The sequence below is a fragment of the Micromonospora sp. ATLC20 genome (assembly GCF_057196585.1).
Window position 1 is genome coordinate 1 of the sequence record NZ_JBXUOV010000033.1, and the last position, 42,521, is coordinate 42,521.

The 42,521-nt window shown below is 72.0% G+C and carries 46 protein-coding genes, 1 tRNA gene and 1 riboswitch; of the genes, 18 read left to right on the forward strand and 29 right to left on the reverse strand.

Going from position 1 to position 42,521, the window contains the following annotated elements; translation table 11 throughout:
• On the forward strand, positions 1–1,634 hold a 1,634-nt coding region (locus tag AC2CHG_RS10240), incomplete at its 5' end, for an LppU/SCO3897 family protein (protein WP_484524615.1).
• A 119-nt stretch (positions 1,635–1,753) separates the two neighbouring features.
• Positions 1,754–3,589 carry an NHL domain-containing thioredoxin family protein gene (locus AC2CHG_RS10245; RefSeq protein WP_484524616.1) on the forward strand — a complete coding sequence of 612 codons (1,836 nt, stop codon included), beginning with the start codon at positions 1,754–1,756 and terminating at the stop codon, positions 3,587–3,589.
• 11 nt (positions 3,590–3,600) lie between these two features.
• Here AC2CHG_RS10245 and AC2CHG_RS10250 read toward each other — a convergent pair whose 3' ends face one another.
• The 3 genes from AC2CHG_RS10250 to AC2CHG_RS10260 are packed head-to-tail and all read right to left on the reverse strand — an operon-like array spanning position 3,601 to position 5,814.
• The gene (locus AC2CHG_RS10250) at positions 3,601–4,350 is read right to left on the reverse strand and encodes a LamB/YcsF family protein (RefSeq protein WP_484524617.1); all 750 of its coding nucleotides are present in this window, start codon (positions 4,348–4,350) and stop codon (positions 3,601–3,603) included.
• On the reverse strand, positions 4,334–5,203 hold the full coding sequence (locus tag AC2CHG_RS10255) for a 5-oxoprolinase subunit C family protein (RefSeq protein ID WP_355513525.1): 870 nt from the start codon (positions 5,201–5,203) through the stop codon (positions 4,334–4,336). Before AC2CHG_RS10255 ends, AC2CHG_RS10250 begins: the two co-directional genes overlap by 17 nt.
• Positions 5,200–5,814, reverse strand: coding sequence for a 5-oxoprolinase subunit B family protein (locus AC2CHG_RS10260; protein ID WP_366618762.1), 615 nt, complete (start codon positions 5,812–5,814; stop codon positions 5,200–5,202). Before AC2CHG_RS10260 ends, AC2CHG_RS10255 begins: the two co-directional genes overlap by 4 nt.
• A 75-nt stretch (positions 5,815–5,889) precedes the next feature.
• Here AC2CHG_RS10260 and trhA point away from each other — a divergent pair, with 75 nt between their 5' ends.
• Positions 5,890–6,567, forward strand: a complete 678-nt coding sequence (gene trhA / locus AC2CHG_RS10265; protein WP_262012817.1) for a PAQR family membrane homeostasis protein TrhA — start codon at positions 5,890–5,892, stop codon at positions 6,565–6,567.
• Between the two features lie 101 nt (positions 6,568–6,668).
• On the opposite strand, the gene AC2CHG_RS10270 is transcribed toward trhA, so the two are convergent.
• Complete coding sequence (locus AC2CHG_RS10270; RefSeq protein WP_484524618.1) at positions 6,669–6,959, reverse strand: DUF6458 family protein; 291 nt, start codon at positions 6,957–6,959, stop codon at positions 6,669–6,671.
• A 117-nt stretch (positions 6,960–7,076) separates the two neighbouring features.
• Between AC2CHG_RS10270 and AC2CHG_RS10275 the strand changes: the two genes are divergently transcribed.
• Positions 7,077–7,613, forward strand: a complete 537-nt coding sequence (locus AC2CHG_RS10275) for a SixA phosphatase family protein (RefSeq protein WP_484524619.1) — start codon at positions 7,077–7,079, stop codon at positions 7,611–7,613.
• Positions 7,614–7,622: 9 nt separating this feature from the next.
• Here the strand turns inward: AC2CHG_RS10275 and AC2CHG_RS10280 are convergent, their stop codons facing one another.
• Positions 7,623–8,030 carry a winged helix-turn-helix transcriptional regulator gene (locus tag AC2CHG_RS10280; protein WP_484524620.1) on the reverse strand — a complete coding sequence of 136 codons (408 nt, stop codon included), beginning with the start codon at positions 8,028–8,030 and terminating at the stop codon, positions 7,623–7,625.
• A 140-nt stretch (positions 8,031–8,170) separates the two neighbouring features.
• On the opposite strand from AC2CHG_RS10280, the gene AC2CHG_RS10285 reads away from it, so the two are divergent.
• Complete coding sequence (locus tag AC2CHG_RS10285; protein ID WP_484524621.1) at positions 8,171–9,037, forward strand: aldo/keto reductase family oxidoreductase; 867 nt, start codon at positions 8,171–8,173, stop codon at positions 9,035–9,037.
• Positions 9,038–9,046: 9 nt separating this feature from the next.
• Here the strand turns inward: AC2CHG_RS10285 and AC2CHG_RS10290 are convergent, their stop codons facing one another.
• The 4 genes from AC2CHG_RS10290 to AC2CHG_RS10305 all read right to left on the reverse strand — a co-directional run bounded on the left by AC2CHG_RS10290 (position 9,047) and on the right by AC2CHG_RS10305 (position 13,302).
• Complete coding sequence (locus AC2CHG_RS10290; RefSeq protein ID WP_013283345.1) at positions 9,047–9,316, reverse strand: DUF6458 family protein; 270 nt, start codon at positions 9,314–9,316, stop codon at positions 9,047–9,049.
• A 184-nt stretch (positions 9,317–9,500) separates the two neighbouring features.
• Positions 9,501–11,357 carry an acyl-CoA dehydrogenase gene (locus AC2CHG_RS10295; protein WP_262012821.1) on the reverse strand — a complete coding sequence of 619 codons (1,857 nt, stop codon included), beginning with the start codon at positions 11,355–11,357 and terminating at the stop codon, positions 9,501–9,503.
• Positions 11,358–11,473: 116 nt separating this feature from the next.
• Entirely contained in the window at positions 11,474–12,601 is a 1,128-nt protein-coding gene (locus tag AC2CHG_RS10300) for a PP2C family protein-serine/threonine phosphatase (protein WP_366618772.1), read from the reverse strand.
• Between the two features lie 68 nt (positions 12,602–12,669).
• The gene (locus AC2CHG_RS10305) at positions 12,670–13,302 is read right to left on the reverse strand and encodes a septal ring lytic transglycosylase RlpA family protein (RefSeq protein ID WP_484524622.1); all 633 of its coding nucleotides are present in this window, start codon (positions 13,300–13,302) and stop codon (positions 12,670–12,672) included.
• 183 nt (positions 13,303–13,485) lie between these two features.
• Between AC2CHG_RS10305 and AC2CHG_RS10310 the strand changes: the two genes are divergently transcribed.
• Together AC2CHG_RS10310 and AC2CHG_RS10315 are read left to right on the forward strand one after the other, a co-directional pair.
• Complete coding sequence (locus AC2CHG_RS10310; protein ID WP_484524623.1) at positions 13,486–14,034, forward strand: phosphoribosyltransferase; 549 nt, start codon at positions 13,486–13,488, stop codon at positions 14,032–14,034.
• 53 nt (positions 14,035–14,087) lie between these two features.
• A complete protein-coding gene (locus AC2CHG_RS10315) occupies positions 14,088–14,501 on the forward strand; it encodes an ASCH domain-containing protein (protein ID WP_484524624.1) in 414 nt (137 codons plus the stop codon).
• On the opposite strand, the gene AC2CHG_RS10320 is transcribed toward AC2CHG_RS10315, so the two are convergent.
• The 4 genes from AC2CHG_RS10320 to AC2CHG_RS10335 form a co-directional block, all read right to left on the reverse strand.
• Positions 14,498–15,409, reverse strand: a complete 912-nt coding sequence (locus AC2CHG_RS10320) for an LLM class flavin-dependent oxidoreductase (RefSeq protein WP_355513602.1) — start codon at positions 15,407–15,409, stop codon at positions 14,498–14,500. The two genes, AC2CHG_RS10315 and AC2CHG_RS10320, sit on opposite strands and share 4 nt — an antisense overlap.
• 21 nt (positions 15,410–15,430) lie before the next feature.
• Entirely contained in the window at positions 15,431–16,483 is a 1,053-nt protein-coding gene (locus tag AC2CHG_RS10325; RefSeq protein WP_484524625.1) for a MerR family transcriptional regulator, read from the reverse strand.
• A gap of 76 nt (positions 16,484–16,559) precedes the next feature.
• The gene (locus AC2CHG_RS10330) at positions 16,560–17,126 is read right to left on the reverse strand and encodes an NUDIX hydrolase (protein WP_484524626.1); all 567 of its coding nucleotides are present in this window, start codon (positions 17,124–17,126) and stop codon (positions 16,560–16,562) included.
• 32 nt (positions 17,127–17,158) lie between these two features.
• Positions 17,159–18,052, reverse strand: coding sequence for a LysR family transcriptional regulator (locus AC2CHG_RS10335; RefSeq protein WP_262012829.1), 894 nt, complete (start codon positions 18,050–18,052; stop codon positions 17,159–17,161).
• Positions 18,053–18,139: 87 nt separating this feature from the next.
• On the opposite strand from AC2CHG_RS10335, the gene AC2CHG_RS10340 reads away from it, so the two are divergent.
• Together AC2CHG_RS10340 and AC2CHG_RS10345 are read left to right on the forward strand one after the other, a co-directional pair.
• Positions 18,140–18,535 (forward strand): VOC family protein, encoded by a 396-nt coding sequence (locus AC2CHG_RS10340; RefSeq protein WP_484524627.1) that lies wholly within the window; start codon positions 18,140–18,142, stop codon positions 18,533–18,535.
• A 9-nt stretch (positions 18,536–18,544) separates the two neighbouring features.
• Positions 18,545–19,051: a GNAT family N-acetyltransferase gene (locus AC2CHG_RS10345; protein ID WP_484524628.1), complete on the forward strand. Its 507-nt coding sequence runs from the start codon at positions 18,545–18,547 to the stop codon at positions 19,049–19,051.
• Here AC2CHG_RS10345 and AC2CHG_RS10350 read toward each other — a convergent pair.
• Positions 19,030–19,641: a dihydrofolate reductase family protein gene (locus tag AC2CHG_RS10350; protein ID WP_484524629.1), complete on the reverse strand. Its 612-nt coding sequence runs from the start codon at positions 19,639–19,641 to the stop codon at positions 19,030–19,032. The two genes, AC2CHG_RS10345 and AC2CHG_RS10350, sit on opposite strands and share 22 nt — an antisense overlap.
• A gap of 79 nt (positions 19,642–19,720) precedes the next feature.
• A complete protein-coding gene (locus tag AC2CHG_RS10355) occupies positions 19,721–20,266 on the reverse strand; it encodes a hypothetical protein (RefSeq protein WP_355513568.1) in 546 nt (181 codons plus the stop codon).
• A gap of 114 nt (positions 20,267–20,380) precedes the next feature.
• On the opposite strand from AC2CHG_RS10355, the gene AC2CHG_RS10360 reads away from it, so the two are divergent.
• The gene (locus tag AC2CHG_RS10360) at positions 20,381–21,157 is read left to right on the forward strand and encodes a hypothetical protein (RefSeq protein WP_484524630.1); all 777 of its coding nucleotides are present in this window, start codon (positions 20,381–20,383) and stop codon (positions 21,155–21,157) included.
• A gap of 50 nt (positions 21,158–21,207) precedes the next feature.
• Here AC2CHG_RS10360 and AC2CHG_RS10365 read toward each other — a convergent pair whose 3' ends face one another.
• From AC2CHG_RS10365 to AC2CHG_RS10395, 7 genes are all read right to left on the reverse strand, one after another.
• Positions 21,208–21,669, reverse strand: a complete 462-nt coding sequence (locus tag AC2CHG_RS10365; RefSeq protein ID WP_484524631.1) for a CPCC family cysteine-rich protein — start codon at positions 21,667–21,669, stop codon at positions 21,208–21,210.
• Between the two features lie 103 nt (positions 21,670–21,772).
• The gene (locus AC2CHG_RS10370) at positions 21,773–22,735 is read right to left on the reverse strand and encodes an alpha/beta hydrolase (RefSeq protein WP_484524632.1); all 963 of its coding nucleotides are present in this window, start codon (positions 22,733–22,735) and stop codon (positions 21,773–21,775) included.
• A gap of 154 nt (positions 22,736–22,889) precedes the next feature.
• Positions 22,890–23,735: a helix-turn-helix domain-containing protein gene (locus tag AC2CHG_RS10375; protein WP_484524633.1), complete on the reverse strand. Its 846-nt coding sequence runs from the start codon at positions 23,733–23,735 to the stop codon at positions 22,890–22,892.
• 103 nt (positions 23,736–23,838) lie between these two features.
• Positions 23,839–24,252 (reverse strand): hypothetical protein, encoded by a 414-nt coding sequence (locus AC2CHG_RS10380; RefSeq protein WP_484524634.1) that lies wholly within the window; start codon positions 24,250–24,252, stop codon positions 23,839–23,841.
• A gap of 165 nt (positions 24,253–24,417) precedes the next feature.
• Entirely contained in the window at positions 24,418–24,810 is a 393-nt protein-coding gene (locus AC2CHG_RS10385; RefSeq protein WP_484524635.1) for a hypothetical protein, read from the reverse strand.
• 384 nt (positions 24,811–25,194) lie between these two features.
• Positions 25,195–25,515: a hypothetical protein gene (locus AC2CHG_RS10390; RefSeq protein ID WP_484524636.1), complete on the reverse strand. Its 321-nt coding sequence runs from the start codon at positions 25,513–25,515 to the stop codon at positions 25,195–25,197.
• A 155-nt stretch (positions 25,516–25,670) separates the two neighbouring features.
• Positions 25,671–25,744 (reverse strand) — tRNA-Gly (locus tag AC2CHG_RS10395).
• A 267-nt stretch (positions 25,745–26,011) separates the two neighbouring features.
• Between AC2CHG_RS10395 and AC2CHG_RS10400 the strand changes: the two genes are divergently transcribed.
• Positions 26,012–27,004: a zinc metalloprotease gene (locus AC2CHG_RS10400; RefSeq protein ID WP_355513574.1), complete on the forward strand. Its 993-nt coding sequence runs from the start codon at positions 26,012–26,014 to the stop codon at positions 27,002–27,004.
• A gap of 68 nt (positions 27,005–27,072) precedes the next feature.
• On the opposite strand, the gene AC2CHG_RS10405 is transcribed toward AC2CHG_RS10400, so the two are convergent.
• On the reverse strand, positions 27,073–27,618 hold the full coding sequence (locus AC2CHG_RS10405) for a pyridoxamine 5'-phosphate oxidase family protein (RefSeq protein ID WP_355513577.1): 546 nt from the start codon (positions 27,616–27,618) through the stop codon (positions 27,073–27,075).
• A 78-nt stretch (positions 27,619–27,696) separates the two neighbouring features.
• Between AC2CHG_RS10405 and dcd the strand changes: the two genes are divergently transcribed.
• Positions 27,697–28,275 (forward strand): dCTP deaminase, encoded by a 579-nt coding sequence (gene dcd / locus AC2CHG_RS10410; protein WP_043327610.1) that lies wholly within the window; start codon positions 27,697–27,699, stop codon positions 28,273–28,275.
• A 72-nt stretch (positions 28,276–28,347) separates the two neighbouring features.
• On the opposite strand, the gene AC2CHG_RS10415 is transcribed toward dcd, so the two are convergent.
• Positions 28,348–29,382 carry a C40 family peptidase gene (locus AC2CHG_RS10415; protein WP_262012844.1) on the reverse strand — a complete coding sequence of 345 codons (1,035 nt, stop codon included), beginning with the start codon at positions 29,380–29,382 and terminating at the stop codon, positions 28,348–28,350.
• 13 nt (positions 29,383–29,395) lie between these two features.
• A riboswitch (cyclic di-AMP (ydaO/yuaA leader) is annotated at positions 29,396–29,530 on the reverse strand.
• Positions 29,531–29,768: 238 nt separating this feature from the next.
• On the opposite strand from AC2CHG_RS10415, the gene AC2CHG_RS10420 reads away from it, so the two are divergent.
• The gene (locus tag AC2CHG_RS10420) at positions 29,769–31,802 is read left to right on the forward strand and encodes an N-acetylmuramoyl-L-alanine amidase (protein WP_484524637.1); all 2,034 of its coding nucleotides are present in this window, start codon (positions 29,769–29,771) and stop codon (positions 31,800–31,802) included.
• 70 nt (positions 31,803–31,872) lie between these two features.
• On the opposite strand, the gene AC2CHG_RS10425 is transcribed toward AC2CHG_RS10420, so the two are convergent.
• The 3 genes from AC2CHG_RS10425 to AC2CHG_RS10435 all read right to left on the reverse strand — a co-directional run bounded on the left by AC2CHG_RS10425 (position 31,873) and on the right by AC2CHG_RS10435 (position 35,358).
• Entirely contained in the window at positions 31,873–32,883 is a 1,011-nt protein-coding gene (locus AC2CHG_RS10425; protein WP_135242665.1) for a C40 family peptidase, read from the reverse strand.
• A 170-nt stretch (positions 32,884–33,053) separates the two neighbouring features.
• Positions 33,054–34,058: a hemolysin family protein gene (locus AC2CHG_RS10430; RefSeq protein ID WP_013283320.1), complete on the reverse strand. Its 1,005-nt coding sequence runs from the start codon at positions 34,056–34,058 to the stop codon at positions 33,054–33,056.
• Positions 34,051–35,358: a hemolysin family protein gene (locus tag AC2CHG_RS10435; RefSeq protein WP_262012846.1), complete on the reverse strand. Its 1,308-nt coding sequence runs from the start codon at positions 35,356–35,358 to the stop codon at positions 34,051–34,053. The genes AC2CHG_RS10430 and AC2CHG_RS10435 overlap by 8 nt, the downstream gene beginning before the upstream one ends.
• 82 nt (positions 35,359–35,440) lie before the next feature.
• On the opposite strand from AC2CHG_RS10435, the gene AC2CHG_RS10440 reads away from it, so the two are divergent.
• Positions 35,441–36,118, forward strand: a complete 678-nt coding sequence (locus AC2CHG_RS10440) for a GOLPH3/VPS74 family protein (protein WP_355513589.1) — start codon at positions 35,441–35,443, stop codon at positions 36,116–36,118.
• Between the two features lie 66 nt (positions 36,119–36,184).
• On the opposite strand, the gene AC2CHG_RS10445 is transcribed toward AC2CHG_RS10440, so the two are convergent.
• Together AC2CHG_RS10445 and AC2CHG_RS10450 are read right to left on the reverse strand one after the other, a co-directional pair.
• Positions 36,185–38,383: a (Fe-S)-binding protein gene (locus AC2CHG_RS10445; protein ID WP_355513592.1), complete on the reverse strand. Its 2,199-nt coding sequence runs from the start codon at positions 38,381–38,383 to the stop codon at positions 36,185–36,187.
• A gap of 179 nt (positions 38,384–38,562) precedes the next feature.
• Complete coding sequence (locus AC2CHG_RS10450; protein ID WP_135242661.1) at positions 38,563–38,826, reverse strand: cell division protein CrgA; 264 nt, start codon at positions 38,824–38,826, stop codon at positions 38,563–38,565.
• A 230-nt stretch (positions 38,827–39,056) separates the two neighbouring features.
• Here AC2CHG_RS10450 and AC2CHG_RS10455 point away from each other — a divergent pair, with 230 nt between their 5' ends.
• From AC2CHG_RS10455 to AC2CHG_RS10470, 4 genes are read left to right on the forward strand one after another with little or no spacing between them, the layout of a single operon-like run.
• A complete protein-coding gene (locus tag AC2CHG_RS10455) occupies positions 39,057–39,863 on the forward strand; it encodes a DUF881 domain-containing protein (RefSeq protein WP_013283315.1) in 807 nt (268 codons plus the stop codon).
• Positions 39,860–41,377 carry a class E sortase gene (locus tag AC2CHG_RS10460; RefSeq protein ID WP_484524638.1) on the forward strand — a complete coding sequence of 506 codons (1,518 nt, stop codon included), beginning with the start codon at positions 39,860–39,862 and terminating at the stop codon, positions 41,375–41,377. The genes AC2CHG_RS10455 and AC2CHG_RS10460 overlap by 4 nt, the downstream gene beginning before the upstream one ends.
• A gap of 3 nt (positions 41,378–41,380) precedes the next feature.
• The gene (locus AC2CHG_RS10465; protein WP_013473364.1) at positions 41,381–41,653 is read left to right on the forward strand and encodes a hypothetical protein; all 273 of its coding nucleotides are present in this window, start codon (positions 41,381–41,383) and stop codon (positions 41,651–41,653) included.
• Positions 41,654–41,658: 5 nt separating this feature from the next.
• Positions 41,659–42,309: an aminodeoxychorismate/anthranilate synthase component II gene (locus AC2CHG_RS10470; RefSeq protein ID WP_114919202.1), complete on the forward strand. Its 651-nt coding sequence runs from the start codon at positions 41,659–41,661 to the stop codon at positions 42,307–42,309.
• Positions 42,310–42,521 lie beyond the last annotated feature (212 nt).

The window sequence follows — 42,521 nt, forward strand, 5'->3', positions numbered from 1 at the left end:
GCTGGGAGCCGAACCAGGGCCGGCAGTCCGGCGGCTGGGGCGACGGCGCCGCCGTACCGCAGCAGCGCGAACCCGCGCGGCCGTCGGACGAGCAGGCGCAGCCCGCCTGGGGCGCCGCCGCGCCGGTCGAGGCCCGCGCGAGCGTGTCCGCGCCGTCGTCAGACGCGCCCGCCGGCTGGGGCGGCAACCAGGACGAGCGTCCGGCCGCACCGTCGCCCGAGCCGTGGCCGCAGGCCGAGGCGTGGGGCCGGTCCGAGGACTCCGCCCCGGCCTACCAGCCCGCGCCCGCGCCGGGCATCTCCCCCGGCAACGCGGTGCCGCTGCCGGCACAGCAGCAGCGGGTGCCGGGCGCCGCGCTGGCCGCGTCGTCGCCCGCCGACCACCCGGGCCCCGAACCCCAGGGGTACGAGCCGGAGCGTGGCGACGGCGGCTGGAACGCGTCCCGCCCGGAGGAGCCGCAGTCGCCCGCCGTTCCCGGCCCGCGTACCTCCCCGGAGGGCGGCCCGGTCACGGCGAGCGCGTCGGTGCCGGTGGCCAGCCGGGTCACCCCGCCGTCCGACCAGCCGCTGCCGACCGGCGGCCCCACGCCGCAGCCCCGCGTGTACGGGCGACCCGCCCGCCCGGAGCCCGAGGACGCCCCCGAGCAGGACGAGTCCGGGTTCCCCGGCCAGGACGGGCCGCACGGCAACGGCTTCCCCGGCCCGCAGTCGCGGTCCGAGGACGCCGACGGACCGCACGGGTACGCCGGAGCACCCTCCTCGCCCGCCGCGCCGCCGTCGTTCCCGGTCGGTGTGCCGTCCTTCGTGGACCCGCCCGGCAACACCCGCCCCGCAAACGGCGTGCACCCGGGCGGCGAGCAGCCCGACGCCGCCCGTGACCCGTTCGGCGGCCCGCAGAGCCCGTACGGCGCTCCCGGCGGCCAGGACGCGTTCGGCGGCCCGGGTGGCCGGCCGGACCCGTACGGTCCCGGCGGTCAGCAGGAGTCGTTCGGCGGTCCGGGCGGTCACCAGGATCCGTACGGCAACCAGGGCGGTCAGCCCGACCCGTTCGGCGGTCCGGGTGGGCAGCAGGCGGCGTTCGGCAGCCCGGCCGGCCGGCCGGAGCCGTTCGGCGAGCCGGACCGGTTCGGCCCGTCCGCCGGGGGACGCGCCTCGGTCGCGGTGCCCGGCCAGGGCCCGGCGGGCCCGAACGCCTTCCCGCCGCCCCAGCAGGCCCCGCCGGCGTGGGCGCAGGACGGGCCCGGCACCGAGCCGGAGCAGGGCCGCTTCGACGCGTTCAAGCCGGATGCCACCGAGTCGCAGACCGAGGCGCCCCCGCCGAAGGTGCGCAACGGCCGGGTGCTCGCCGCCGTGCTGATCGCGGCGGTGCTCATCCTCGCCGTACCGCTGGGTCTGCTCACGCTGCTCGGCAAGGTCGGCGGCGACAAGTCGGCGGGCTTCGACCCGGCCGTCGGCTCCTGCGTGAAGCAGTCCGGCACGAGCGCCGTGGCCGCCGACTGCGGCGAGCCGGGCGCGTTCAGCGTGGTGTCGAAGGTGGACAACAAGGACAAGTGCGCCGATCTGTCGCAGCCCTCGGTCTCGGTCGAGGGCGGCGGGACCACCCGGGTGCTCTGCCTGAAGCCCGCCGGCCAGTAACCACACGTACGCGGAGCGCCCACCCCTCGCCGGGGTGGGCGCTCCGCTCCGTTCCGGTGTGCCTCTGCTCACCGGGGGATCGCCGGGAGCGCGCCCGGCCGGTGCGGCACGATGGGGGCATGAGCGCACGCGTACGGGCACCGGAACTGCGAGGTCGGGCCTGGCTGAACACCGGCGGCAAGGCCGTCACACTGGCTGACCTGCGCGGCAAGATCGTTTTGCTTGATTTTTGGACCTTCTGCTGCATCAACTGCCTGCACGTGCTCGACGAGTTGCGCCCGCTCGAAGACAAGTACGGCGACGTCCTGGTCGTGATCGGCGTGCACTCGCCGAAGTTCGAGCACGAGAAGGACCCGGCGGCGCTGGCCGCGGCCGTCGAGCGGTACGGCGTGCACCACCCGGTGCTCGACGACGCCGAGATGGACATGTGGCAGCAGTACGCGGCCAAGGCCTGGCCGACGCTCGCCGTGGTCGACCCCGAGGGCTACGTGGTCGCCACCATGGCCGGCGAGGGGCACGCCGAAGGGCTGGCCCGGCTGATCGACGAGTTGATCGCCACCCACGAGGCGAAGGGCACGCTGCACCGGGGCGAGGGCCCGTACGTGCCGCCGGCCGAGCCGGACACGGTGCTGCGGTTCCCCGGCAAGGCGCTGCCGCTCGACGGCGGGAACCTGCTGGTCAGCGACTCGGCCCGGCACTCACTGGTCGAGCTGGCCGCCGACGGCGAGACGGTGGTCCGCCGCATCGGCGCCGGTTCCCGGGGTCGTACGGACGGCCCTGCCTCCGCCGCCACGTTCGCCGAGCCGCAGGGGCTCTGCCTGCTGCCGCCGCACGTGGCCGAGGTGGCCGGCTACGACGTGGTGGTCGCGGACACCGTCAACCACCTGCTGCGCGGCGTACGGCTGTCCTCCGGCGAGGTGGTCACCGTGGCCGGCACCGGGCGGCAGTGGCGCTCGACAGTCGACGACCACGCGCACGACGCCCGCGCCGTCGACCTGTCGTCCCCGTGGGACGTGGCCTGGTACGACGACCGGGTGATCGTGGCGATGGCCGGCATCCACCAGCTCTGGTGGTTCGACCCGATGAAGCGGACCGCCGGCATGTACGCCGGGACCACTGTCGAGGCGCTGCGCGACGGCCCGCTGCCGGACGTGTGGATGGCCCAGCCGTCCGGGTTGTCGGTCTCGGCCGACGGCGCCCGGCTCTGGGTGGCCGACAGCGAGACCAGCGCGATCCGGTGGGTCTCCGGCGGCGAGATGCACACCGCGGTCGGTCAGGGCCTGTTCGACTTCGGGCACGTCGACGGCCCGGCCGACCAGGCGTTGCTCCAGCACCCGCTGGGCGTGTGCGCGCTGCCCGACGGTTCGGTGCTGATCGCCGACACGTACAACGGGGCCGTGCGCCGCTTCGACCCGGAGACCGGCCAGGTGGGCACCGTGGCGGACGGGCTGGCCGAGCCGAGCGACCTGGTGCTCACCGGTGAGGGCGACGTGCTGGTGGTCGAGTCGGCCGCGCACCGGCTGACCCGGCTGGCGCCGGGCGCGCTGACCTCGGCCGGCGCGAGCACGGTGGACGGCCCCCGGCACCGGCTGGAGCGCAAGCCCACCGACGTGGCGGCCGGGGAGCTGACGCTCGACGTGATCTTCACGCCGGCGCCGGGGCAGAAGCTCGACGAGACGTACGGGCCGTCGACCCGGCTGGTGGTCTCGGCGTCCCCGCCGGAGCTGCTGGTCGAGGGCGCGGGCACGACCACCGACCTGTCCCGCAGGCTGGTGGTCAGCGGCGACGTGGCGCAGGGGGTGCTCCAGGTGACCGCCCAGGCGGCGACCTGCGACGCCGACGTGGAGCACGCGGCCTGCCACCTGACGCGGCAGGACTGGGGGGTACCGGTCCGGGTGGTCACCGGTGGCGCGACCCGCGTGCCGCTGGTCCTGCGCGGCATGGACGAGTCCTGACCCCGCTCCGTTCAGGCGAACGGGGTGGGGGTCACCCCCGCGTCGATGAGCGCGGCGCGGACCAGCTCTGCGCACCGCACCGCGCCGGGCGTGTCCCCGTGCAGGCAGATCGACTCGACCGGGGCCGGGATGACCGTCCCGTCGACGGCGACCAGCGTGCGCTCGACGGCCATCCGTACCGCCCGGACGGCCACCTGCTCCGGGTCGGTCACCAGCGCGTCCGGTGAGCTGCGCGGCACGAGCGTGCCGTTGGGGAGGTAGTTGCGGTCGGCGAAGCCCTCGGCCACCACCCGCAGCCCGGCACCCGCGGCGAGCTGGGCCAGCACGGTGCCGGGCTGGCAGAGCACCGGCAGCTCGTGGTCGTACCCGCTGATCGCCGCGACCAGCGCGGCGGCCTGGCCCTCGTCGCGGGCCGCCGCGTGGTAGAGCGCGCCGTGCGGTTTGAGGTAGCGGACCCGGGTGCGGTACAGGCGGCAGAACGCGTCGAGCGCCCCGAGCTGGTAGATCGTCTCGTCGCGTAGTTCGGCGAAGTCGTACGCGATGTGCCGCCGGCCGAAGCCGGCGAGGTCCCGGTAGCCGACCTGCGCGCCCACCGCGACGCCGCGTTCGGCGGCGCCGGCGCAGACCCGGTGCATGGTGGCCGCGTCACCGGCGTGGAAGCCGCAGGCGACGTTGGCGGAGCTGATCAGGTCGAGCAGTGCGTGGTCGTCGCCGAGCCGCCAGCTTCCGAATCCCTCGCCCAGGTCAGCGTTGAGGTCCATGGAACGTCACCGTAGTGCCTGGCCGGGCCTGGGCGAGCGCTGTCACGTCGTCCACCACCCCGATGACCGGGTACCCGCCGGTAGTGGGGTGGTCGGCCAGGAAGACCAGCGGCCGGCCGTCCGGCGGCACCTGCACCGCGCCGAGCACCAGACCTTCGCTGGGCAGTTCGCCGGCGACCGCGCGGGTCAGCGCCGCGCCGGCCAGCCGCGCGCCGACCCGGTTGCTGTCCGGGCTCACCGTGTACGCGGCGCGGCACAGCAGGTCGAGCGCCTCAGGGGTGAACCAGTCCTGCCGGGGGCCGGGGCGCACGCTCAGCCGTAGCTCGTCCGGGACCGGCCCGGTGACGGGGACGTCGACGGGTGCGGGTGGGCCGGCCGGTGTGCCGAGGGGCAGCCGGTCCCCGTCGCGCAGCGGCGGCGGTCCGAGGCCGGAGAGCGTGTCGGTGGCGCGGCTGCCGAGCACCGGCTCGACGGCGATCCCGCCGCTGACCGCCAGCCAGGTCCGTACCCCGGCGCGGGCCGGTCCGACGTGCAGCGCCGCCCCGGCGGGCAGCGCGAGCGGCCGTCCCACGTCCCCCGGACGGCGCGGTGCGGTCCCGGCCGGCCACTCGACGACCACGTCGGCCGGGGCGCCGGTGAGGGCGACAGCCACGGCCCGGGTGACGCGCAGCGCGCAGCCGGTCAGGGTGATCTCCAGTCCGGCGGCGTGCTCGTCGTTGCCGACGAGCCGGTTGGCCAGGCGCAGGGCGGCCGGGTCGAGCGCGCCGGAGCGGGGTACGCCGAGGTGCGCCCACCCGGGCCGCCCTTGGTCCTGGACGGTGGTGAGCGCCCCGGCGCGCAGTACCTCGATCACGGCGCGTCGACCAGCCGGACGCGGGTGCCGGGAGCGAGACGGGCGGGCGGGTCGGCGTGCACGTCGAACAGCGGCAGGTCGGTGCGGCCGACGAGCAGCCAGCCGCCGGGTGACGCGGCGGGGTAGATGCCCGCGTACGGGCCGGCGAGCGCGACCGAGCCGGCCGGCACCCGGGTACGCGGTGTGGCGAGCCGGGGCACCGCCAGCTCGGGCGGCAGCCCGGTCAGGTACGCGAACCCGGGTGCGAACCCGCAGAACGCCACCCGGAACTCGGTACGCCGCAGCCGGTCCACGACTGCGGGCACGTCGACGTGCCAGTGGTCCGCGACACGCGGCAGGTCCTCGCCGTCGTACACGACTGGCACCCGGACCTCGGTGGTGGCCGCGCCGGAGGCGGCGGTCCGGGGCTGCCAGCCGGCGATCCGCGCGGCTGCCGCCTGCGGGTCCGGTACGCCGTCGAGCAGCACGGTGACCGCGCCGGGGACGATCTCGGTGGCGGTCAGCTCGCCCGCCTCGCGCCGGCGCCACAGTTCGGCCCGCCACGCCTGTGCCTGCTCCGCGTCGTCGCAGTCGAGGAGCAGAGCGTACGCACCGACCGGCCGGATCAGCATCCGGTCATCCTCCCGCCGGGTGAGGTGACGGTCCACACTACTTGCAAGTAACCTACGCCGTCGTAACCTATTGAGGTGACGACCTCCGCACCGCTCCGGCTCCGGCCGGCCGACATCGGGAAGCCGCGCATGCGCGGCTGGCTGCACGCTTACGCGTTCTTCGCCGCTCTCGTCTGCGGCATCGTGCTGTGTTCGATCGCCGCCGGTCGTCCCGGCTGGGCGCCGCTGGTGAGCTGCCTGATCTACAGCTTCACCGTGTGCGGGCTGTTCGGCACCAGCGCGCTCTACCACCGGCGGGTCTGGTCCGAACGCGGCTACCAGATCATGCGCCGGATGGACCACTCGATGATCTTCGTGTTCATCGCCGGCACGTACACACCGTTCTGCGCGCTGCTGCTGGACACCCGGCAGGCCACGATCATGCTGAGCCTGGTCTGGGGCGGCGCGATCGCGGGCGTGGCGGTCAAGCTGATCTGGCCGCACGCGCCGCGCTGGGTCTCCGCCCCGCTCTACCTGGCGCTCGGCTGGGTAGCGGTGGCCATGCTGCCGCAGATCCTGCACTCCGGTGGCGTGACCGCGCTGGTGCTGCTGAGCGTGGGCGGCGCGATCTACAGCGTCGGCGCGGTGTTCTACGCGCTGCGCCGGCCGAACCCGTGGCCCACCGTCTTCGGCCACCACGAGTTCTTCCACGCCTGCACGCTCGTCGCGGCGATCTGCCACCACATCGCGATCTACTTCGCGTTGTTCGCCTGAGCCGGGCCCGGCATACCCCGGCCTGCCGTACTCCGGACCTGCCGGACCCCGGACATGCGCGAGGGCCCCGCACCGTTGCGGGGCCCTCGGGTTCTCGGGGGTCAGGCCGGGTAGCCCGAGCCCGGACGGCGCACCTCGCGGTACTCCTCGCGCACGACGCGGTCGTCGCGCACCGGCACCACCGGCTCGGCGACGACCTGCTCGCGTACCGGAGCGGCCACCACACGGCGGCGGCTGTTCCAGAAGTAGAGCGTGATGAGCAGGCCGGCGACGCCGGCGAGCATGAGCACCCAGCCCACTACGTTGAGGTTCAGCCATCCGAGATCGGCGTCGACGGCGAACGCGAAGATCGCGCCGAGCGCGATGAGGAAGATGCTGGCACCGATGCCCATGACGTCGCCTCCTTGGCGTCCTGCTGGCGTTTCCTGCCCGCCGCGGCCATGGATGAGGTAGCGGCACACATCGACATACCCAGGCGCTTTGATCGTCAATCAGGCAAGCTGGGCGGTATGACGGACGGCAGGAACGGGCAGCGGACGCTGGTGCTGCTGCGGCACGCCAAGGCCGAGCAGTCCGCGAACGGCCCGGACGCGGAGCGGTCGCTCACCGCGCGGGGTCACGCCGACGCCGCGGCGGCCGGCGCCTGGCTGGCCCGGCAAGGGCTGCTTCCCGACGTGGTGCTCTGCTCGCCCGCGCGGCGCACCCGGCAGACCTGGCACGACGTGGCGATGGGCATGACCGGCTCGCCGCCGGAGGGCGGCCCGGCGGGTTCGCGCCCGGCGGTGCGGTACGAGGCGACCGCGTACGACGCGCTTCCGGATCAGCTGCTGGAGCTGCTGTGGACGGTCGAGCCGGCCGCCGGGACGGTGCTGCTCGTCGCGCACAACCCGGGGATCTCCCTGCTGTCGGCGCTGCTCGATCCGCAGCGGGCCGACCCGGACGGGCTACGGACCACCGACCTGGTGGTGCACAGGCCGACGACCCGCTGGGCCGACCTCGCGCCGGGGAACGCGCCGATCACCGGCCGCCACACCGCACGCGCCTGAGCGGACGGCTCAGACCCGGCTGTCGTAGGCCGCCCGGTTGGCGAACACGTCGTCCATGTGCGTCTCGGCCCAGGTCTTCAGGCCCCGGATCATCTCGTGCAGGGAGAACCCGAGGTCGGTCAGCTCGTAGGTGACAGTCACCGGCACTGTCGGCTCCACAGTGCGGGTGATCATTCCGTCGCGCTCCAGGGCGCGCAGCGTCTGGGTGAGCATCTTCTGGCTGACCCCGGGCAGCGTGCGGAACAGCTCGGAGTATCGCCTCGGCCGCGGCTCTCCGGCGCAGTCCGCTCCGAACCGGTGCGAGCCGTCGCTGCGCAACGCGGCCAGCACCAACGTGACCCACTTGTCGGTGATCCGGTCGAGCAGTTGCCGGCTGGGGCACTGGGCCAGGAACGCGTCGTACTCGGCCTTGCTCATGCTCTGCTCCTGTCACGCCGGTGAGCTACGCACTTTGAGGTGCCTACTTCCCCCCGGAAAGTTACACCCCGATAGTGGAGGCCGGGCACCGCCGATCCGGCCGTGCCCGTGACGGACGACGAGAGCCAAGAGGTACACGCATGGCCCGCACCACCCTTCCCGGCGGCACCTGGACGCTGGGAGACCTGACCGTCACGCGGTTCGGCTACGGCGCGATGCAGCTCGCCGGCCCCTGGGTCATGGGACCACCGGCCGACCACGACGGCGCCCTGGCGGTGCTGCGCGAGGCGATCACGCTCGGCATCACCCACGTCGACACCAGCGCGGCGTACGGGCCGTACGTCACCAACCGGCTGATCCGGGAGGCTCTGCACCCGTACCCGGAGTCGCTGCACATCGTCACGAAGGTCGGCGCGGACCGGGACGAGCAGGGCCGCTGGCCCACGGCCCGGGACCCGGAGAGCCTGCGGCGGCAGGTGCGGGAGAACCTGGAGACGCTCGGCGTTGACGCGCTCGGCGTGGTCAACCTGCGGCTCGGCGACGCCACGGGCCCGCAGCCCGGGTCGCTCGCCGAGGCGCTGGAGACGCTCGCCGCGCTCCGGCAGGAGGGCCTGATCCGCCACCTCGGCCTGAGCAACGTGACGCCGGAACAGGTGGCTGAGGCGCAGGCGATCGCGCCGATCGTCTGCGTGCAGAACCAGTACAACCTGGCCCACCGCGGCGACGACGACCTGATCGACGAGCTGGCCCGGCAGGGCGTCGCCTACGTGCCGTTCTTCCCGCTCGGCGGGTTCACCCCGCTGCAGTCCTCGGCGTTGTCGGCGGTCGCCGGACGTCTGGGGGCGACGCCGATGGGCGTCGCCCTGGCCTGGCTGCTGCGGCGCTCGCCGAACATCCTGCTGATCCCCGGCACCAAGTCCGTCGCACACCTGCGCGAGAACGTCGCCGGCGCCGGGCTGGCCCTCTCCGGCGACGACCTCGCCGAGTTGGACCGGATCGGCAGCTGAGACGCGGCGTCAGGACGGCGGTGCCGTCGGCGGCGGCGGGTCGGGCGGCGGCGGCATCATCGCTGTCGGATGCGAGAGCCGGTTCTCCTCCACGATGAGCGTGCGGGCCCGCTTGCGGCGGTCCTGCCAGAACCACAGCGTGGTCAGCAGGACACCCAGCCCGGCCAGGATGAACACCCAGCCGACCGCGCGCAGGTCGATCCACCAGACGTTGGCTCGGATGGCGAAGGTCATGATCGCGCCGAGCGCGATGAGAAAGATGGCGCTACCAATGCCCATGTGCGCTGCACTCCCCCGTGCGATGGCCTTGGGCGTACTCGGTCGTGGTCCGCGACGGTTACCCGCCACCGGGCCGCCTATCCACCCGGGCCGCGCGCACGACGACGGCCGGCGGGCTGGGGCCCGCCGGCCGTCGTCATGAGGGGGAGAGTGACGTTTCAGGGGTGAAAGCCCCCGGAAGGGCTCAGAAGGCCTCCTCCGGGAGGTCCATGATCTCCAGGTCGGTGCCCTCGATGATCCGCCGGTCGGCGCCGATGCGGGGCAGCACCTCGCGGGCGAAGAACCGGGCCGCGGCGACCTTGCCGGTGTAGAAGGACTTGTCGGCCTCGGAGACCTCGCCGGCCAGCGCCTTCAGCGCCACGTCCGCCTGCTTCTGCAGCAGCCAGCCGACCACCAGGTCGCCGATCGCCAGCAGGAACCGGCGGCTGCTCAGGCCGACCTTGTAGAGCGCGCGGGTGTCGCCGCCCTGGGCCTCGCCCAGCCAGCCGGTCATCACGCCGAGGATGTTCTGGATCTCGGCGAGCGCCTTGCCGAGCGCCTGACGCTCCTCCTTGAGCTGGCCGTTGCCGGCCTCGGAGGCGATGTGCTCCTGGATCTCGGCGGCGACCGCCATCAGGGCCTTGCCGTTGTCCCGGACGATCTTCCGGAAGATCAGGTCGAGGCTCTGGATCGCGGTGGTGCCCTCGTACAGGGTGTCGATCTTGGCGTCCCGGACGTACTGCTCCAGCGGGTAGTCCTGGAGGAAGCCGGAACCGCCGTAGGTCTGGAGCGCCTCGTGACCGAGCAGCTCGTACGCCCGCTCCGAACCGACGCCCTTGACCAACGGCAGGAGCAGGTCGTTCACCCGCTTCGCCAGCTTGGTGGCCTTCTCGTCACCGGCCGCCTCGGCGATCGTGACCTTGTCCTGCCAGGTCGCGGTGTAGCAGACGAGCGCGCGCAGGCCCTCGGCGTACGACTTCTGCAGCAGCAGCGAGCGGCGCACGTCCGGGTGGTTGGTGATGGTCACCCGCGGGGCGGTCTTGTCGGCCATCTGGGTGAGGTCGGCGCCCTGCACCCGGTTCTTGGCGTACTCCAGGGCGTTGAGGTAGCCGGTGGAGAGCGTGGCGATCGCCTTGGTGCCGACCAGCATCCGGGCATACTCGATGATCATGAACATCTGGCGGATGCCGTCGTGCTTCTCGCCCAGCAGCCAGCCCTTGGCCGGTACGCCGTGCTCGCCGAAGGTGACCTCGCAGGTGTTCGAGACCTTCAGGCCCATCTTGTGCTCGACGTTGGTGGCGTAGACGCCGTTGCGCTCGCCCAGCTCGCCGGTCTCGGGGTCGAAGTGGTACTTCGGCACGACGAACAGCGACAGGCCCTTGGTGCCCGGGCCGCCGACACCCTCGACGCCGACCGGGCGGGCCAGCACGTAGTGGACGATGTTGTCGCTCAGGTCGTGCTCACCGGAGGTGATGAAGCGCTTCACGCCCTCGATGTGCCACGAGCCGTCCGGCTGCTGGATCGCGCGGGTACGGCCGGCGCCCACGTCGGAGCCGGCGTCCGGCTCGGTGAGGACCATGGTCGAGCCCCACTGCTTGTCGATGAACAGCCGGGCCCACTTCTTCTGCTCCTCGGTGCCCTCGACGTGCAGCACGTGGGCGAAGGACGGGCCGGAGGCGTACATCCAGATCGGGGCGTTGGCGCCGAGCACCAGCTCGGCGAGCGACCACCAGAGGGCACGCGGGGCGTTGGTGCCGCCCAGGGACTCCGGCAGGTCCAGGCGCCAGAACTCGGAGTCCATGAACGCCTTGTACGACTTCTTGAACGACTCCGGCAGCGGCGCGGTGAACGTCGCCGGGTCGAAGACCGGCGGGTTGCGGTCGCTGTCCGAGTAGCTGGCAGCCAGGTCCTCGCGGGCGAGGCGGTCGACCTCGCCGAGGAAGCTGCGGGCGGTGTCGACGTCCAGGTCCGTGAACGGGGCCTGGCCGAGCGTCCGGTCCGCCCCGAATACCTCGAACAGGTTGAACTCGAGGTCCCGCACGTTGCTCTTGTAGTGGGTCATGCTCGCTGGCCCCGCTTCCGGACAGGTGTTACCGATCAGTAACTCCAGACTGTATTACTCGCCGGTAGGCAACGACAAGCCGATCTCGGAAGTGACAGCGATTACACACTTCCCGTTCATCCGTCGGCGGCGCCGACCTCCCAGCTCGGAACCGGGGTGGCGGTGGTGCTGCGCGGGCCGACGTACTCCATCAGGACCAGCGCGATGTCGTCGTCGAGCCGGCCGTGCACCCACTCGACCAGGGCGGTCTCCAGCGAGGCCAGCCCGTCCGCGACGGTGCCGTGGCCGAGCAGCCGCCAGGCCCGGTCGGCGGTGGGGAAGAACTCACCGTCCCGGCGCGCCTCGCCCAGCCCGTCGGTGAAAAGCAGCAGCCGGTCGCCCGGTTCCAGCCGCTCCACCCGGGGACGGACCACGGGCATGAAGCCGAGCGGCGGCGCGGGCGCGGGCGGCTCCAGCGGGATCACCGCGCCCCGGCGCAGCAACAGCGGTGGCGGGTGCCCGCAGTTGACGATGGTGAGCGTGCCGCCGCGCTCCTCGACCAGGGCCGCCGTGACGAAGTCCTCGTCGCCCACGTTGCGGGCCACCGCGCGGTCCAGGTCGGTCACCACCGCGCGCAGGTCGGCCCGCTCGTACGCGACGTGCCGGTAGGAACCGAGCACGATGCTGGCCAGGCGGACCGCGTCCAGCCCCTTGCCCCGTACGTCACCGATGATCATGCGGACGCCGTACGGGGTGTCCATCACCTCGTACAGGTCGCCGCCGATCTCGGCCGTCGCGGTGGACGAGATGTACCGGGCGGCCACCGCCAGCGTGCCGACCTGCGGGCCGAGCGGTCGCAGTACCGCCTGCTGAGCGACCGAGGCGAGCCGGGACAGTTCCGCGATCCGGTCCGCCTGGCGCTGGCGTACCGCCGCCGTCGCCGCCGCGATCGCGGTGGCCACCCCGACCGCTGTCACATTGACGACTGTCACCAGCGGGCTGCCCCGCTCCGCGACGGCGAAGCCGATGCCGATGGCGGTGGCGAGGCCGCCCACCGCGAGCACCACCCGCCAGGACGCCAGGGCCGCCGCGAGGAACGGCGCGCCGACCATCAGCGCGAGGTAGTGCGCCGGGCGGCCGTCGGCCAGCTCCACCGCGACCACGATCGCGAGCAGCGCGAGGGCCGCGCCGAGACCGGCGCGGGATCCGGGACTCAGCGGGCCTCGGCCCGGCTGGAAGGGTTGCGTGCGTACATCGGACAGCATGCCTGATGGACGTGGACGGGAGAATGAACCTGGCCCGTCGGTCGTGGAAGTTCTGCCCGAGTGGCCGGTCAGCCGAGCACCTCGTACCGGACGTTCACGTGGCCGAGGCTCGTGGCGGCGATGGTCGCGAACGCGGCGCGGGACAGGTCCAGGCACCGGCCGTCGATGAACGGGCCGCGGTCGTTGATCCGCACCACCACCGACTTGCCGTTGGCCGGGTTGGTGACCCGCACCTTCGTGTTGAACGGCAGCGTCTTGTGCGCGGCGGTGAGCGCGTCCGGGTTGAACGACTCGCCGTTCGCCGTCATCTGGCCCTCGGCGTAGAAGGAGGCGCCGCAGGAGCCGCTGTCCACGACCTTCGGGCTGCTCGTCTTCTTCGCCGTCGGCGACGGGGAGGCGGTCCGGGCCTTGCTCCGGGAGGCCGCCTGGGTGCGGCTCGCCTTCGGGCTCGGGGTGGCCTTCGGCGACGGGCTGAGGCTCGCGCTCGGCGAGGCGGACGCGCTCGGCGAGGGGGCGGCCGACGTGGCGGAGGGCGTGCTGGGCAGCGTCTCGACCACGGCCGGCTCGGCGGGCGGCTCGGCGGAGGTGAGCCGCACGGCGCCGACGGTACCGCCGACCGCGAGCGCCACACCGACCGCCGCGGTCGCGGCGATGGCGGCGGGCGAGGAGAACTTGCGGGTACGAAGGTGCCTAGCAGCCACCGGCCCGGTCCTTTCGTCAGCTGAACAAACCGGCCCGGACCGTAACGAGAGAAGCACTTCCGAAGTCAACGTGATCATGGTGCTATGCCCGCATTTACCCTGGTACGTGTAGCCGATCACGCCAGCGTCGATCGGCCGAACGGCCCACCGATCCGCCAGGATGGCAACCGTAGATCCGCCAGGATGGAAAGCGTGCTGAGTCGTCGCCTGGTCGAGCTGTTCGGGTGGATCGACCCCGGCCCGGGCAGCACCCACCTGGTCAGCGACATCTCCGGCTGGTGGCGTGACCCCGAGGTGCTGGCCCAGGTCGGGCCGACGGTGGCCGGGCTGTTCCCCGAGGACCGCCCGACCGTCGTGATCGCCCCCGAGGTGACCGGGCTGCTGCTCGGCCCGCTCGTCGCGGTCGCGGCCGGCGCCGGTTTCCTGCCCGCGTACAAGGACGGTGGCGCGCGGCGCCGGGTCGGGCCGACGCGCTGGGCGCAGACACCCCCCGACTACCGGGGACGGCGGCTGCGGGTCGGCGTGGACGGCCGGCGCCTGAGCCCCGGCGACCGGGTGCTGCTGGTCGACGACTGGGTCGACACCGGCGCGCAGCTCGACGCGCTGAGCCGGGTCGTCCGGGACGCAGGCGCCGACCTGATCGGCGCCGCCGCGCTGGTCGCGACCTGCCCGCCCGAGGTCGCCGCGCGGCTGAGGCTGCGCGCCCTGCTCACCGGCGACCAGCTGCCGTGAGACGCCGCTAAACCGGATGAGCTACGGCGGTACGGTGCCGTAGCGTCGGCAGCATGTGGCCCCGCATCGGTGGATTGCGCGCACTCGCCCTCGGCACACCAGGCGAGCTGCGCACCCGGCTCAACATCCTCGTGCTCTCCGGCGTGAAGACCGCCACCGCCGGGCTGGTCCAGGAGTACGACGACGAGAACGAGGAACTGGAGTACGTCGGCGAGCGACTGGTCCTGGTCGACGACAACGACGCGCTCGTCGGCGTCGTGGAGGTCACCGGCGTCGAGGTGGTGCGCTTCGCCGACGTGCCGTGGAACTTCGCCCGCGCCGAGGGCGAGGGCGACCGGTCGATCGAGGAGTGGCGCGAGGGCCACGGCGCCTACTGGGCCCGGCAGGGCACCCCGGTCACCGACGACACCCGGATCGTCTGCCTCCGGTTCCGGCTGGTCTCCACCGAGGGCAGCGTCGGCACCTAGCCGGCCCGGCGCAGCTCCGGCAGCAGCGCCGCCGCCTCCACCAGCACCGCCTCGTCACCGGCGTACCAGCTGCTGGCCCGGGGCCAGTGCGTCACCACGTCGGTGAAGCCCAGGCGGGCCGCCCGCGCCACCTGCTCGGCGAGGAAGTCGGCGCTGGTCAGCGAGAACACCGGAGCCGAGTCGAGCGACAGGTAGCGGTCCAGCGTCGCCGGGTCGCGCCCGGCCTGCTCCAGCGTCCGCGTCATCCGGTCGGACAGCTCCGCCACCGTGCCCCACCACGCCTCGACGTCGTCGCCGCCGAGCCCGGTGGTGACCCAGCCCTGCCCGAACCGGGCGACCAGCCGCATCGAGCGGGGACCGTTCGCGGCCATCACGAACGGCACCCGAGGCTGCTGGACGCACCCCGGGTTGTTGCGCGCGTCCACGGCGGTGAACCACTCCCCGCGCCAGGTCGTGCCGTCCTCCCGCAGGATCGCGTCGAGCAGCTCGGTGAACTCGGCGAACCGGTCCACGCGCTGCCGGGGCGGCAGCGTCTCGCCGCCGAGCACCGCCGAGTCGAAGCCGATGCCGCCCGCGCCGAGGCCGAGCAGCACCCGGCCGTCCGACACGTCGTCGAGCGCCGTCACCTGCCTGGCGAACGCCGCCGGGTGCCGGAAGTTCGGCGACGCCACGAGCGTCCCCAGCTTCACCCCGGACGTCACGCCGGCCGCCGCGGTCAGCGTCGTCCACGAGTCGAACCACGGCCCGTCGACCAGGTCACGCCAGCCCAGGTGGTCGTAGGTCCAGGCGTGGTCGAAGCCCCACTCGTCCACCTGGGCCCACCGCCGACGCGCTTCCGACCAACGCTGGTCGGGCAGGATCACGATGCCGATTCGCATGATCGCCAGGGTACGACCCGGGCCGGACATCCCGGCCCGGGTCGCGGGGGATCACGCCGCCAGGTCGGCGACCACGCAGGCGACGTTGTCCGGCGCGCCGGCCGCGTACGCCAGCTCGACCAGGCGCTCGACGGCCGTCTCCGGGTCGTCCGCCTCGGCCAGCGCGGCGTGCAGCGCTCCCGGGTCCACGACGGCGGAGAGACCGTCGGAGCAGAGCAGGTAGCGGTCGCCGGGCAGCGCGGTCCGCAGCGCCAGGTCCGCCTCCACCGCCGCGCCCGCGCCGAGCGCCCGGGCCAGCAGCGCCCGCTGCGGATGCGCCCCTGCCTCGGCGGGCGTGAGCCGGCCCTGGTCGACGAGCGTCTGCACGTACGTGTGGTCCTGGGTGAGCCGGGACAGCTCACCGCCGCGCAGCAGGTACGCCCGGCTGTCCCCGACGTGCACCAGCGCGAGCCGGGTGCCGCGCCGTACGAGCGCGGTGAGCGTGGTGGCGGGCTGGTCGGCGTCGGTGGCGTGCGCGCGTACCGCCCGGTCGGCCCGGGTCACCGCGTCGGCAAGCGCGGCGAGCAGGTCGGCCTGCGGCGCGTCCGCGTGCTCCAACGGCCGCAGCGCGTCCACCGCCGCCGCACTGGCGGTGGACCCGGCGGGACCGCGTACGCCGTCGGCGACCGCGAGCAGCGTCGCGCTCGCGTACGCGGTGTCCTCGTTGGAGTCGCGGACCGTGCCGGTCTCGCAGCGCGTCGCGCACCGGAAGGTGGTCTCGGACATGGTGGTGCCCCTCTCGCTGAGCCTGTCGACGAGGAGCGCGACGGCCCGGCCGCGCGCCGCGGTGTCCGCGCTGACCCGCCGCCACCAGGCGTCGAGCGCCTCGGCGGCGGCAGCGGGCGGAAGGCCGCAGACGGTACGGATCTCGGCCAGCGGCATCCCGGCCCGGCGCAGCCCGGCGATCAGCCGCGCCCGGTCCGCCTGCTCCGGCGCGTAGTAGCGGTAGCCCGAGTGCGGATCCACAGCGGCAGGGGGCAGCAGCCCGCAGTCGTCGTAGATGCGCAACGCCTTGGCGCTCAGGCCGGTCGCCCGGGCGAACGCGCCGATGGTCAGCAGCCGCACCGTGCCTCCCTCGCGCTCCTCGTGCCGGTCACCGCGACCGGCACCGGTCACGCTGGGCCTTGCCGCAGGGGACGGGTCAAGGTGTCGTTGCCGCCAGTTTGGCGAGCATCCGGCCCAGATGCGGCTCGATCGTGCCGGTCGGCGCCTCGTTCACCTCGGCCGGCGTCCACCAGCGGATGCCCGCGAACTCCACCGGATCGGGCGTGAACCGCTGGTCACGGCCCGCGGACAGCACGTACCAGAGGCTCACGTCGGTGTGCCGGTGCTCGGGCGGGCCGACCGTCTCGGTGACGGTGAGGAACGCCGGGCGCTCACCGAACGGCGGCGCGAAGACCGCCGACACGCCCAGTTCCTCCCGCAGCTCGCGGCGCACCGTGTCGGCCGGGTGCTCTCCCGGCTCGACGTGCCCGCCGCTGGGCAGCCACATCCCGGCGAGGCGGTGGTCGACGAGCAGCACCGCGCCGTCGGCCGGGTCGCGGAGCAGGAAGTACGCGACCAGGTGCGGCGACGGCGTACGCGGCTTGGCGCGGCGGAAGAGATCCTCCGTGCCGGCCAGCCAGGCCAAGGCCGCCTCCCGGTGCCGCGCCTCCAACTCGTCCCCAGGTGTCAGTTCCTCGACCAGTGCCCGGATCTCGTCCCGCATCCCGCCGATGCTGCCAGCCGGGTACGACGGGGTCAGTCCGGCGGCAGCGGGTTGGCGTCGGCAGCCGCGCGGACGAACTCGCGTACCCGGGTGGTGGTGTTCCCGGCCGGCCACACCGGACCGCGACAGATCGGCGGCGCGTCGTGGATCGGCACGTATGCCACGTCCGGGCGGGCGTAGAACTGCCGGGCCTGCTCACCCACCGGCAGCACCCCGCGCCCTAGCGCGACGAGCGCCAGCATCTCGGAGAAACTGCCGCCCACCGGGCCCTTCGGCACCGGGCGGCCGGACGGGGTGCGGTCCGGCGTGCGGTCCTGCTTGAACGCGGCCGAGGTGACCGCCGGGTACTGCACCACCGGATGGTCGCCGAGCACCTCCAGCGACACCGACTCCTCGGCGGCGAGCGGATGGCCCGCGGCCACCGCGAGCACCCGGCGCTCGCGCAGCAGCACCGGGCCGTTCGCCATGCCGTCGAAGGGGTACGAGGCGATCAGCACGTCGATCGTGCCGTCCAGCAGACTCGACCGGGTGCTGGCCAGCGGTGCCTCGTGCACGTGCACCTCGCAGTCCGGGTGGCGCTCGGTGAACAGGGCCACCGCGCGCAGCAGCACCGGAGCTGTCGACTCACCCACGTACGCCACCCGCAGCTCGCCGGTGAGCCCGCGCCCGGCGTCGACGGCCCGCTGCACCGCCGCCTCGATGCCGGCCACCAGCGGGCGCATCTCGTCGGCCAGGCGGGCGCCGATCGGGGTGAGCCGGACGACCCGGCTGGTCCGCTCGAACAGCGGCGCGCCGATGCGGCGTTCCAGCTTGCGCACCACGTGGCTGACCCGGCCGGTGCTCACCCGCAGGCGCTCGGCGGTCCGCCCGAAGTGCAGTTCCTCGGCCAGGGTCAGGAACGTCTCGATCTCGTACCGCTCCAGCACCGGACCACCTCCGTCGTTGCCTGCGGGTAAACGATCGTAGTCCGGATCGGGCTTGGTCCCGGCGGCGCGCCGGACCAGGGTTGACGCATGCACAACCATCTCGTGACGGTGACCGGTTTCGACCACCTCGTCCTCTCGGTGAGCGACGTCGAGCGTTCCCTCGACTTCTACTGCGGCACGCTCGGCCTGGCCCCGGTGCGGGTCGACAGGTGGCGGGCCGGCGAGGTGCCGTTCCCCTCCGTACGCGTCGACGCCGGCACCATCATCGACCTGATCGCGGGCGACCCGACCGGGTCCAACGTGGACCACTTCTGCCTCGTGGTGGAGCCGGTCGACTGGCAGCGGGTGGTCGACTCCGGGGTGTTCACCGTGCTGACCGGCCCGGTCCCGCGCTTCGGCGCGCGCGGCACCGGCACCTCGATCTACGTCAGCGACCCGGACGGCAACACAATCGAACTGCGCTGCTACCCGGCCGACGCCTAGCCTGGGCCGATGCCGGAGCTGGAACGTCTCGCCGCCCATCACGCACCCGCCGTGCTGCGGTTCGAGCGGGAGAACCGGGCATACTTCGCCCGGTACGTCCCCGACCGGGGCGACGACTTCTTCACCGGGTACGCCGCCCGGCACGCGGCCCTGCTGGACGAGCAGGAACGCGGCACCTGCCACTTCCACGTGCTGGTCGGCGACCACGGCACCGTGCTCGGCCGGTTCAACCTGGTCGACGTCGCAGGCGGCAGCGCCGAGCTGGGCTACCGGGTGGCCGAACGCGCCGCCGGGCGCGGGCTCGCGAGTGAAGGCGTACGGCGCGTCTGCGAACTGGCCCGCACCGAGTACGGGCTGCGGCGGCTGGTCGCCTCGGCGGCGCTGGCGAACCCGGCCTCGCTGGCGGTGCTCCGTCGCGCCGGTTTCGTGCCGGACCATCGGGTGGAGCTGGACGGGGAGCCCGGCCTGCGGCACGTGCTCGACCTCCGCGCGTCCTACGCGGCCGCGTCCCCGTAGGCGGGCGCGCCGGCCGGCTCGTACGTCAGTTGCAGCGTGCCGTGGGCGTGGGTGACTGACTCGGTGAGCCGCAGCGCGCTCGGCACCGTCCCCTCGCCGAACAGGCGCTTGCCGGTACCGAGCACGACCGGGTACACCCACAGGTTGAGCCGGTCGACCAGGCCGAGGCGCAGCAGCGACTGCACCAGGTCCAGGCTGCCGATCACGTGCACCTCGTCGTGGCGGGCCTTCATCTCCGTGACGCGCTCGGCGAGGTCACCGGACACCAGCGTCGAGTTCGCCCAGGCGAGCGGCTCGGCGAGCGTGCGGCTGGCCACGTACTTCGGTACGCCGTTCAGCAGGCCGGTGAAGGGGATCTCCGCGGACGCCTTCGGCCAGTAGCCGGCGAAGATGTCGTACGTCTTGCGGCCCAGCAGCAGCGCGTCCATGCTGCTGGCCTGCTGGAACATCACCGCGCCGGACTTTTCGTCGAGCAGCGGCATCTGCCAGCCGCCGTGGTTGAAACCGCCGTCACGGTCCTCGTCGGGCTCGCCGGGCGCCTGCGCCACGCCGTCGAGGGTCAGGAACTCGGTCACGATCAGCTTGCCCATGGGTCCGCTCCTCCGGTTTCCGCTCGTCCCCCGTCAGACCCGTCAACGACCCGCAACTCATCGCCGCCACCGAGCCGATCTACTCGTGCCGGACGAACCTGAAGGGCACCCCGTCGATCTCCGTGACGTACCCGATCACCGGCACCGGGTTCCTCAGTTCCGCGATCTCGGCAAGCAATGCGGTGGCAGTGCCGGCGTAGGGCTCGGGCGGATCGATCAGGGCGGTATCGCAGACCACCGTCGGCCACTGCTCGGGAGGGCCGTCGTTCAGGTGCCAGCAGAGCAGATAGTCGAGGTTCACGGCTCCCCACACCCGGAGGTCTCCCGGTGAGGTGCCGAAGTGGTACGGGAACCCTCCCGTGCACTCCGCCCTCTCGTTCATCGCGTGATGCCAGTTCCGCGCGTACAGGAGGAAGTCCGGTACGCCCCAGTCGGAAGGATGAAGCACTTCCAGGAAGCCGAGGTTGCCGTGTGGGAAGCGCTCGACGAAGCGTCGGTAGTCCTCAGGAAAGGGGTGGCCGGCGGCCTCGGTGAGGGCCGGCCAGTCGACCTCGATTCCCGCCGACCCGTCCCAGTCGAGCAGGACGGCGAGCCGGTCCGTCGTCGGCGAAGCGCTCGGTGTCATTCGGCGACCTCCGGCAGATGATCGTTAATCGAGTGCACGCCCCGTCCGCCTCCACCGTAAGATCAATCTCTTCGGCAGGCGTACGTCTCCGGAGTCCTCGAGGGCGGATTCGCCATGATCCCCGATCGGACTGAGACAAGCGGCCTCCTGGACGAGGCGCTGGCGGGTGTGGCCGCCACGTTCCAGGGCATGACCGCGCACCAGCAGGAGTCCAACTGCGAGTGCCACTGGGGCAGCGCGGAGGAACTGGCACTGCTGAAGACGCCGGACGTGCCGCTCGACGAAGACCTGCTCCGTCGCACGTACTGGACCACGGACTGGCGCTATCCCGGCCCGCTGCTACGCCGGATCCTGCCCCAGGTGGCTGAGCGCCTCGTCGACGGCCGAATAGTGGCGACGGAAGGGCTGGACAGTCTGGCCCGCTTCTTCGCCGTCTCTCCCTGGCACGAGTGGCCGAGGGAGCAGCAGGCCGCCCTGCGGAGGTTCCTGAACGTCTGGTGGGTACACGTCCTGGTCGAGCCCGACGCGAACGTGCCCGCACATGCGGCCCTGCCGTTCCTCGCCGAGGCCACCACCAGGCTCACGCCGTGGTTGGCCGACTGGGCGGAGGCGCTGGCCGACGAGCCGGCCCGGCGACAGATGGTCGAGGCCATGGATGCGTGGATGTACGACCTGGGGGGCGACGCGCTCCCGTGGCCGAGTTCGCATGACATCGACGCGTGGGCCCCCGCACTGCAACTGTGGGTGATACGACACGCGCCGGCCGTCCTGCAGGAGCACAACGCGTCGGCCGAGCTGCTCGAGGACATCAGCCGGCTCAGCCGGCCCGATTCCGAGCGGTACGACAAGCCGCTCTCGCGGTGGCGCGCCGGGCGCCCGTGGCCTGAGTGACGTCGGAAGCCCTGGCGGGACTCACGTCCTGGCCAGGGCCTTCATTGCGATCACGTCCCTTGTCGCCCACGTCGGGCAGCTCTCGAACGGCGATCGGCCCAAGTAGCGCTGTCCTCGATCAGCAGCCGCACCGCGCGAACATCCGGCACCACCAGGTGCCACAGAAGTTTCTTCGACTCCAGACAGCCCAGGCTACGCTCGCGCATCAGAGCGATGGCTGCATCCACCGGCATCCCATCAGCGAGCCGGCTCCGCAATTCTTCGAACTGCTCAGGCCAGTCCGATCGCAGTTCGGCACAGGCACCGAATCGCTCGAAGTTCTCCCGCGCCTCGGTCAGGGTCAGCCCGTTCGGCCCGCTCAACTTGTCGGCGCTGAGGTCGTCTGTCCCGTCATCCTGCCAGAAACACACCAGACAGATCCCATGCATGCCACGCTCGTCGAGCGTGAGGCACTGGCAGCACGGACACGCGTACGGCCCGCGACGCACGTATCTCGACGCTCGATCAGCCACGCCTTGAATCCTGTCAAACCGGAGACAACCCCCTGGGGAGCGGGCCGCAGTGACGTCGAAGGCCCTGGTTCCTGACCAGGGCCTTCGAGTCTGCCCTACCGGCTCAGCTTCGCGGCACCGGATGAAGATGGCTGCGCAGGAAGGCGACTATCTCGCGGCGTGCCGGCCGGGCGGCCGGCACCAGACCGGGAGTGCTCAGGAAGGTGTGGGTGGCTCTCGGGTAGCAGGTCAGGTGGGCGTCGGTGCCGTCCTCGCGAAGTCGTTCGACGTAGCGGCTCCCCTGATCGGCCAGCGGGTCCAGTGCGGCTGTGACGACCAGTGTCGGTGACAGTCCGGCGAGGTTGTCGAACTTGAGTGGTGACACAGTGCGCGGGTCGAGGGTGGGTGGCACGCTCACCTTGCGGGCTGCGCGTAGCCGGGACACCGACAGAGTGGGGTTGTCGGCGTTCTCCGTGACGGAGGGGTACGCGGTCATGCTCTCCGTCCAGTCCGTGCCCGGGTAGATCAGCACCTGTGCACGTAGCGGTGGGCCGTCCTTGCGGGCGCGCAGGGCGATGAGTCCGGCGATCGTGCCACCGGCGCTCTCGCCCATGACCGCGACGGCTCCGGGATCGGCGCCCCACTGGGCGGCATCTTCGACGAGCCGGACGACGGTGTCGTAGCCGTCGTCGATCGGCTGGGGCAGCGGGTGCTCCGGGGCGAGGCGGTATTCCACCGAGACGACCACCGCCGGGCACCGGGCCGCGAGGTGGCTGTTGAGCCAGTCGTTCTGGGCAGCGGTACCCGCGAAGAAACCTCCGCCGTGGAACGAGACGACCATGGGCAGCTTCCGGCCGGTGTCCTTCGGTCGGTGTACCCGCAGGGCCAGGCGTCGACCTGGAAGGTCGATGAGGGCTGCCTCGATGCGTGCGCGGCGGTCCGGGAAGCCGGTGATGATCCGTGCGGCACGAGACGATGCCACACGGTTGGCCTTCTCGCGCGCGGCGATCACCTGATCGTCGGTCAGAGCCTCCCAGTCCAGGGTGTCCCTCAGGATCCGGGTGCCCAGTGGAGCCTTGCCTCTCATGGTGTCCTCCGGGATGCAGACGCTGTGGACTCACTGTCACAGCCGGTGCATGCCGGTGGATTGAACGAATGTCAGGACGGACTCCCCACGGTCCGGCGGCGGTCGAGGTGGTCGGCACGACCGCCAGGTCGGCACGACCGCCAGGTCGGCGCCGTCAGGGCCGGGCGGGCCAGGCGACGTCGTCGACGGCGAGGAACGGTGCGTTCGCCACCGTCGCGGGCGTCACTCCGGTGAAGGTCATGACGTCTCGGTGGAGGTGCGACTGGTCGGCGTAACCGCTGTCTGCCGCCGCCGCTGCGGCGCTGTGGCCCGCGGCGAGGCGATGGGCGGCACGATCGAACCGGATGAGCTGGGCGGCGCGCTTCGGGGTGAGTCCGATCTGGGACCGGAACCGGGTCCACAGCCGTTGGCGGCTCCATCCGACCTCGGCCGCCAACCGCTCGACCCGCACCTGTCCCCCGCCGGCCACCATCCGCCTCCAGCAGTAGGCGACTTCCGCATCGACCGCGCGGCCCGCGTCGTGACGCCGGGCCAGCGCCACCTCGGCTATCGCGAACCGGTCGTCCCAGGAGCGGGCGGCGCGCAGTCGCTCCTGGATTCGCGCGGCGTCGCGCCCCCAGAGGTCGTCCAGGGCTGTCACGGTCCCGCTCAGCTCCGATGCGGCACCCAGGACCGCGTACGCGATCACAGGCGACAGCCGCACCTGAAGGCACGCGAAGCTTCCGGCCTGCCCTCGTCCTTGAGCGCCAGGGGGTGACGCGAGTCCGGCGGTGACGCAGCCTCGCTGTTGCCGTCCAGCACCGTCGTCGACGACGAGCGGCTGATCGCCGAGGTCGAAGATCACCATGAAGGCGGGGTGCGGCACGACCTCGACCTCTACCGGGGCGTCAGCCCGATCGCTGAAACCCGCCATGGTGACCCCCGCCAACCGGCCGGGTCGTGCCGGGACCGCGATGTCCCAAGCGGGCGAACCGGAGCGCACCGGATCGGTGGGTCGCACATCACGATGGTACGTGTCACCTCAACCGACTCCGGAGATCCGCCTTGGCTAGGCGGCGTCCCGGGGCACGCGAGCAACCCAGGCGGTGAGCCGCCGGATTGTGTCAGTGGCCCGGCGCGAACACGGCATAGAAGTACCGGAGGCTGTCCTCCGGACCGTTCTCCAGTCGCTTGAAGGCCTTCGCAATCGGATTGCACCAGCGCTGCCCGCCGAGCTCGACCACCATGGGCCATCCGACGACGGCCAGTTCGTCTGCGGCCGTTGCCCGCCACCGTCCACCGGCATGGCGGGTCAGCACCTCGCCGACGTAGCAGCCGAAGCCGAAGAGAGTCTCCGCCACCTGTCCAGCGGTGAGGCCCTCGGCCCGAAAGCCGTCGAGGATGGCGTCCACAGACGTCAGGCTGTCCGGCGTGTAGTCCAAGTGGACACCGCTGACCTGGGCCGCTGACACCACGATGTCGCCAGCGAACCGCGCTGCGTTCTCCGGGACGGGCGCGTACTTCAGGCGCAGTTGCACAGTTCTCTCCGTTGATCAACAGATGGGGATCGCGCGATCGTACCGACGACGGCCGACAGGCAGCGGCCTCGCACCCGGTTCGCAGGGCGGCGGACGAGCACGACGCCGTGGCCTGGTTCGCCACGTCCGACCTCGCCTGGTCAGCAGCCCTACCTCGTCCGCCCGTCAGGTGCGAACCGGGGGCTCGCCGAATCTGGCACCACGGACGACGGAATCGCTCTCGACTTCCTGGACCGTCCAGACGTGACCGACGAAGTCGTCCACTGCGACACCACCGCGTCCGAGCAGCGTTCGGATCGCTGCCACTGCCTCCTGCCGCCGCGACAACCGGTAGTTCACCTGGACCGCCCACGCCGGCCGTTCGCCGACAGCGCGCTCCAACTCCGCCACCATCTCGGGCTCCCAGTCCAGGTACAGGTCACGGTGTTCCTCCACCAGCCAGAGGAAGACCGAGCCCGGCGCGACCCACTGATCAGGCTGGGTCTCACCGAGGGAACCCAGGAGTCGCAACACGTCCGCCCTGGACACGGCCGGGAAGACGAACGCGTTCTCACTCATGCGCAGAACCATAGGCGCCGGCTCCACGCCTGGCGTCCGACGACACCTGCGGAGCGGGACCGGACGCCACCAAGGCGCACTTGAAGGCCGACGGCTCCGAAGATGCGGCAGAAGCACTCCGCTACCTGCTCGGCTGCGAGGCCGCGGGCGACCTCGACCACTTCTCCGCGGCCGAGCAGGCCCGGTGGAGAGCCGCCTACTACCGGGCTGACGTTGAACCGAAGCAGGATCGTGAGGAACTGAGGTATCGAACCCGAAGTCGGATGGAGCCTCGGAGACCTTACGCTGCAAAGCGTCGTGGGGCCGGCGTCCTGGTCACGGCGGTCCCTGATGGCCTGGGTTGACCTTGGCTGGCCTGGCCTAATGGCACGCTAATGGCACGGGCTACCCGTCCTCGAACGGCTCGTCATGCCACCGGAAGCCGGCTTCGTCGCCCTCGATGCTGAGAAGAAACTCGGCCACCTGGTGGCCGTCCGGGTGGGTCATCGTGAGGGCGACCCGAATCTCGTCGTCGATCCGGATCATGGCCTCGTCGTCGTCCGCGTCGAGGGCGGCGTTCCGGGCGACGAAGAGCGGGCGCAGCGGCTCGAACGCAGGCAGCGGACGGAAGCGGCCGTACGTCCACGGGAAGTCGTGAGTCTGCTCATCGATCTCGCCGGCCAGCTCGTCCCGGTGGTACAGCCGCCACACCCTGCCCACGTCCACCGCGACAGCGTAGGCGGCGCTGAGCGGTCAGCTCCGGTGCGGGCGTGCAGCCCGTCGGCTGTCGGCGGCTTGCCACCGGGCGGACCACCGGGCCCGCAATCGTGGAACATCGAAGGCCCTGACCGGGACTGTCGTCCTGATCAGGGCCTTCGCGGTGGAGCGGGTGACGGGAATCGAACCCGCACTGTCAGCTTGGGAAGCTGATGTTCTGCCATTGAACTACACCCGCAGCGGCACCACTCTACCTGAAGCCCCCCACCCCCGTGCAGTCAGGTGCACGCGCCACCTCGGCGAGGTGGCGGCATCGGCGGGCGGTTGACCCCGCCACCTCCCCGAACTGGAGTGGATCAAGCACCCACCGGAGCCGGCTGGCGCGAAGTTGCACGTCGGAAACGTATGGGCGTTCTCAAATGCGTCGATGGGATGTAACGTCTGCCCCACGTTTCCGAACCGGCGTGACACACCCCCTGCCACGCCGTCAGAAAGAGGTGGGCCCATGGGACTCCGTCCCAACCTGCTGACCCGGCGTACCGCCGGTGTCGCGACGTCGACCCTCGCGCTGCTGCTCAGCACCGCCGCCGTCGGCGTCGTCCCCGCTGCCTCGGCCTTCTCGGCCGCCCCGGCCGGCGTCTGCGCCGAGCCGGCCGACGCCCACGCCGACGAGCACGCGAACGCTCGCGTCGCGAAGGGCGGCAACGCCAAGCTGGACCCCAACCACCTGACCGCCAAGCAGGTCCGTGACCGCGAGGCCGACCTCGCCGCCGCGCAGCGCGAGCGGGCCGGCTTCCGGACCGGCGCCGTCGCTCCGCTGGCCACCGTGACGATCCCGGTCGTCGTGCACGTCATCCAGGAGAACAGCACCCGGGCCGGCGGCAACATCACCGACTCGATGATCAACCAGCAGATCACCGTGCTGAACCAGGCGTACGCGGGCTCGACCGGCGGCGCCGCCACCGCGTTCGGGTTCCAGCTCACGAAGATCAACCGGGTGACGAACCCGTCGTGGTACCCGATCGTGCAGGGCTCCTCCGCCGAGCGCTCGATGAAGACCTCGCTGCGCGAGGGCGGCAAGAACACGCTGAACATCTACCTCGGCGAGCTGAGCGACAGCCTGCTGGGCTGGGCGACGTTCCCGAAGCGGACGCTGGACAAGATGGACGGCGTGGTGGTCCTGAACGAGTCGCTGCCCGGCGGCACCGCGACCAACTACAACCAGGGTGACACCGGCACCCACGAGGTCGGCCACTGGCTGAACCTCTACCACACCTTCCAGGGCGGCTGCTCCGGCTCGGGCGACAGCGTCTCCGACACCCCGGCCGAGGCGTCCCCGGCGTACCAGTGCCCGACCGGCCGCGACACCTGCTCGACCGCCGGCAAGGACCCGATCACCAACTTCATGGACTACACGTACGACTCCTGCATGTACCAGTTCACCGCCGGCCAGGCGAGCCGCATGCTCACCGCGTGGAACGCCTACCGCGCAGCCTGACCTGTCGTACCGCGTACCGGTGCCGGCCCTGTCCTCGGACGGGCCGGCACCGTTCGTCGTGGGCCGGGTCAGGCGGCCGGACGGCGGGTGTCGAAGCCGTGCCGGCCGCGCCGGGCCTCCGCGGCCACCGGCTCCCGCCGGGCCGGTTCGGCTCCGCGCGGGTCGAGCCAGACCCGCACCTGCGGCGGGGCGGCGCCGGGCTGGGCCACCGGGTCACGCCGGGTCAGCATCGCCGCCTCGACTGTGAACTCGAACAGCCGCCAGTCGCCCTGCGGCGACGCGCGGGCGATCCGGGCCAGCCGCGTCACAGTGGCCGGGTCGGTCACCGGTCGTGCGCGCCCGGCGATGTACGCCTCGTCGTCGCTCTCCTCCGGCGGGAACGAGTGCAGCGCGTAGCGGCCGTCGCGTTCGAGGTCGCGGCGCTTCGGCGAGTCGATGACGAAGCACCACAGGCCGTCGTCGGTGATCACCGGGGACACGGGATGGACCCGGGGGCCACCGTCGGCGCGGACCGTGGCGAGGTAGCCGAAGCCCGGCCCGTACTGCTGCATCAGGAGGCGGATCTCGTCGGCGAGGCGGGGCTCGTCGGCGGCGAATTCGGACCAGGAAGCCATGTGGACACTCTATCGAACACGTGTACGAAGATGTAGTGCGACACGCAGGTCACCCGTACCGGTCGCTATGGTGTTCCGATGCTGCTCTCCGACCGCGACCTGATCTCCGAGATCAAGGCCGGCACGCTCGCGCTGGAGCCCTTCGAGCCCACGCTGGTGCAGCCGTCGAGCATCGACGTACGCCTGGACCGGCTGTTCCGGGTCTTCAACAACCACCTCTACACACACATCGACCCGTCGGTGCAGCAGGACGACCTGACGTCGATGGTGGAGGTGCCGGAGGGGCAGCCGTTCGTGCTGCACCCGGGCGAGTTCGTGCTCGCCTCCACGCTTGAGGTGATCTCGCTGGGTGACCAGCTCGCCGGCCGGCTGGAGGGCAAGTCGAGCCTGGGGCGGCTGGGGCTGCTGACCCACTCGACAGCAGGTTTCATCGACCCCGGCTTCTCCGGCCACGTCACGCTGGAGCTGTCGAACGTGGCGAACCTGCCGATCACGCTCTGGCCGGGCATGAAGATCGGGCAGCTCTGCATCTTCCGGCTCTCCTCGCCGGCCGAGCACCCGTACGGCTCGGCCGTCTACGGCTCGCGTTACCAGGGGCAGCGCGGTCCGACGCCGAGCCGGTCCTGGCAGAGCTGGCGCACCTGGCCGACGCGCTGACGGCACCCGCAGTTGTTAATAGGGGCCCCCTCCTCTACCGGAGGCGTTAAGAGGGGGGCCCTTCCTTACACCTCAGCCGGGACGGCCGTAGCTGTTGATGTCGCCGTCGTCGACCCGCTTCATGGTGATCGGCTTGCCGGACTGGGAGGCGTGTACCACCCAGCCGTCGCCCACGTACATCGCCACGTGGTGCAGGTCGCCGTAGTAGAAGACGAGGTCACCGGCGCGCAGCTCGGCCCGGCTGATCCGCTTCGTCACGCCGTGCTGCTGGCGTGCGCTGTGCGGCAGCGAGACGCCGCCCTTGGCCCAAGCCGCCATGGTGAGGCCCGAGCAGTCGAAGTGGTCCGGCCCGGCCGCGCCCCAGACGTAGATCTTGCCGATCTGGGCGCAGGCGAACTTGACCGCCGCACCGGCCGGGCCGCCGGGGTAGCCGGCCGGGCACGGCGCCGGGCGCAGCGGGCCGCCGCCGCCCTTGCCGTACACCTTGAGCCGCAGCTTCTCCAACTTGGCGATCTCGGCGTCGATCTGCTTCTTCTTCGCCGCGAGCTGGGCCTCGGTACGCGCCAGCCCGGCGATCATCTCGTCCAGCGGCTTCTTCTTCGCCGCCAGCTCGTCGCGCAGCGCGGCGACGGAGCGCACCTGCTCGTGCTGGCGGTGCGCGAAGCGGTCGAGCAGTTCCAGGCCGGTGACCAGGTCACCGGGTGAGCGGCTGCCCAGCAGCGCGTTCACTGTGGAGAGGTTGTCGCCCTTGTAGGCGTCGGCGGCGAGCCCGCCGACCTGACCGAGTGCGGCGTCCACCCGGGCCTGGAGGGGTGCGATCTGCCGGCCGAGCACGTCGGCCTGCTTGCGCCGCGCGGCGAGCTGCTCGCGTACGGCGTTCACCTGTTCGATGACCGGTTCGAGCTTGTTCCAGTCGCGGTCGATCTGGGCCTCGATCTCGGCGACCGAGGGTTCGGCGTGTGCCGCCGTGGCGCCGCCGGTCAGGACGACTGCGGTGCCGACGAGGGCGGCGAGGGCTGTGGTGAAGCGGGACCAGCGGGTACGCGGCACAGCCGTGGACCGGTCGACCGACCGGCTCGACGACGGCCGCGGGGCATGGAGTGCCACCGGGCGTCCGTACTCCTTCTTCCGTACCGCCTACCGGGTTAGCTGACGGATTCGGGCGGGAAGGGAGCCGCCCTACCGCATCGCTGCGGATTCACCCCAGGTACCTGGTTCCCCGGCTCGCCCGGAGGCGACTCGGCGGTGTCGGACCGTCACCGACCGGGTTGGACGGTGAGACGTGCGGCCGACGATTCACCAGAGTAGGGACCACCGTTATCGATCCGCAACTTCCAGCGGCGTGACACTCCGTACGCGATGACGGGCCGCACCCAGGTCGGAGGTGAAATTTTCTTTCAAGGCTGATTACTCACTGGAAAGGTATTGACCCCCGTGGGTGTGCGGAGTGAGGGTGGAGACGCAGTGACCCCCATCCCTGTCCAGGAGGTTCGATGCACCTCTCCGCCCCGCCGTCGGGCAGACGGATACTGCTCGCCGCCGCAGTGGCGACAGCCACCGCGCTGGCGACGACCGGCCCGGTGACCGCCGCGCCGGACACGTCCGCGCCCGCGAGCGACAGGCAACAACAATACGCCGCCGCGGCGGCCGAGTACGGCGTGCCGCAGAACGTGCTGCTCGGCGTCTCCTATCTGGAGTCCCGCTGGGACACCCACCCCGGGCAGCCGAGCACCAGCGGCGGCTACGGCCCGATGCACCTGACCGACGCCGCGCACATCCTCGCCATGCCGGGCAGCGCCCACGTCGACGAGGACGAGGACCCGCGCGGCGACGACTCCCGGCCGCTGAAGCTCGACCCGGCCACCGCCGCCGCGCCGGAGCGGGAGACCCCGCTGCCGCCCGCCTCGCTCCAGACGCTCGACGCCGCCGCCGCGCTCACCGGGCTCGACGCGGGCACGCTGCGCACCGACCCGGCCGCGAACATCCGCGGTGGCGCGGCGCTGCTGGCGTCGTACCAGAAGGCTCTGGGCGGGCCGGTCGGCGCCGGCACCGACCCGGCGGCCTGGTACGCCGCGGTGGCCCGGTACTCCGGCGCGGACACCTCGGACGCCGCGGCGGCCTTCGCCGACGAGGTCTACGACCAGCTCGGCCAGGGCGCCAGCCGGACCACCGACGACGGCCAGCGGGTCACGCTCGCCGCCACCGCCGCGACGCCGGACCGTTCCCGGCTGGCCCGCCTCGGCCTGCGCAACGCCGAGCGGCCGGACGGGCTGGAGTGCCCGGTGCGGCTGGCCTGCGAGTGGATCCCCGCGCCGTACGAGCAGCTCAGCGACGACCCGGGCGACTACGGCAACCACGACCTGGGCGACCGGCCGAAGCAGCAGAAGATCGAGTACATCGTCATCCACGACACCGAGGGCTACTTCGGCCCGAGCGTCGACCTGGTGAAGCGGGCCGACTACCTGGGCTGGCACTACACGCTGCGCTCGGTGGACGGCTACATCGCCCAGCACATCAAGACCAAGGACGTCGGCTGGCACGCCGGCAACTGGTACGTCAACGCCAAGTCCATCGGCCTGGAGCACGAGGGCTTCGCCGGTCAGGGCACCTGGTACACCGAGGCGATGTACCGCACCTCCGCCAAGCTGGTGCGGCACCTCGCGCTGAAGCTCGGCATCCCGATGGACCGGCAGCACATCATCGGCCACGACAACGTGCCCGGCATCACCGCCGCCAACGTGGGCGGCATGCACTGGGACCCGGGACCGTACTGGGACTGGTCGCACTACTTCGACCTGATGAAGGCGCCGTTCCGCAGCACCGGCACGCCCCGTACCGGCCTGGTCACCATCGACCCGGACTTCGCCACCAACCGGCCGGCGTTCACCGGCTGCAACCAGCAGCCGCCCGGTGTCCCGACGCCCCGGCCGCCGGCCGAGCCGTGCCCGTCGCGGGGTTCCTCCGCGGTGATCCTGCGGACCGCGCCGAGCCCGGACGCCCCGCTCGTCAACGACCTCGGGCTGCGCCCGGACGGTACGCCGGACACCATGTACATCTCCGACCACGGCGCCCGCGCCTCCGCCGGCCAGACGTACGCGCTCGCCGGCCGCCAGGGTGACTGGACGGCGATCTGGTACCTCGGCCAGAAGGCGTGGTTCCTCAACCCGGCCTCCGCGCCGACCGCCAAGTGGGCCACCGGCTTCGTGGTGACCCCGCGGCCCGGCAAGGCCACCATCCCGGTGTACGGGCGGGCCTACCCGGAGCAGGCCGCCTACCCGGACACCATCCCGTACCAGACCATCTCGCCGCTGCAGTACACGTTCGCCGCCGGCCAGCGGTACGCGGTGGGCGGGGTGCTGCCCGGCGAGTACTACCGGGCGGTCTCGTTCGACGGTTCGGCCCCGGGTGACCGGACCGTGGTCCGCGGCAAGAACCGCTACGTGCAGGTCCAGTTCGGTCACCGGATCATGTTCGTGAACCTGGACGACGTGCTGGTCCTGCCGTCCCCGGTCGGCACGCCGCGCTGACCCGGCACCGCACACGGGAAGGCCCCCGGTCCGCGTGGACCGGGGGCCTTTCCGCTGCCAGGGGTTCGGGTCAGGCGACCCGGACGAAGCCGGCGAGCGGCTGGGTGCTGATGCTCGACACCTGGACCGGTTTACCGGTACGTGGCGCGTGCACCATCACCCCGTTACCGAGATAGAGCCCGACGTGATGCAGGTCGGAGCCGAAGAACACCAGGTCACCCGGTCTCGCCTCGGAACGGGAGACCTTGCGGCCCTCGTTCCACTGCGCGCCGGTGAAGTGGGTCAGCGAGATGCCGGCCGCCTTGTACGCGTACTGGGTGAGGCCGGAGCAGTCGAACGAGTTCGGGCCGGTGGCGCCCCACACGTACGGGTCACCGACCTGGGCGCACGCCGTCTTGATGGCGGTCCGCGCGGCGCTGCTCACCACACCGTCGATCTTGGGGCAGCCCGCCGGGCGGATCGAGGTCACCGGCAGCATGGCGGTCAGCCGCTTGATCTCCGAGTCGATCTGCTTCTTCTTCGCCGCGAGATCGTTCTGCTGCTTGGTCTCCAGCGCGATCAGCGCGTCGAGCTTCTCCTTCTGCTTGTTGTACTCGTCGCGCACCTTGAGCACACCGGCGATCTGGCGGCGCTGGTCCTCGGCGATCCGGTCCAGCATGACCAGCTGCTCGGCCAGCGCGCCCGGCTTGGAGTTCACCAGCAGCGCGCCCAGCTCCTGCGACGGGCCCTGGATGTAGTACCGGGCCGCGATGTCGCCGACCTTGTTCATGGCGAGCGTGGAGGCCAGCTCCAGCGGCACCATCTTGTCCTTCAGCGCCTTGGACTTCTTCTGGTTGGCGCGAAGCTGCGAGCGGACCTTGTTGAACTGCTCGATGGTGGGTTCGAGCTGCTGCCACTGCTTGTCGATCTGCGCGTCGATCTCGTCCACCGACGGCGCCGCGTGCGCCGGGGCGGTCAGCATTCCGGCGCCGACCGCGGCGGCCGCGACCAGGGTGACCAGACCGTGTACCACCCGTCGGAACCCGGCCCGCCGGCCGGGTGGAGCGCTCGGGGCGTGACGTTGAGGGGGCGTGGTTGCCACCGGCACGGACTCCTTTGCAACCGACCGCCGGGCGCCTCGCGAGAGGGAAGATCGAGGCAGACGACCCACAGCGGTCGGTGCCTCACATTAGGGAAGGCGTCCGGTGGAATCAAGGCGACCGTTTGTTCAATCACGTATCCGCAATCGGTTGCACACCAAGGGTATTCAATTCATCTTCCGACGATGGCTGTCAATACGTCGTCGAGCGTCACCACACCCATCGGCCGGCGTCCGTCGCTGACCAGCACCATGTGGCGGCGTTCGCGGCGCATCGCGAGCAGCAGATCGGCGAGCGTACGGTCCGGCGGCACCACCGCCAGCGGCCGGTAGATCTCGGCCGGCACCGGTGCCCGGCGGCTCGCCCCGGCGTACCCGAGCACGTCCTTGACGTGCACGAAACCGAGCACCCGGCGGGTGGCCCGCTGCACCACCGGGAAGCGGGACCGGCCGGTACGTGTGGCCAGCACCTCCAGCGACGCCGGTGAGACGTCCTCGGCCACCGTGGTGACAGTGGACCAGGGTTGCAGCGCGTCCGCCGCGGTACGGCTGTGCAGGGCCAGCGCGCCGGTGATCCGGGCGTGCTCCTCGGCGTCGAGCAACCCCTCGGTACGCGCCTGGGAGACCAGCCCGGCCAGTTCCTCGGCGGTGAACACGGTCTTCACCGCGTCTGTCGCCTCCACCCGCCACCACCGCAGCACCTGCCGGGACGCCCACTTCATGGCCAGCAGCAGCGGCTTGGTGGCCAGGCAGAACGCCAGCATGGCCGGGCCGAGCCAGAGCGCCGACGGTTCCGGGCCGGCGAGCGTGATGTTCTTCGGCACCATCTCGCCGACCACCGTGTGCAGGAACACCACCACCGCCAGCGCGATGACGAACGACACCGGGTGCACCGCCGAGGCGGGCAGCCCCAGCGCGGCGAACGCCGGCTCCAGCAGGTGCGCCAGCGCCGGCTCGGCGATCGCGCCGAGGCCCAGCGAGCAGACGGTGATGCCGAGCTGCGCCCCGGCGATCATCAGCGGGATCTGGTTCATCGCCGCCAGCGCCAGCCGGGCCCGCTTCGACGTCGCCGCCAGCGGTTCGATGACCGTACGGCGGGAGGCGATCAGCGCGAACTCGCTGCCCACGAAGAACGCGTTACCGAGCAGCAACCCGACCGCGACGAGTAGTTCAGGCACCGTCGTCGGGCTCCTCGGGGCGTACCACCCGCACCTGCTCGATCCGGTGCCGGTCGACCTCCACCACTGTGAACTCGTACCCGGCCTCGTCGAGCGTCTCGCCCGGCACCGGGATGTGGCCGAGCCGTGCCATGAGGAACCCGCCGAGCGTCTCGTACGGCCCGTCGGGCAGCCGGAACCCGGTCTGCTCCACCAGTTCGTCGGCGCGCAGCACACCGTCGGTCAGGACGGTGCGCTCGCCGCCCGGCACGGTCAGCTCCACCGGCCCGAAGCCGTCCACCGCGTCCGGGTCGAACTCGTCGGCGATCTCGCCCACCAGTTCCTCGACCAGATCCTCCACGGTCACCACGCCGTCGGTGCCGCCGTACTCGTCCACCACGATCGCCAGGTCCGCCCCGGCGGCCTTGAGCGCGGCCAGCACCCCGTTCAGGTTCAGGCTCTCCGGCACGTACACCGGCTCCCGGGCCACGGCGGCGACAGTGGTGGCCGCGCGGCGGGCCAGCGGCACGCCCAGCGCGTCTGGTACCCCGGCGACGCCGGTGACCAGGTCGAGCGTCTCCTCGTAGACCGGGAACCGGGTGCGGCCGGTCCGCCGGGACGCCTCCAGCAGCTCGGCGACCGTCGTGGTGGCCCGCAACGCGGTGACGTCGACCCGGGGCGTCATCGCCTCGGCGGCCCGCTTGTCGCCGAAACGGATGGTGCGGCGCAGCAGCATCGCGGTGTCCGGCGGCAACGCGCCGGCCCGGGCCGAGATCGCGGCGAGCAGGCCCAGTTCCTCCGGGGAGCGGGCGCTCGCCAGTTCCTCCTGCGGCTCCACGCCGAGGCGGCGCACCAGCCGGTTCGCTGATTCGTTCAGCAGCCGGATCAGCCAGCCGAACGTGCGGGAGAAGGCCCGCATCGGCGCGGCGGTGGCGAGCGCCGCCGGCATCGGACGGGCGAGCGCGAGGTTCTTCGGCACCAGCTCGCCGAACAGCATCGAGATGAGCGTGGCGAGAGCCAGCGCGAGCAGGCCGGAGAAGCGTTCCGCGCCGCCGAGCGGGCGCAGCAGCGGCGCGAAGAGCCGGGCCAGGGCGGGCTCGGCCAGGTAGCCGGTGAGCAACGCGGTGAGCGTGATGCCGAGCTGCGCGCCGGAGAGCTGGAAGGACAGTTCGCGCAGCGCGCGGCGTACCGTGGCGGCCCTGCCGTCGCCCTCGTCGGCCCGCCTGTCGATCTCCGCCCGATCGACGGTGACCAGGGCGAACTCGGCCGCGACGAAGAACGCGTTGCCGGCGGTCAGCAGCACGAACCCGACCAGTGGCAACAGCGTCAGAAGCAGAAGGCCGTCGATGCGCGTGATTGTGGCACGCGGACGCCGATGGTGGACCCCCCGTAGCGTGGTGTGCATGGACGGTCTGCTGCTCACCGACGAACTGGTCCTGCTCGCGTACGACGACGACGGCGTCAACCGCCTCGGCAGTCCGCACCTCGGCTACGGCCTCGCCGGGGCGGTGCTGCTGGAACTGGCCCTGGCCGGCCGGGTGGAGGTGGCGGACGAGCGGCTCGTGGTGACCGATCCCGCCCCGACCGGTGTGCCGCTGCTGGACGAGGCGCTGGCGACTGTGGGATCCGGCCGCCCCCGCAAGCCCAAGAACTGGATCGGCAAGCTCGCCAAGGGCCTGCCGGACCGGGTGCTCGGCGGGCTCGTCGACGCCGGGGTGCTGCGCCGGGAGTCCGACCGGGTGCTGCTGGTCTTCCCGCGTACCCGCTATCCCTCGCCGACCGGCGCGGAGCCGGCGGTGGAGACCGCGGCCCGGGAGCGGATGGCGACGGCGCTCACCACCGACGGCCCGGTCGACGCCCGGACCGCCGCGCTGCTCACGCTGACCCGCGCGGTCGGCCTGGACCGCAAGATCTTCCGCGAGCTGCCGAAGGAGCGGGTCAAGGCGCGCATCGACGAGATCGCGGCCGGCGACTGGGCGTCGGCCGCCACCAAGAAGGCGATCGAGGAGATGCAGGCCGCGCTGATGGTCGCGATGACGGCCGGGACGAGCGCCGCCATCATGACCACCACGACCAGCTGAACGCGACGGCGGCGGCACCGCACGGGTGCCGCCGCCGTCGTGGTCCGGCTCCTGCCGGGGTACGCCTCAGCTCGCGGCCGGCGCGGCCTCCGGCTCACCGGCCGGGGCCTCCGGCTTGACCGAGCGCAGCAGCACACTCGCCACGTCGACGACCTCGACCTGCTCGCCCGCGCCCTTGCCGTTCACGCCGTCGTTCAGCATCGTCGAGCAGAACGGGCAGCCGACCGCGATGGTCTTCGCCCCGGTGGACATGGCCTCCTCGACCCGGTCCACGTTGATCCGCTTGCCGATCTTCTCCTCCATCCACATCCGGGCGCCGCCGGCGCCGCAGCAGAAGGAGCGCTCGCTGTTGCGCGGCATCTCGGTCAGCTCGCCCTGGGTCGACTCGCCGAGCACCTCACGCGGCGCGGCGAAGATCCGGTTGTGGCGGCCCAGGTAGCACGGGTCGTGGTAGGTCACGCCGCCGTCGACCGGCTGCACCGGGGTGAGCTTGCCGGCGCTGACCAGGTGGGCCAGCAGCTGGGTGTGGTGCACGACCTCGAACTCGCCGCCGAGCTGGCCGTACTCGTTGCCCAGGGTGTTGAAGCAGTGCGGGCAGGTAGCGACGATCTTGCGCTTGCTCTTCTCCCGACCCTCGAACGCCTCGTTCAGCGTCTCGACGTTCTGCTGGGCCAGCATCTGGAAGACGAACTCGTTGCCGATGCGGCGAGCCGGGTCGCCGGAGCAGGTCTCGCCCTCGCCGAGGATGGCGAACTTGACGCCCGCCTCGTTCAGCAGCGTGGCGACCGCGCGGGTGGTCTTCTTGGCCCGGTCCTCGAACGCGCCGGCGCAGCCGACCCAGAACAGGTACTCGAAGTCGTCGACCTCGCCGACGCGCGGCACCTCGAAGCCGAGGCCCTTGGTCCAGTCCTCGCGGGTGTTCTGCGGGGCGCCCCACGGGTTGCCCTTGTTCTCCAGGTTGCGGAGCATGACGCCGGCCTCGGACGGGAAGCTCGACTCGATCAGCACCTGGTAGCGGCGCATGTCGACGATGTGGTCCACGTGCTCGATGTCGACCGGGCACTGCTCGACGCAGGCGCCGCAGGTGGTGCAGGACCAGAGCACGTCCGGGTCGATGACACCACCCTCCTCGGCGGTGCCGACCAGCGGCCGGTCCGCCTCGGCCATCGCGAGCACGTCCACGCCGGCCAACTGCTCCTGCGTGGCCTTCTCCTCGCCGGTCAGGTCCTTGCCGCCACCGGCCAGCAGGTACGGCGCCTTGGCGTACGCGTGGTCGCGCAGGCTCAGCACCAGCAGCTTCGGCGACAGCGGCTTGCCGGTGTTCCAGGCGGGGCACTGCGACTGGCAGCGACCGCACTCGGTGCAGGTGCTGAAGTCCAGCAGGCCCTTCCAGGTGAACTGCTCGACCTGGGCGACACCGAACTGGTCCTTCTCCGGGTCGGCCTCCTCGAAGTCCAGCGGCTTGCCCTCGCTGGTCATCGGACGCAGCGGGCCCAGGCCGGAACCGGCCGGCTTCTCCGGGTCGCGCTTGAAGAAGATGTTCGGGAAGGCCAGGAAACGGTGCCAGGCCACGCCCATGGTGACGTTCAGCGAGATCACGATGAGCCAGGTCATCGAGATGGCGATCTTGATGAGCGCGGCGACGCTGACGCCCGCCTCCCAGTTCGGGAGGACCGAGCCGACCGCGTGGCTGAGCGGGGCGGCCCAGACCGGGTACTCGAAGTGGTCGGTGGCGACCTTGAAGCCGCGGATCACGAACCCGAAGATCAGGACCAGCAGGACGACCCACTCGACGAAGTAGCCCTGCCACATGGTCGAGCCGGTGAACCGGGAGCGGTTCTCCGCGCGTCCCGGCCGGTTGCGCAGCCGGATCGCCATCAGCACCAGGATGCCGGCCAGGCCGAGGATGCCGATCCACTCGGTGACCAGGCCGAAGATCGTCCAGTGCCCGATGATCGGCAGCCCGCCGCCGGTGGAGACCACCTCGAAGTAGGCCTCCAGCACCAGCAGCGACAGCACGATGAAGCCGACCATCACGAACCAGTGGGCGGCGCCGACCACGCTCCACTTGAGCATGCGGGTGTGACCGGCGGTCTCCACCAGCATCTTCTTCGTACGCGCGCCCTTGTCGCCGAACCGCTCCGGCGCGGGCTGGCCGAGCCGGATGACCGCGGTCATCTTCATGACCGCGCGCACCGCAAGCCACACCGCAACAGCGGTGATGGCGGCCGCGAGGATCGTGGTGACGATCTGGACGCTGCCCATCGAGTTGGCCTCCCGGTCTGCTGCTTGTCCGTGCAGCCTACGCGCAAGGTTACCCAGCAGTAACGTGAGTCTTCTCGCACCAGGCCACGCCGCCCTGCGCACACCATAGGTGGAGCGGCGTCGAAGCGCCGTGCAGGGGCGGCGTGGCGTGACCTACGCCGGGGTGGGGCAGCGCCGGATCAGCGCCAGCGCGAGAGCAGGATCAGCGACGAGACCATCGCGCCGAAGCCCACGGCGAGGTTCCAGTAACCCCAGCTGGCGACCGGGTACGCCTGCTCGGAGAGGTAGTAGAGCACCAGCCAGCCGATGCCCACCACGATCAGCGCGACCGCGGTAGCCGGCAGCCAGATGGGGCTAGGCTTGCGCGTCGACGCCGTCGCCGTCGGACGGACATCCGTCGGCGGGGTGTACACCTTCTTCTTGCGGACCTGAGACTTGGGCACGACGCTCTCCAGAGGGGGGTACGACCTCGTCCGGCCTGACAACCGGGCGCGAGGGCGACGGTCCATGGCCAATAATGTTCGACAGCTAGCGTAGTCCCGACGGACCGTCCAGGCCACGAATGGGGCCAGGCCGGTGCACTCAGTAACCGGAAAGAGCGGACTTTCCGGGTCGAGCAGGTCGGCTCGCACCGGCGCGGGCCGGAACGAGACGACGGGAAAGGGAACGCCCGGTGGAGTACACGTCCGGCGCCGCCTCCTGGCAGAAGGTCCTCCGCCGCGCGGCAGCCGCCCTGCTGCCCCGGCGCGCACGCCAGCGCCGCCCCGGCTGGTCCGTCGGCGTGCCCCTGATCGCCGCCGCGGCCGGTCTGCTGTTCACCACCACCGCCACCACCGCGGGCGGCACCTCCCTGCGTGAGGACCGCCGGCCCCAGCTCACCCAGCTGATCGAGGACCGCCGCGAGGAGGTCGCCGCCAGCGAGGCGAAGGCCGCCCGGCTCCGCGCCGAGGTGGAGGAGCAGACCGAAGCACTCGCCGGCGCCGACGGGCCGATCAAGACCGAGCGGGACCGGGCCGCCGCGAGCCGGCAGGGCGCCGGGTTCACCGCGCTCACCGGCAGCGGCGTGACCGTCGAGCTGAACGACGCCGACCGCCGGCCCGACCAGCCGCTGCCGAAGGGCGCCAGCAACGACGACCTGGTGGTGCACCAGGGCGACGTCCAGGCGGTCGTCAACGCGCTCTGGGCCGGCGGCGCGGAGGCCATGTCAATCATGAACGTCCGCGTGCTGAGCACCAGCGCGGTACGCTGCGTCGGTAACACCCTGCTGCTGCACGGCCGGGTGTACTCCCCTCCTTTCAAGATCGTGGCAATCGGCGATCCCGCGGAACTCCAGCGGGCGCTCGCCGCCTCTGAGGGAGTGCGGGTGTTCAAGGAAGTGGCCGACCACTACCAACTCGGGTACGTCGAGCGCGTCTCCACCGTCACCGTGCCCGCGTTCGAGGACTCCACCGCATTGCAGTCGGCGACGGTGCCCCGGTGACCGGCGGCGACCCCCGGGAACGCGCCGGCCACGACCGCCGGGAGGAGCCCACCGCGTTCCTTCCCCGCGTCGAGCGTCCGGCCCCGGCGTCGCCACAGCCGCTCGACCTGCCCTGGCCCGACGCCGGCCCGGCCCACACCGCCCCGGCCCGACGCGGCCGGGACACCCGGCCCGCCCCGCCACGGACCGGCCCACCGCCTTCCGCCCCGCCACGGACCGCCCCGCCGCCGCCGTGGCCGGGCAGTCAGGCGCATCAACCGGCGAGCGCCTCCCGCCCCGAGGCCGACCCCCGGTTCCGCCCGCAGGCCGGCGAGCTTCCCCCCAGGGGTACGCCCCACCCGGCCGGCCCGGCACACCAGGGCGCCGGACATCACGGCCCTACGCAGCAGTTCGCCGTCCGCCATTCCACAGGTGGGGCGATCCCGCCCGAGCGTGGTGGCCGCGGTGGACAGCCACCACAGAACGGCACCCACCCGTGGGAGGCCGGCGGACGCCCGCCGCAGGACGGTCGCCGACCGGCGGGGGGTGAGGGACGGCCGCCCGGCGTACCCCCTCTCGGTGGGCCGACCGGCGCGGACCGGAACCCTCCGGCCGACCCTGGAGCCACGGCGGTGCTGCCCGCCGTCACCCGCCCACCCGTGGACCCCCACCTGGACGCCACCGGGCTGATGGGCGCGGTGCCCCCGCCCCCCGAGAACGGGGACGGCGGCGGCGATGGCGCCGAACCGCCCGCCGAACCGCCCCGCCCCCGGCGCGGCGAGCGGGTGGTGCAACTGCGGCCCGAGCAGACCGGCGACGGATACCGCAGCGTCTACTCCGAGCTGACCCGCCCGACCGTCGGCTCCCGGCTGCGCACCGTCGTGCGGGGCACCGGCGAACTGCTGATCACCTTCGGGCTGGTGGTACTCCTGTTCGCCGGGTACGAGATCTGGGGCAAGGCAGTCATCGTCGAGGCCCGCCAGAACGACCTGAACAGCCAGCTCGCCCAGGAGTGGGGCGCGACCGCGGACCCGACCGTCGGCCCGACCACCGGGCCCACTGTGAAGCCGAAGCCACCGGCCAAGGGGAAGCCGGTCGCCGGCCTATACATCCCCAAGTTCGAGAAGCACTGGGTGGTGGTCGAGGGGGTCAGCCCGGAGGACATCCGGTACGCCCCGGGCCACTACCCGGACAGCGCCATGCCCGGCGAGGTGGGCAACTTCTCCGTCGCCGGTCACCGCATCCGCTCCACGTTCTGGCGGCTGGACGAGTTGAAGACCGGCGACGCGATAGTGGTCGAGACCAGGACCGACTGGCTCGTCTACCGGGTCTACGAGCAGCGAATCGTCAAGCCGTCGCAGGTGGAGGTGGTCGCGCCGGTGCCCGGCAAGGCGGGCCAGAAGGCCACCGAGAAGCTGCTGACGCTCACCACCTGCAACCCGAAGTTCGACAACTACCAGCGGTTGGTCATCCACGCGCGGCTGGACCACACGCAGGCCAAGTCGGCGGGCCGCCCGGCCGAGTTGGAGGCGTGAGCCGTGTACTCGTGGATCTGGCGCAAACTGCCGTTCGGGCTGCCCGGCAAGCTGTTCGGCTCGCTGGTGCTGGCCACCGCCACCGTCGCGTTGCTCTGGTTCGTGGTCTTCCCGTGGGCCGAGCCGCTGCTGCCCTTCGACGACGTGCAGGTCACGCAGGACTCCGGCGTACCGGGTGACGGTGGGATCACCGAACCCACCGGGCTGCCCGGCGAGGAGGAGCTGCCGTACAGCACCGAGACGAACAACGCCCCACCCTCCACCCCGAACAGGTGACAGCGATGCGCGTACTGGTGATCGACAACTACGACTCGTTCGTCTTCAACCTCGTGCAGTACCTGGGCCAGCTCGGCGCCGACTGCGAGGTGCGGCGCAACGACGAGATCGACGTCGCCGAGGTGGGCCGCGCCGGTGCCGCCGGCGTCCTGCTGTCGCCCGGTCCGGGCAGCCCGGACCGGGCCGGCATCTGCCTGGACGTGATCCGCGAGTACGCCGGCAAGCTCCCGATCTTCGGCGTCTGCCTCGGTCACCAGGCGATCGGTGAGGCGTTCGGCGCGACGGTCGCCCGCGCACCGGAACTGCTGCACGGCAAGACCTCGGAGGTACGCCACGACGGCGTGGGCGTGCTCGCCGGGCTGCCCGACCCGTTCACCGCCACCCGGTACCACTCGCTGGCCGTACTGCCCGAGACGCTCCCCGACGAGCTGGAGGTCACCGGCCGGACCGCTTCCGGCGTGGTGATGGCGATGCGGCACCGCACGCTGCCGATCGAGGGCGTGCAGTTCCACCCGGAGTCGGTGCTGACCGAGGGCGGTCACCTGATGCTGGCGAACTGGCTCGCCGCCTGCGGCTTCCCGGCGGCGCTGGAGCGCGCCCCGGAGCTGGCCGCCGAGGTCGACGCCCGCCGCCGGGCAGCCTTCTCCCCAGCCTGACCCCGCGCTTCCCGCCCACCCCCGCGCGGTCCCGCCCGCCCCCCTCTCGGTCGATCATGAAGTTGGCGGGGACAAATCGGACGCCCAGTGCCGCCAACTTCATGATCAACGGGAGAAGCGGGAGGGGTGGGGGGCGGAGATGCGGGCGCGGGGGCCGGCCCCCGCCCCCGGCCCCCCCCCCCGCGGCGGGGGCGGGGGTGCGGCGGCGGGTC

Coding starts and splice junctions, on each gene's coding strand:
- AC2CHG_RS10350 (WP_484524629.1), bottom strand. CDS start 19,641: ATGGGCAAGCTGATCGTGACCGAGTTCCTGACCCTCGACGGCGTGGCG.
- AC2CHG_RS10300 (WP_366618772.1), bottom strand. CDS start 12,601: ATGCTGTCCGATGTACGCACGCAACCCTTCCAGCCGGGCCGAGGCCCG.
- AC2CHG_RS10405 (WP_355513577.1), bottom strand. CDS start 27,618: ATGGCTTCCTGGTCCGAATTCGCCGCCGACGAGCCCCGCCTCGCCGAC.
- AC2CHG_RS10285 (WP_484524621.1), top strand. CDS start 8,171: ATGGCCCGCACCACCCTTCCCGGCGGCACCTGGACGCTGGGAGACCTG.
- AC2CHG_RS10315 (WP_484524624.1), top strand. CDS start 14,088: ATGTGGCCCCGCATCGGTGGATTGCGCGCACTCGCCCTCGGCACACCA.
- AC2CHG_RS10260 (WP_366618762.1), bottom strand. CDS start 5,814: ATGCTGATCCGGCCGGTCGGTGCGTACGCTCTGCTCCTCGACTGCGAC.
- AC2CHG_RS10355 (WP_355513568.1), bottom strand. CDS start 20,266: ATGACACCGAGCGCTTCGCCGACGACGGACCGGCTCGCCGTCCTGCTC.
- AC2CHG_RS10340 (WP_484524627.1), top strand. CDS start 18,140: ATGCACAACCATCTCGTGACGGTGACCGGTTTCGACCACCTCGTCCTC.
- dcd (WP_043327610.1), top strand. CDS start 27,697: ATGCTGCTCTCCGACCGCGACCTGATCTCCGAGATCAAGGCCGGCACG.
- AC2CHG_RS10370 (WP_484524632.1), bottom strand. CDS start 22,735: ATGAGAGGCAAGGCTCCACTGGGCACCCGGATCCTGAGGGACACCCTG.
- AC2CHG_RS10440 (WP_355513589.1), top strand. CDS start 35,441: ATGGACGGTCTGCTGCTCACCGACGAACTGGTCCTGCTCGCGTACGAC.
- AC2CHG_RS10470 (WP_114919202.1), top strand. CDS start 41,659: ATGCGCGTACTGGTGATCGACAACTACGACTCGTTCGTCTTCAACCTC.
- AC2CHG_RS10245 (WP_484524616.1), top strand. CDS start 1,754: ATGAGCGCACGCGTACGGGCACCGGAACTGCGAGGTCGGGCCTGGCTG.
- AC2CHG_RS10250 (WP_484524617.1), bottom strand. CDS start 4,350: ATGGACCTCAACGCTGACCTGGGCGAGGGATTCGGAAGCTGGCGGCTC.
- AC2CHG_RS10275 (WP_484524619.1), top strand. CDS start 7,077: ATGACGGACGGCAGGAACGGGCAGCGGACGCTGGTGCTGCTGCGGCAC.
- AC2CHG_RS10385 (WP_484524635.1), bottom strand. CDS start 24,810: ATGAGTGAGAACGCGTTCGTCTTCCCGGCCGTGTCCAGGGCGGACGTG.
- AC2CHG_RS10345 (WP_484524628.1), top strand. CDS start 18,545: ATGCCGGAGCTGGAACGTCTCGCCGCCCATCACGCACCCGCCGTGCTG.
- AC2CHG_RS10280 (WP_484524620.1), bottom strand. CDS start 8,030: ATGAGCAAGGCCGAGTACGACGCGTTCCTGGCCCAGTGCCCCAGCCGG.
- AC2CHG_RS10420 (WP_484524637.1), top strand. CDS start 29,769: ATGCACCTCTCCGCCCCGCCGTCGGGCAGACGGATACTGCTCGCCGCC.
- AC2CHG_RS10445 (WP_355513592.1), bottom strand. CDS start 38,383: ATGGGCAGCGTCCAGATCGTCACCACGATCCTCGCGGCCGCCATCACC.
- AC2CHG_RS10295 (WP_262012821.1), bottom strand. CDS start 11,357: ATGACCCACTACAAGAGCAACGTGCGGGACCTCGAGTTCAACCTGTTC.
- AC2CHG_RS10330 (WP_484524626.1), bottom strand. CDS start 17,126: ATGCGGGACGAGATCCGGGCACTGGTCGAGGAACTGACACCTGGGGAC.
- AC2CHG_RS10360 (WP_484524630.1), top strand. CDS start 20,381: ATGATCCCCGATCGGACTGAGACAAGCGGCCTCCTGGACGAGGCGCTG.
- AC2CHG_RS10290 (WP_013283345.1), bottom strand. CDS start 9,316: ATGGGCATTGGTAGCGCCATCTTTCTCATCGCGCTCGGCGCGATCATG.
- AC2CHG_RS10320 (WP_355513602.1), bottom strand. CDS start 15,409: ATGTCCGGCCCGGGTCGTACCCTGGCGATCATGCGAATCGGCATCGTG.
- AC2CHG_RS10270 (WP_484524618.1), bottom strand. CDS start 6,959: ATGGGCATCGGTGCCAGCATCTTCCTCATCGCGCTCGGCGCGATCTTC.
- AC2CHG_RS10310 (WP_484524623.1), top strand. CDS start 13,486: ATGGAAAGCGTGCTGAGTCGTCGCCTGGTCGAGCTGTTCGGGTGGATC.
- AC2CHG_RS10400 (WP_355513574.1), top strand. CDS start 26,012: ATGGGACTCCGTCCCAACCTGCTGACCCGGCGTACCGCCGGTGTCGCG.